The 55,771-nt window shown below is 69.1% G+C and carries 51 protein-coding genes and 6 pseudogenes (1 of these 57 cut by a window edge); 32 read left to right on the forward strand and 25 right to left on the reverse strand.

Features of this window, described 5'->3' with window-relative positions; translation table 11 throughout:
- Positions 1–94 precede the first annotated feature (94 nt).
- Positions 95–376: pseudogene (locus ABD357_RS13525) on the reverse strand (transposase); the annotation flags it as partial.
- Positions 377–1,884: 1,508 nt separating this feature from the next.
- On the opposite strand from ABD357_RS13525, the gene ABD357_RS13530 reads away from it, so the two are divergent.
- Complete coding sequence (locus ABD357_RS13530) at positions 1,885–2,820, forward strand: hypothetical protein (RefSeq protein ID WP_344390068.1); 936 nt, start codon at positions 1,885–1,887, stop codon at positions 2,818–2,820.
- Between the two features lie 831 nt (positions 2,821–3,651).
- On the opposite strand, the gene ABD357_RS13535 is transcribed toward ABD357_RS13530, so the two are convergent.
- Positions 3,652–4,794 (reverse strand): hypothetical protein, encoded by a 1,143-nt coding sequence (locus tag ABD357_RS13535; RefSeq protein ID WP_344390069.1) that lies wholly within the window; start codon positions 4,792–4,794, stop codon positions 3,652–3,654.
- A 476-nt stretch (positions 4,795–5,270) separates the two neighbouring features.
- Between ABD357_RS13535 and ABD357_RS13540 the strand changes: the two genes are divergently transcribed.
- Positions 5,271–5,630 carry a hypothetical protein gene (locus ABD357_RS13540; RefSeq protein ID WP_344390070.1) on the forward strand — a complete coding sequence of 120 codons (360 nt, stop codon included), beginning with the start codon at positions 5,271–5,273 and terminating at the stop codon, positions 5,628–5,630.
- 36 nt (positions 5,631–5,666) lie between these two features.
- On the opposite strand, the pseudogene ABD357_RS13545 reads toward ABD357_RS13540, so the two are convergent.
- Positions 5,667–6,507: pseudogene (locus ABD357_RS13545) on the reverse strand (helix-turn-helix domain-containing protein).
- A 107-nt stretch (positions 6,508–6,614) separates the two neighbouring features.
- On the opposite strand from ABD357_RS13545, the pseudogene ABD357_RS13550 reads away from it, so the two are divergent.
- Positions 6,615–6,812: pseudogene (locus ABD357_RS13550) on the forward strand (tRNA-specific adenosine deaminase); the annotation flags it as partial.
- 52 nt (positions 6,813–6,864) lie between these two features.
- On the opposite strand, the gene ABD357_RS13555 reads toward ABD357_RS13550, so the two are convergent.
- From ABD357_RS13555 to ABD357_RS13565, 3 genes are all read right to left on the reverse strand, one after another.
- A complete protein-coding gene (locus tag ABD357_RS13555) occupies positions 6,865–7,272 on the reverse strand; it encodes an SseB family protein (protein WP_344390071.1) in 408 nt (135 codons plus the stop codon).
- A 684-nt stretch (positions 7,273–7,956) separates the two neighbouring features.
- Positions 7,957–8,994: a DUF6000 family protein gene (locus ABD357_RS13560; RefSeq protein ID WP_344390073.1), complete on the reverse strand. Its 1,038-nt coding sequence runs from the start codon at positions 8,992–8,994 to the stop codon at positions 7,957–7,959.
- A gap of 7 nt (positions 8,995–9,001) precedes the next feature.
- On the reverse strand, positions 9,002–9,172 hold the full coding sequence (locus tag ABD357_RS13565; protein ID WP_344390074.1) for a DUF6000 family protein: 171 nt from the start codon (positions 9,170–9,172) through the stop codon (positions 9,002–9,004).
- A 354-nt stretch (positions 9,173–9,526) separates the two neighbouring features.
- Between ABD357_RS13565 and ABD357_RS13570 the strand changes: the two genes are divergently transcribed.
- The 4 genes from ABD357_RS13570 to ABD357_RS13585 all read left to right on the forward strand — a co-directional run bounded on the left by ABD357_RS13570 (position 9,527) and on the right by ABD357_RS13585 (position 13,611).
- A complete protein-coding gene (locus tag ABD357_RS13570) occupies positions 9,527–10,021 on the forward strand; it encodes a nitroreductase/quinone reductase family protein (protein ID WP_344390075.1) in 495 nt (164 codons plus the stop codon).
- Between the two features lie 52 nt (positions 10,022–10,073).
- Positions 10,074–10,382 carry a hypothetical protein gene (locus ABD357_RS13575; protein ID WP_344390076.1) on the forward strand — a complete coding sequence of 103 codons (309 nt, stop codon included), beginning with the start codon at positions 10,074–10,076 and terminating at the stop codon, positions 10,380–10,382.
- Positions 10,383–10,771: 389 nt separating this feature from the next.
- A complete protein-coding gene (locus ABD357_RS13580) occupies positions 10,772–13,198 on the forward strand; it encodes a SpoIIE family protein phosphatase (protein WP_344390077.1) in 2,427 nt (808 codons plus the stop codon).
- Positions 13,199–13,380: 182 nt separating this feature from the next.
- On the forward strand, positions 13,381–13,611 hold the full coding sequence (locus tag ABD357_RS13585) for a hypothetical protein (RefSeq protein WP_344390078.1): 231 nt from the start codon (positions 13,381–13,383) through the stop codon (positions 13,609–13,611).
- A 166-nt stretch (positions 13,612–13,777) separates the two neighbouring features.
- Here the strand turns inward: ABD357_RS13585 and ABD357_RS13590 are convergent, their stop codons facing one another.
- Both ABD357_RS13590 and ABD357_RS13595 read right to left on the reverse strand, forming a co-directional pair.
- The gene (locus ABD357_RS13590; protein WP_344390080.1) at positions 13,778–14,560 is read right to left on the reverse strand and encodes a hypothetical protein; all 783 of its coding nucleotides are present in this window, start codon (positions 14,558–14,560) and stop codon (positions 13,778–13,780) included.
- Entirely contained in the window at positions 14,557–16,233 is a 1,677-nt protein-coding gene (locus ABD357_RS13595) for a serine/threonine-protein kinase (protein WP_344390081.1), read from the reverse strand. The genes ABD357_RS13590 and ABD357_RS13595 overlap by 4 nt, the downstream gene beginning before the upstream one ends.
- 560 nt (positions 16,234–16,793) lie before the next feature.
- Between ABD357_RS13595 and ABD357_RS13605 the strand changes: the two are divergent.
- Positions 16,794–16,898 (forward strand): annotated as a pseudogene (locus ABD357_RS13605) (PIN domain nuclease); the annotation flags it as partial.
- Between the two features lie 611 nt (positions 16,899–17,509).
- On the opposite strand, the gene ABD357_RS13610 reads toward ABD357_RS13605, so the two are convergent.
- Positions 17,510–19,075, reverse strand: a complete 1,566-nt coding sequence (locus ABD357_RS13610; RefSeq protein ID WP_344390082.1) for a serine/threonine-protein kinase — start codon at positions 19,073–19,075, stop codon at positions 17,510–17,512.
- A 1,344-nt stretch (positions 19,076–20,419) separates the two neighbouring features.
- Here ABD357_RS13610 and ABD357_RS13615 point away from each other — a divergent pair.
- A complete protein-coding gene (locus ABD357_RS13615; RefSeq protein ID WP_344390083.1) occupies positions 20,420–20,773 on the forward strand; it encodes a CAP domain-containing protein in 354 nt (117 codons plus the stop codon).
- Here the strand turns inward: ABD357_RS13615 and ABD357_RS13620 are convergent.
- From ABD357_RS13620 to ABD357_RS13630, 3 genes are all read right to left on the reverse strand, one after another.
- On the reverse strand, positions 20,746–20,907 hold the full coding sequence (locus ABD357_RS13620; RefSeq protein WP_344390084.1) for a hypothetical protein: 162 nt from the start codon (positions 20,905–20,907) through the stop codon (positions 20,746–20,748). The two genes, ABD357_RS13615 and ABD357_RS13620, sit on opposite strands and share 28 nt — an antisense overlap.
- Before the next feature lie 108 nt (positions 20,908–21,015).
- Entirely contained in the window at positions 21,016–22,299 is a 1,284-nt protein-coding gene (locus tag ABD357_RS13625; RefSeq protein WP_344390086.1) for an RsbRD N-terminal domain-containing protein, read from the reverse strand.
- A 115-nt stretch (positions 22,300–22,414) separates the two neighbouring features.
- The gene (locus ABD357_RS13630) at positions 22,415–22,609 is read right to left on the reverse strand and encodes a hypothetical protein (protein WP_344390271.1); all 195 of its coding nucleotides are present in this window, start codon (positions 22,607–22,609) and stop codon (positions 22,415–22,417) included.
- On the opposite strand from ABD357_RS13630, the gene ABD357_RS13635 reads away from it, so the two are divergent.
- From ABD357_RS13635 to ABD357_RS13650, 4 genes and pseudogenes are all read left to right on the forward strand, one after another.
- Positions 22,529–23,914: a class I adenylate-forming enzyme family protein gene (locus ABD357_RS13635; RefSeq protein ID WP_344390254.1), complete on the forward strand. Its 1,386-nt coding sequence runs from the start codon at positions 22,529–22,531 to the stop codon at positions 23,912–23,914. The genes ABD357_RS13630 and ABD357_RS13635 overlap by 81 nt on opposite strands.
- Positions 23,915–24,040: 126 nt before the next feature.
- Positions 24,041–25,807 (forward strand): DUF3556 domain-containing protein, encoded by a 1,767-nt coding sequence (locus ABD357_RS13640; RefSeq protein ID WP_344390087.1) that lies wholly within the window; start codon positions 24,041–24,043, stop codon positions 25,805–25,807.
- Positions 25,804–27,234, forward strand: coding sequence for a phytoene desaturase family protein (locus ABD357_RS13645; RefSeq protein WP_344390088.1), 1,431 nt, complete (start codon positions 25,804–25,806; stop codon positions 27,232–27,234). Before ABD357_RS13640 ends, ABD357_RS13645 begins: the two co-directional genes overlap by 4 nt.
- Positions 27,235–27,343: 109 nt before the next feature.
- Positions 27,344–27,580 (forward strand): annotated as a pseudogene (locus tag ABD357_RS13650) (hypothetical protein); the annotation flags it as partial.
- A 244-nt stretch (positions 27,581–27,824) separates the two neighbouring features.
- Here ABD357_RS13650 and ABD357_RS13655 read toward each other — a convergent pair.
- Positions 27,825–29,027, reverse strand: coding sequence for a CU044_5270 family protein (locus tag ABD357_RS13655; protein WP_344390089.1), 1,203 nt, complete (start codon positions 29,025–29,027; stop codon positions 27,825–27,827).
- On the reverse strand, positions 29,024–29,584 hold the full coding sequence (locus ABD357_RS13660) for an RNA polymerase sigma factor (RefSeq protein WP_344390090.1): 561 nt from the start codon (positions 29,582–29,584) through the stop codon (positions 29,024–29,026). Before ABD357_RS13660 ends, ABD357_RS13655 begins: the two co-directional genes overlap by 4 nt.
- Positions 29,585–29,985: 401 nt before the next feature.
- Between ABD357_RS13660 and ABD357_RS13665 the strand changes: the two genes are divergently transcribed.
- The 7 genes from ABD357_RS13665 to ABD357_RS13695 all read left to right on the forward strand — a co-directional run bounded on the left by ABD357_RS13665 (position 29,986) and on the right by ABD357_RS13695 (position 36,409).
- Positions 29,986–30,546: an RNA polymerase sigma factor gene (locus tag ABD357_RS13665; protein ID WP_344390091.1), complete on the forward strand. Its 561-nt coding sequence runs from the start codon at positions 29,986–29,988 to the stop codon at positions 30,544–30,546.
- Positions 30,543–31,361, forward strand: a complete 819-nt coding sequence (locus ABD357_RS13670) for a zf-HC2 domain-containing protein (protein ID WP_344390093.1) — start codon at positions 30,543–30,545, stop codon at positions 31,359–31,361. The genes ABD357_RS13665 and ABD357_RS13670 overlap by 4 nt, the downstream gene beginning before the upstream one ends.
- Positions 31,358–32,191, forward strand: a complete 834-nt coding sequence (locus tag ABD357_RS13675) for an ABC transporter ATP-binding protein (RefSeq protein ID WP_344390094.1) — start codon at positions 31,358–31,360, stop codon at positions 32,189–32,191. The genes ABD357_RS13670 and ABD357_RS13675 overlap by 4 nt, the downstream gene beginning before the upstream one ends.
- A complete protein-coding gene (locus tag ABD357_RS13680) occupies positions 32,188–33,582 on the forward strand; it encodes a hypothetical protein (RefSeq protein WP_344390095.1) in 1,395 nt (464 codons plus the stop codon). Before ABD357_RS13675 ends, ABD357_RS13680 begins: the two co-directional genes overlap by 4 nt.
- On the forward strand, positions 33,579–34,154 hold the full coding sequence (locus ABD357_RS13685) for a hypothetical protein (protein WP_344390097.1): 576 nt from the start codon (positions 33,579–33,581) through the stop codon (positions 34,152–34,154). Before ABD357_RS13680 ends, ABD357_RS13685 begins: the two co-directional genes overlap by 4 nt.
- 37 nt (positions 34,155–34,191) lie before the next feature.
- Positions 34,192–34,476: a serine hydrolase gene (locus ABD357_RS13690; RefSeq protein ID WP_344390099.1), complete on the forward strand. Its 285-nt coding sequence runs from the start codon at positions 34,192–34,194 to the stop codon at positions 34,474–34,476.
- Between the two features lie 412 nt (positions 34,477–34,888).
- Positions 34,889–36,409 (forward strand): NCS1 family nucleobase:cation symporter-1, encoded by a 1,521-nt coding sequence (locus ABD357_RS13695; protein WP_344390101.1) that lies wholly within the window; start codon positions 34,889–34,891, stop codon positions 36,407–36,409.
- A gap of 174 nt (positions 36,410–36,583) precedes the next feature.
- Here ABD357_RS13695 and ABD357_RS13700 read toward each other — a convergent pair whose 3' ends face one another.
- Complete coding sequence (locus ABD357_RS13700) at positions 36,584–37,198, reverse strand: FMN-binding protein (protein WP_344390103.1); 615 nt, start codon at positions 37,196–37,198, stop codon at positions 36,584–36,586.
- Positions 37,199–37,459: 261 nt separating this feature from the next.
- Positions 37,460–37,954: a DUF1877 family protein gene (locus ABD357_RS13705; RefSeq protein ID WP_344390104.1), complete on the reverse strand. Its 495-nt coding sequence runs from the start codon at positions 37,952–37,954 to the stop codon at positions 37,460–37,462.
- Between the two features lie 97 nt (positions 37,955–38,051).
- On the opposite strand from ABD357_RS13705, the gene ABD357_RS13710 reads away from it, so the two are divergent.
- The 5 genes from ABD357_RS13710 to tgmB all read left to right on the forward strand — a co-directional run bounded on the left by ABD357_RS13710 (position 38,052) and on the right by tgmB (position 42,057).
- Entirely contained in the window at positions 38,052–38,465 is a 414-nt protein-coding gene (locus tag ABD357_RS13710) for a hypothetical protein (RefSeq protein ID WP_344390105.1), read from the forward strand.
- Positions 38,466–39,029: 564 nt separating this feature from the next.
- Complete coding sequence (locus ABD357_RS13715; protein ID WP_344390106.1) at positions 39,030–39,662, forward strand: RNA polymerase sigma factor; 633 nt, start codon at positions 39,030–39,032, stop codon at positions 39,660–39,662.
- Between the two features lie 89 nt (positions 39,663–39,751).
- Positions 39,752–40,546, forward strand: a complete 795-nt coding sequence (locus ABD357_RS13720; RefSeq protein ID WP_344390107.1) for a hypothetical protein — start codon at positions 39,752–39,754, stop codon at positions 40,544–40,546.
- Between the two features lie 345 nt (positions 40,547–40,891).
- Positions 40,892–41,083, forward strand: coding sequence for a putative ATP-grasp-modified RiPP (tgmA, locus tag ABD357_RS13725; protein WP_033328160.1), 192 nt, complete (start codon positions 40,892–40,894; stop codon positions 41,081–41,083).
- A gap of 14 nt (positions 41,084–41,097) precedes the next feature.
- Positions 41,098–42,057, forward strand: a complete 960-nt coding sequence (gene tgmB / locus ABD357_RS13730; RefSeq protein ID WP_344390108.1) for an ATP-grasp ribosomal peptide maturase — start codon at positions 41,098–41,100, stop codon at positions 42,055–42,057.
- Between the two features lie 113 nt (positions 42,058–42,170).
- On the opposite strand, the gene ABD357_RS13735 is transcribed toward tgmB, so the two are convergent.
- Both ABD357_RS13735 and ABD357_RS13740 read right to left on the reverse strand, forming a co-directional pair.
- The gene (locus ABD357_RS13735) at positions 42,171–42,935 is read right to left on the reverse strand and encodes a hypothetical protein (protein ID WP_344390111.1); all 765 of its coding nucleotides are present in this window, start codon (positions 42,933–42,935) and stop codon (positions 42,171–42,173) included.
- A gap of 369 nt (positions 42,936–43,304) precedes the next feature.
- A complete protein-coding gene (locus ABD357_RS13740; protein WP_344390113.1) occupies positions 43,305–44,081 on the reverse strand; it encodes an Fpg/Nei family DNA glycosylase in 777 nt (258 codons plus the stop codon).
- 415 nt (positions 44,082–44,496) lie between these two features.
- On the opposite strand from ABD357_RS13740, the gene ABD357_RS13745 reads away from it, so the two are divergent.
- Together ABD357_RS13745 and ABD357_RS13750 are read left to right on the forward strand one after the other, a co-directional pair.
- On the forward strand, positions 44,497–45,306 hold the full coding sequence (locus tag ABD357_RS13745; RefSeq protein WP_344390114.1) for a hypothetical protein: 810 nt from the start codon (positions 44,497–44,499) through the stop codon (positions 45,304–45,306).
- A gap of 213 nt (positions 45,307–45,519) precedes the next feature.
- Positions 45,520–45,987 carry a DUF5990 family protein gene (locus ABD357_RS13750; protein ID WP_344390115.1) on the forward strand — a complete coding sequence of 156 codons (468 nt, stop codon included), beginning with the start codon at positions 45,520–45,522 and terminating at the stop codon, positions 45,985–45,987.
- Positions 45,988–46,134: 147 nt separating this feature from the next.
- On the opposite strand, the gene ABD357_RS13755 is transcribed toward ABD357_RS13750, so the two are convergent.
- The 5 genes and pseudogenes from ABD357_RS13755 to ABD357_RS13775 all read right to left on the reverse strand — a co-directional run bounded on the left by ABD357_RS13755 (position 46,135) and on the right by ABD357_RS13775 (position 50,047).
- Positions 46,135–46,812 carry a hypothetical protein gene (locus ABD357_RS13755; protein WP_344390117.1) on the reverse strand — a complete coding sequence of 226 codons (678 nt, stop codon included), beginning with the start codon at positions 46,810–46,812 and terminating at the stop codon, positions 46,135–46,137.
- Positions 46,813–47,460: 648 nt separating this feature from the next.
- Positions 47,461–47,770 (reverse strand): annotated as a pseudogene (locus ABD357_RS13760) (IS701 family transposase); the annotation flags it as partial.
- Between the two features lie 112 nt (positions 47,771–47,882).
- Entirely contained in the window at positions 47,883–48,293 is a 411-nt protein-coding gene (locus tag ABD357_RS13765; RefSeq protein ID WP_344390118.1) for a PIN domain-containing protein, read from the reverse strand.
- Positions 48,290–48,511 carry a type II toxin-antitoxin system VapB family antitoxin gene (locus ABD357_RS13770; RefSeq protein WP_344390119.1) on the reverse strand — a complete coding sequence of 74 codons (222 nt, stop codon included), beginning with the start codon at positions 48,509–48,511 and terminating at the stop codon, positions 48,290–48,292. Before ABD357_RS13770 ends, ABD357_RS13765 begins: the two co-directional genes overlap by 4 nt.
- A 165-nt stretch (positions 48,512–48,676) precedes the next feature.
- Positions 48,677–50,047 (reverse strand): pyridoxal phosphate-dependent decarboxylase family protein, encoded by a 1,371-nt coding sequence (locus tag ABD357_RS13775; RefSeq protein ID WP_344390120.1) that lies wholly within the window; start codon positions 50,045–50,047, stop codon positions 48,677–48,679.
- Positions 50,048–50,172: 125 nt separating this feature from the next.
- On the opposite strand from ABD357_RS13775, the gene ABD357_RS13780 reads away from it, so the two are divergent.
- The gene (locus tag ABD357_RS13780; RefSeq protein WP_344390121.1) at positions 50,173–50,691 is read left to right on the forward strand and encodes a MarR family winged helix-turn-helix transcriptional regulator; all 519 of its coding nucleotides are present in this window, start codon (positions 50,173–50,175) and stop codon (positions 50,689–50,691) included.
- A 193-nt stretch (positions 50,692–50,884) separates the two neighbouring features.
- Here ABD357_RS13780 and ABD357_RS13785 read toward each other — a convergent pair whose 3' ends face one another.
- Together ABD357_RS13785 and ABD357_RS13790 are read right to left on the reverse strand one after the other, a co-directional pair.
- On the reverse strand, positions 50,885–51,772 hold the full coding sequence (locus ABD357_RS13785; protein ID WP_344390122.1) for a helix-turn-helix domain-containing protein: 888 nt from the start codon (positions 51,770–51,772) through the stop codon (positions 50,885–50,887).
- Positions 51,773–51,878: 106 nt separating this feature from the next.
- A complete protein-coding gene (locus tag ABD357_RS13790) occupies positions 51,879–52,571 on the reverse strand; it encodes a class I SAM-dependent methyltransferase (RefSeq protein ID WP_344390123.1) in 693 nt (230 codons plus the stop codon).
- 525 nt (positions 52,572–53,096) lie between these two features.
- Here ABD357_RS13790 and ABD357_RS13795 point away from each other — a divergent pair.
- From ABD357_RS13795 to ABD357_RS13810, 4 genes are all read left to right on the forward strand, one after another.
- Entirely contained in the window at positions 53,097–53,300 is a 204-nt protein-coding gene (locus ABD357_RS13795) for a cold-shock protein (protein WP_030872951.1), read from the forward strand.
- 340 nt (positions 53,301–53,640) lie between these two features.
- Positions 53,641–55,185, forward strand: coding sequence for a DEAD/DEAH box helicase (locus tag ABD357_RS13800; protein WP_344390124.1), 1,545 nt, complete (start codon positions 53,641–53,643; stop codon positions 55,183–55,185).
- A 61-nt stretch (positions 55,186–55,246) separates the two neighbouring features.
- Positions 55,247–55,555: a CBS domain-containing protein gene (locus ABD357_RS13805; RefSeq protein WP_425584857.1), complete on the forward strand. Its 309-nt coding sequence runs from the start codon at positions 55,247–55,249 to the stop codon at positions 55,553–55,555.
- 50 nt (positions 55,556–55,605) lie between these two features.
- On the forward strand, positions 55,606–55,771 hold the 5' portion of the coding sequence (locus ABD357_RS13810; protein WP_344390125.1) for an SCO5918 family protein. The gene runs 143 nt beyond the window's last position; only the first 166 of its 309 coding nucleotides appear in the window; the start codon lies at positions 55,606–55,608; its stop codon lies beyond the right edge, outside the window.

The following is a 55,771-nucleotide window of genomic DNA, read 5'->3' on the forward strand; positions in this document are numbered from 1 at the left end:
ATCGGTAAGTTGCCTGCGCGTCACGACCATCTTCCTATCGGATCCGCCCTCCGAGCGGACCCGAATCGGCAAGATGATCACGACATCACACAGGCCCTAGCTCGTCCAGCACCAGGCGGCGCAGCTTGGCCCAGACCCGGGCCCGGCTCCACTCGCTGAACCGACGGTGCGCGGTCGGCCCTGACGGGCCGAACGATGGAGGCAGTTGCTTCCACGTACACCCTGACGTGGCCACGAACACAATCGCGGCCAACACCTCACGGTTCCCGTACCGCCGCCGGCCGCCACCCTGGGGCCGCGTCGGAGCGGGCGGCACCACCCGCTCGAACAGCTCCCACAACTCATCCGGCACCAGACGCTCCACGATGTCCACGATGTCCACGATGTCCACGACCGCAGGCTATCGAACACACCAAATGAGATCTTCTCTTAGCGGAGGGGTTCACCCACACAGACCTACCGGACCCACCCCTCAACTGTCAGGCAATCACCCGACATCGCCCAATCAAGTTCAGTAGCGAACCTGCCTGCGGCAAGAGGGTGTCTGCGCCGACTCACGCCACTCCCGTGCAGCCTTGGGGTTGCAACTCATGCCACGCGCCACGGCACCCTCAGCCCGCTGAGCGGCGAAGGATCGGCGCTCCCTCAGTTGCTCGACGGAGAGGCGGTCAGATCGGCATACCAGTTGTCGTAAAACTTCCAATGACTCATGGCCCCAGGGTGTCGACAACCGCCATCCAGGCGCTCACGTTCTTTACCCGCTACCTCGATGGGCCGGCACCCGGCCGCACCACAAGCGCACCAGATCAGGCGGGGAACAGCGGGGAACCACGGGGGAGGCCACACACCCCGGAGGAGGCCGCCATCTTGCCGTTCGCCCAGGTCAGCGCCCGAGCCGACCCCAAATGATCGCGCTTCCCAAGCTGAGGTACCAGTACGCTGCCACCGGCAGGCACCAGCACAGGCGAGGAGCGTCGTGGAGCTATCGCCACCGATGTTGAACCGTCTTGCGAACAGCAGCCTCGGAGCCGTCCCGGCGGCCGCTGCTGTTGCCTACGTAGCGCAAGCCAGTTCCGGCTTCTCGCGGCTCACGGCCTGTTTCGCTGTGATTGGGTTCGCGATCCTCGCCGTAAGGGGATACCGGCTCGGCGTGACGTGTGAGCGCGGGAGACTCTCAATCCGCGGCTACCTGCGCACACGCGTGATTACGCGAGAGCGCATCACAGAGATCACGGACTTCCCCGCCGTCAGGTGGACGGCTCGCAAGGGGGGCAAGCGATGGACCCCTATCACGGCGTTCATGACGAGCCCGAGCGAAGCCTCGGCAACCCGACTCCACAAGGCCCGTGTCACCAGCAAGTTGCGACGCTGGGCAGGACGCTGGTGACAGGCCAACGCGGGACCATCTCTCGATGAGCGCGCGGCCGGCGTAGCTGACTTTCGTGTCCGCACCGGGCCGTCTCTTTGCCGTCCAAGGCCGCTCAACAGTGGCCAACGACGACCACCAGGCGCACGAGCCCACAGCCCCTGAGCGGCGAAAACGCAGGTCATCAAGATTCCCGGCAAGACCCAGGGCAAGAAGACAGGTCGTTGCCCTCCGGTTCAGACCCTGCGGAGCCGGGATACGGGCGCAACGGGCGTCCGGAAGGAAAGACAAGGGATCTACCTACGGCCAGCAAAGATCCTGGAGTCAAGACGTTAAAGATCTTCTTCTCTAGAGCCTGCCCTATCTGCGGAGACGGGTGTCGCGCGCACCTCTCCTGTATCTAGTAGTTGTCACTAGTCATCATGGATATCTAATGCCCGCTCAGAGGCGCAACCGGGTCCAGAGCAGGTTTCGGTGACGGCGCCTCAGGCCGATGGCCTAGCGTGCATGCTGGGGCCATGCCACGGATCATTTTTCCACCGGCCGACGATCCCCTCCCGGATGGCGGCCTCTCCCAGGAGCGCAGCATCGCGGCGCTCCTGGACTCCTCAAAGCGGCGTAAGAGAGAGGTGCCCATCCGCCGGTCCCTCGTGCAACGTGTCGTCGAGGGAGACAGTGGAGACGCCAAGGCTCCGAGTCCGCTGAGCACACTGGTGCGCGCCCGCCGCGAGCGGGCGTTGGACCTGTACCTGCTCATGGCAGCTGTCACCACCGCAGCCCCGTATGACGTGACCGAGCGGTCCGAGCTTTGGGCCCGCTGCCTGGGCCACCACGCGCCGGGCGCCTCAGCCAGTGTCATGGTCTCACGCCTCTGGTTGCAGCTCGAGCAACTCGGTTTGATCAAAAGGTCCCAGAACGGCAAGTTCACCAAGATTACAAAGCTTATGGAGGACGGCACGAGCACCGCCTACCGTCCTCCCATCGGCCTGGCCGACGGCCCCCTAGAGGACATCTACTTCCGGCTACCGTTCCAGTACTGGGTCGATGGACTGCACGAGAAGCTGACCCTGTCAGGTAAGGCGCTGCTGCTCATATGCATGAGCCGACGCGATCCGCAGTTCTACATCCCCGAGGTGTTTGCGGACTGGTACGGGCTATCTCCGAAGACGATCCGCAAAGGGCGTCAGGAGCTGCTGACGGCGGGGGTTCTTACCACGGTTGGGTACGGCATCTACATCGACACTTCTCTGCCCACCCTTACGACGACCGCCGACAAATATTCCTTCCAGGCCCCCTACAACCTGAACGTCAGCAAGCGGGCCACAGCGGCTGACTGCTCCGCAGCTGACGACACCAAGGCCGAAGAAGACGGGCCGGCAGCACCCACTTCGGCCACAGACGAGCCACTGCTTCCGACCGTGGAGTTCCTAGTCCGCAAGGGCGAAGCAGGCTGAACCCCACCACCCAGGTGAGGACAAACGGCACTGGTCGCCGCCCAAAAGGCGGCGGCCCCCTGTTCCCGCAGGGAGCCGCCAGATGAAGCAACCAATCGCTCGACCCTCAGGAGGAGCCATCAGCAACACACTCAAGGCTACGGGCCAGCCCCGGAAGCCGTCGACTCTGCCCACCCGCGTGGGGCCTTGGCTGCGGAACGCTCGTGCCCGGTGGACATCGTCAACCCGGGGCCGCAACGTGCGCGCGCTGGGACGCACTGTCTGCCACGCACTCGTTCGCGGCATCGCTGCCGGACTCGGCACCACCGTGGTCTCTGGCATCGCGTGGTGGTTTCAGCACCGTTGATCCACGCACGAGCGGCACGAAGCCTCGGCCATCCCGCAAGGGAGGCCGAGGCCTGCGGAAAGGCCAGGCCAACACCGCTGTGTGTCTAACTGCGTGACAACCACAGCAGACAGCGCTGGACGACGTCGGACGAATACCGACTGCCTAAGCAGGTCCGCGGCACACTGCCCCTGTCCAGTCCCCTGCCCACGTTGCTTCGGGACAAAGAAGTCGTGGGCTCAGATCCCGCCACCCCAACAGTTGAAACACCAGGACAGGGGTCTGACCCGCATCGCGGGTCAGACCCCTGTCGGCCTCGCGCCAGCCTACAAGCGGCCTATAGCCAACCGCTGTCAGTCAGGACCCGCCCCGTAGAGCGTCAGCATCAGTGCCACAACGGCAACGCCGACCAAGAGCGCAGCGCCTAGCCGTTCGTCGCGCCGAGATTCACGCACAACGAAGCAGCCGACCAGGGCGATCAGGGCGAGAGTCAATGCGTCAGGCATTCACGCCTCCCGCCCGGCCGCTGCGCGGTCATCGACTCGACCGACAACAGGCGACTGAGCCGCTCGGAAACGGGACGTCTCCTCGCCATCCCGACTGTGACGCGCACGGCGACCGAGCCGCTTGAGTTTGCGGCGTACTCGCTCACCCAGAGCCTCGGCGTCACCCTGCACGTATGCCTGCGAAGTGAGGGCCAATACCGTGGCGGCCGCCTCGGTCCAACTCGACGTCCCCGAACGGCTCCAGGCGAGCGCGACTGCCCTCTCGATCGGGAACATCTGCTCCAGCACGACGAGCACACGCGGATCATCAGGCAGCGTCCCGGTAAGGATGTCGGCCGGGTCGGGCCCTCCAGCGACGAGGTCGGCGAGAGTCAGCCCATTCTCCAGAACGGGGACATCCAGGCTGAGCAGCCGCTCTCCGGCGCAGCGCCGACGCCACAGTGGCGTGAGCTGTCGGTGGATCTCCCTCACCTCATGCATCAGCCGGGAGAGAGCCCCCCGGCGGATGGTGCCGTGCGTGTACAGGGTGCTCGCCCAGTCGCCAAGGAGAGCCGTGGTCACCGGTTCCTGCCAGCGGGCTCCACGCCACAGGCCGAGGTCAGCGGCCATGAACTTCTCGATGAGCTCAGTGTTGCCGAGCGCCGCCTCGTTCCGTGCTTCCACGGCGCGTGCCGCGAGTCTGGCCTCACGGGCCTCCGCACTAGCCTCCGGAGAAGTGGGCTTGGCGGTGGTGGCCGTTCCAGCCCATGGGCTGTCGATCTCCCCCTCGGTCCAGGTCTGCACGATCTGCCAGGGTTCGAGTTTGGAGTTGTCCCGGAACAGGCGCCCTGCCAGCAGTCGTCCACCGTCCCTTTCGTTACCGAAGTAGAAGTAGGAGCTGTCGCGGACTCCCCCATCGCCCCCGTACGCAATGAGGTCGCCCTCACCCAGTACGGGGAGGCGGCGAGTGGACTGTGGATCAATGGGTACGGACTTCGGCTCGGGAAGAACCCGCCACCGCCTGACCAGGCCGTAGCGTGCGTATAAGGCGTCGAGATCCTCGGCTTCCTCCGTCTCCGACACGTTCGCCTCGCGGGGCGGGACGGTCTTAGGCGATGCCGCCACTTCCTGTGCCTGCGGTTCTTCGGGAGCTTCGGGCGTCATGGGTGGTCCTCCGGCAGTTGATGGGCGAGCCTGTCCCCTTTCGGGCCCCGGAACGCCCCGAACCGGCAATCCTCACCCCGGAATTTAGAGTGATCCGCATCACAGCACCGGAGGTCGTGCTGAGGTCTCCGGCCCGCCGCTCCATAGGCCTGGTCTTGGAGCGGTGCAGCGACGAATGACTCGTGCCAGACGCGTGCCAGATCGTGCGGGGAACCACAGGGAACAGCGGGGGAACCAATCGACCGTCTACCGCGCGTCTACGTCGCGCCGCCGCAGGTCAGGCCTGTAGGACGCTCTAGACGCCATGAGCTTCCCAAGCTGAGAGCGCGAGTTCGATTCTCGTCACCCGCTCCATGTGAAACCCCCAGGTCGGTGACCCGGGGGTTCTTTGTTGCCTATGTGCTCTGACCGTATAGGTTCGCCGGGAAGCTCGCGGTGTTCGGCATGGACGGGCCTCGCCAACCCTTCGTAGGCTGGTGATCGCCTACGAAGGGGGCGGGGTGAACGGCAATCCGCTGTATCACTGGATAGCGCTGGCAGTGTCCACGGTGCTCATGCTGCCGGTGCCGGTGGCGATTCTGGCGGGGTGGACACCGCCGTGGATGCGCAAGCGACAGGCCGGGATGCGGCTTCGCGCCTACGGCATTCTGTGCATCTACGCCCTCATGCTCGTCAACGGCATCCCCCGGATCGCCGACGCCTCATTCGAGACGGTCATGCTCTGGACGAACGTCGGCTTCGGCTTCACCGCCACCGCTGCGGTCCTGCTCCTGCTCTCGGCACGCAAGGATTCAGGCGCCCGGACAGCTGACCCAGTCGAACCTCGGGAAGGCTGAGAGACAGGTTTCCTCGCCTGCCGCGTCACGGGTTGGTCAGGCTGCTGGTGCGAGGGGGCCTCCGCCCCAGCGGATGCCTTTCTCGCTGCGGATGCGGGCGCGTTCCCTGTGCTGGGCAGCGAGTACGTCGGGGTGGCGGGCGTGGGCGTTGCGCCAGCGGAGGTAACGGTGCAGGGCCTGGGTCTGCACCGTGTGGTTCGGGTGGTGGGAGTTGGCCAGAGTGAACTGCCGCAGCGGGCCGAAGTGGGCTTCGATCGGGTTGGCCCATGAGGCGTAGGTCGGGGTGAAGCACAGCTTGACCCGGTTCTTCCTCGCCCAGCGCCGGATCTTGTCGCCCTTATGGGCGGACAGGTTGTCCAGGATCACGTAGATCGGTGCGCCGTCGGGGCGAGCGGGGTCGGGCGACTCCTTCCAGGTCTTGGTGCGTTGGAAGGTGATGCCGCGGCGCAGGAGCAGGCACCGTAAGGCTTCACGGCCGATGCGGATGAGGCGTCCGTGGACGCGGCGCAGGTAGGCGACCAGTTTGCGGATCGACCAGCGGGTGAAGGGCTGGCCGAGCTTGGCCGGGCGGGTGGTGGCCGTCGCCACGACGAAGTCCTCGTCATCAGGGCTGAGTAGGCGGGGACGGCCTCCCGCCCACCGAGGGTCCAGACAGGCCAGACCGATCTCGTTGAACCGATGGATCACATCCCGGACGGTGTCCTCGTCGGCCTGGACCAGCTGTGCGATCACCGGGACCCGGTTTCCGCCCGCAGAGGCCAGCAGCATCATCGCCCGCCGGTAGCGCACCGAGCTGGTACTGCCCCGGCGCACGATCTGCTGCAGCTTCTGCCCCCTCCTGATCGGTCAGTCTGCGCACCCGCACAGGCTCGGCCACCACACCTCCAACGGTCGGAACGAGTGACCACCCATCCAACCGCTCCGAAGGCCGACCCGGCGAACCTATGCGGACATGCAGAGTGTCCAGGGGGAGCAAGAACCGTCTGCCCGATGTGCGCGGCTGCGCACGCCTGGGTTGGTCTCGGCCACATCGTGTATGTGGCCTCTTCCGAGCAGCTCGCCACATGGCTTGGCGAGTTGGGGGTTCCCGCACCTCCAGTGCGCCCCCTGCCAGTCAACGAGGTCGCTCCCGGGGTGGTCGTTGAGGGGCCGGTCCCGGAACTGGTGTGTCGCCCGCTCCATACGCATCAGGGCCGGGCCGGAGGGTCATTCCTCCGGCCCGGCCCTGATCGTTTCAGGCGAGGCAGCGGGCGAGCAGCCACCGCGCTTCGTGTGCGGACAGGGTCAGCGAGTCCTCGCTCCCGGCATCGATGACCAGCACCACGTCGTCGGTCGGCCAATGAGCGGCCAGCTGCCGCAAGGTGACAGGCCGGTAGCAGGGCACCTGGGGGAAGGCCCTGAGCAGCCGCTCCTCCGAGGTGAAGACCATGACCGCGGGGGCGAAATTCACGCTTTCGATCACCGGCAGCACAAACCGCACGAACTCGCTGCGGTCACGCGTGTATCGGATTCCGCTGACCGCCGGGATCAACACATCACAACCTGCCAGCGCCTCCAACGCCCGGCTGTCGGGCGCTCTGGTCAGATCCCGCAGAGCGTCCCGTGCCACTGCCTCGAAGAGCTCGGCGGGGATCTCAGCCATGACGCCATACCCTTTGCTGGACGAGCCCGCCACTCGATAGACCGCCGCCTACCCGCGATCGGCCCGATCATGCGGGCAGACCGGTCTCGGCGGTGCCGTACGGGCCGTCTTCACAGGTGCCGTACGTCCGGAACACTCGAACCTGAGGCTGCGGGGCTAAGTGACCAGCCGTACCCAAAGGGGCATGCCGACGACCTCCCGCGCCTTCCGCCACTTCCGCCCGAAGGTGCTGCGCCGGAAGGGAGCGTCGCGGCTTCCCCGTGTCAGAAGCCCTCAGCTTGCTGTTCCTTCGGTAGGGCTGAACGGGGTTGCGTGCGCCGCCGAGGCGCCCGGAGTGCGACGTTCACGGCATCCGCGGGGTCGAGGCCATCGCGTGGTGGCGGAAACGGACGGACTGGGCGGCGCTCGCGCCTCGCGACGTGATGCATTTCCGCCAGCAGGAGCGGGGACACGACCAGGGACACGGCAGCCGTGATCGCCTCATTCGCGGCCCGTGCTCCGGGTGCGTCGAGTCGGGGCGGCCAGGAAGCCGGACGTACGCGCAATCACGATGGTCACGTGGCGGGTCCGGAGCCCGTCTCACGGCGGCCCGCGTCGCGGACCTCAACCAAGATGTGGCACGAACGAAGGTGACGGTGCGTCCGTGGGTGTTGGCCGCAGCACCGGGGTGGCCCACTCCGACGGTCAGGACACCGTCCGCTGCTGGAGCAGTTCGAGGGAGATGTGCGGGGACAGTGCGCGGAGGAAGTCGGGCGCGTCGAAGATTGCGCCGGCGGAGGCGACACCGACCGTGCGGGTCTCGCCGGTGAGGATGCGGTGGACCGCCTCCACCGCGAGCGGTGCGCTGACGGCGTAGATGTCCCGGCCACTTGCCACAGCGCGCCGTTCGATGCCGCCGGAGCGTACGACGGCGTCGACGAGGAAGGTCTGGTCGGACCGACCGTTCTCGTCGGCCGCGGTCGGCGCCGGTGTGTCCGGGGCCGAGAGGTCTCTGGCCGCTTCGGTCGCCATGTGGGTGCGCACCTCGGGGATGGAGAGGTGGCTGGGGATGGTGACCACGTCGGCCATCGTGAACTCCCCGACGACCTCCCTGGTGCCCATCGGGTCGGGGAAGGACCACGTCAGGAGCGTCGGCTCGTCGTCGTGGTACTCCAGCCGCCCGTCCGTGTAGCGGACACGCCGACCGCCTCGCCGCTCCCCGGAGACCGTGCCCGCGGTGTGGGTCCCGGGGGTGGGATGCCAACTGCTCAGCCCATAGGCGATGTTCGCTTCGTCGGCCGCCGTCCAGTCGCCCATCGCGGCGGTGGCCAGCAGGTCACCGAGGCCGCCGTAGAAGGCCATCGCGGGAACGATCACCGCTCCCGCCGCGCGGGCGCGGTCCGCGAAGTGCGTGAACGTGTCGCGGTTGGCCTCGATCTCGGCCGCCACATCGACGTACGGGATCCCGGCGCGCAGTGCCGCCTCGATCACGGGAGCGGCAGTCGTCGCGAAGGGCCCGGCGCAGTTGATCACGGCGTCGGCACCGTCCAGGGCGCGGTCGAGCGAGGCGGCGTCGGCAGAGGTGCCGAAGGTGGCCAGGGCGACACAGTACGCCTGCCCCGCGTAGGGCCCTTTGCTGGCGAGCAGGAGATCGCCGAGACGTTCCCGGAACTCGGTCCTGCCGGCAACAGCGATGAGCCAGGCTGCCGTTGAGCTCTCGCGCCATCCTCGGTCGAGCAGCATGCCCAGTTCACGAGGAGCAAATCTCATTGGCGGCCTTGCCCAACTTCCGCAAGAACCTGGTCCGGCCGCGCCCACTCATACCGAGAAGGGCACCGCCGAGTTTGAGATACCGGCGGTCGGTTCTGACGTAGCGGCGGATCAACTTGAGCAGTTCGTGCTCATCATCGGTGCGGCGCATGGGCAGCATCCTCGTATGGCCGAAGCCGTCAGACCAGCAATCCGGCCGGTCGGACGCCTCAGCACTGCGTGTCCATCCGTCTCATTTTCCGTCTCATTCAGCACCGTTCACGGCCGTTCAGACGGGACCCGAAGCCTTCGCAGCGCCGACGCTCAGCCGCCAACGAACCCAGGTGAACGCCCCCGCACGCAGCCCACCACCGCACCACCACAGTTGGAAAGCGTGCGCCTTCCCTCGCGTCATGGGCGGGGTCGTCAGGCTGTGGTGTCGGGCCGTTTGGCCCTACCGGCCGCTGGCGGCTGCGGTTAGCGTCTTGTGCGTGACCGGAGCCAGTCGAGCACGCGGGAGGTCGCCGTGTCTGTCGGGCAACGGGCGAAAACACCGTGGCTCCCGCCGCGTTGGTTCATCCGTCTGGCCTGGTCGGCGCACCGGGGCGTATACCGGGTCTTCAGAGGGCGAGTCGGGCTGTGGCGGCCACGTGCCAACAGCTGGGGCACCCTGCGGCTGACCACCACCGGGCGCCGCACGGGCCGGCCGCGCAGCGTCATCATCGGGTATTTCGAGGACGGCCCGAACCTGGTCTCGCTCGCGATGAACGGGTGGGGTGAGGGCGAGCCGGCCTGGTGGCACAACCTGCAGGCGCACCCGGACGCGACCGTCGATTTGGTCGACGGGCCGCGGCTGGTGCACGGTCACGCCGCCACGGGCGACGAACGGTTGCGGCTGTGGACGCGGTGGCGCGAGATCGACAAGAACCTGGACGCCTACGCTGCGCGCCGACCGTCCGACACGGCGGTGGTGGTCCTGGAACCCACAGTCGGCACACCCGACCCGTCGCAGGGCAGCTGATCAACTGACGCCCCACCCTCTGGCTGGTGCCTCAAGGGTGACGGCGCCCACGATGCCGTGCTCGATATCGCCCGTCTGCGAGCATTCGCTGCTCCGCCCGCACCACAAGCGCACCAGACGGAGCGGAGAACAGCGGGGAATCACTGAGCTGCTGACCGGAGCCGTCGCCCACCGCGAACTGGAGACCGCCGGCTCAGTCAGCGACGTCCTCGTCCGGCGCCTGCGCCGCATCGCCGACCTGCCCACCGGCGCGGTCGAACCACCTTCCACTCGGCCCGCGCGCCACAACGCCGCGGCCTCGTCTCCGGGCGCCGCTCGGCTCACCGGTCAAGGAGGCGCACCGCAGGGACACCGCAGGTAACCCCGCTGCGGAGGTGCCTTTCGGTCATTGTTCGACCTGGGAGCCTCCGTGCGCGTCTTGTGCAGGTTTGTTGCGGCATGGCGCGCAGCGGCTGACCGTCTCCGCCGGGCAGCCGCGGCCGGAAGGCGATCGCGGCCAAGCTCGATTTTGATTGCCGATAACACCGAGGTGCTAGTTGCTGATCTTCCCCGTGCGCATCGGATCGCACCCCTGTCGCGGTCGGCGGTCCGCGGTGGGGGCCACGTCCACCGGCCATCAGCTGCGCCTTTCCTTCCATGGCGCGCGAGCCCGAACGAAGAACGGTAGAAGTGGTGTAAGGGGCCGACAGAACTGGTTCGGGGGGGCCACACGGAGAGGTGTCCCCAGGGGCAGAACGGGCGATGATCGACATGCGCGATGCCACCCCGCTCAACGACGACTCCGGCACTGTCCCGAATCGGGCTGACTCCGCCACGGCCGTCATCGACGCCCAGGGGATCGTGACGGGCTGGAGTGCGGGTGCCGAGCGCCTGCTCGGCTACCCGCGTCAGGCGGCCATCGGGCGCTCCGTGATCCGTCTGCTCGGTGTGGACGCGGACATGGTGAGGAGTCTTCGCGTGGCTCTCGGTGGGCGGAGCACGACGACCCTGCTCCGGCACCGGGACGGTCAGCATGTGGAGGTGCAGCTGCGGGCGTATCCCTGGTTCGACGGCGAGGGCCATGCTCAGCAGCTCGTCGTGGCGACGCCACCGGAGCGGCCGCAACCCGACCTGGCGACGGCGGAGGAGGCGTTCGCACAGTGCCATCTGCCTGTGATGGTGTACGACTCCGAGCTGCGGGCCGTACGGGCGAGCGTCGGCGCCGAACGGGAGCTCGGCCTGAGCGAGGAGCAGATGCGCGGTCGGCGTGTCACCGACATCCTGCCGCCCCACATCTGCCATGCGGTCGAGGACGGCATGCGCCGGGTGTTCATGACAGGGGAGGCCGAGCAGTTCCATGTGCGTGGCAGAGCCCGGCCCGAAGCTCGCGAGGGGGTCTGGTCCATCACCGTGTCCCCGCTCAGGAGTCCGGCAGGGCAGGTGCGGCTCCTGGAGCTGTCCGCCCTCGACGTCACCGACCAGCACCTGGCCCGGGAGCGGCTCGCACTGCTGAACGACGTCAGCGCGCAGGTGGGCAGCACCCTGGATGTGATGCGTACGGCTCAGGAGATGGCCGACGTGGCGGTGGGCCGGCTAGCCGACTTCGTCACCATCGACCTGCTGGACTCCCTGTTCCGCGGAGTCGAGCCGACGCCTTCCGCGACAGGCACGGTGGCCCTGCGCCGAGCGGCGCAACAGTCCGTCCTGCCCGGCGTGCCCGAGGCATTGGCCCGGCCGGGAGACGTGGACGAATACCCCGACTACACACCCCCCGTCCGCTGCCTGGCGACCGGCAGACCCTCGGTGCACCGTACCGTGGACGAAAACTACGAGGACTGGCAGCAGGCCGATCCCCAACGGGCGGAAGTGGTCCGGGCGTTCGGAATCCACTCGGTCATGGTCATTCCGTTGCGCGCCCGCGGCATCACCCTCGGCGTCGCGGTCCTCGCCCGGCACCGGCGCGAGGAGACCTTCGCCCAGGACGACGTGCTCCTGGCGGAGGACATCGGTGCGCGGGCCGCCGTGGCCGTGGACAACGCCCGCCGTTACACCCTCGAACGCGAGACCGCGCTGGCCCTGCAGCGCAGCCTCCTTCCCCGCCGGCTCGCCGCCCAGGAAGCGGTGGAGGTGGCTTATCGCTATCTTCCGGCCCGTACGCGGGCGGGACTGGGCGGCGACTGGTTCGATGTGATCCCCCTGTCGGGCGCCAGGGTCGCACTGGTCGTGGGCGACGTGGTGGGCCATGGGCTGAGGGCATCGGCCACCATGGGACGCCTCCGGACCGCGGTGCGCACCCTGGCCGATGTCGACGTTCCCGCCGACGAACTCCTCACCCAGCTCGACGACCTGGTCACCCAGGTGGCGGCCGAGGAGGAGACCACTGCGGGCCACCACGATCCCGACCTCGGCCTCCCCACCGGTCTCGTCGCCACGTGCCTGTACGTGGTCTACGATCCGGTCTCGCGCCGTTGTACTGCCGCCACCGCGGGCCACCCGCCGCCCGCCGTCGTCACGTCGGCCGGCAAGGTGGACTTCGCCGACGTTCCTCCCGGCCCTCCGCTGGGCGTGGGTGGTCTGCCCTTCGAGACCGTCGAGTGGGAACTGCCTCCGGGCAGCCTCCTCGCGCTGTACACGGACGGCCTCGTCCAGGGCGAGGAGCATGATCTGGGCAGCGGCCTCTCGCGGCTGCGCCGGTGCCTCGAGCAGCCCTCCGGATCGCTGGAGGCCACCTGCGGCGACCTGATCCGGACTCTGCTGCCCGCACAGCCCCAGGACGACGTCGCCCTGCTCGTCGCCCGCACCCGGGCCCTCGACACGAGCCGCGTCGCCACTTGGGACCTGCCGTCCGACCCCGCCGCGGTGGCCGGCGCCCGTGCGGAGGTGCTGGCCCGGCTGGCCGCGTGGCACCTGGACGACGTGGCGTTCACCGCCGAACTGGTGGTGAGCGAACTCATCACGAACGCGATCCGCTACGGGCAACCGCCCATCCAGTTGCGTCTGATCCGCGAGGCCGCGCTCATCTGCGAAGTGTCGGACAGCAGCAGCACCGCCCCGCACCTGCGACGGGCCCGCACCTTCGACGAGGGCGGCCGCGGCCTGCTGCTCGTCGCCCAGTTCGCCCAGCGCTGGGGTACGCGCCATCGTGCCGAGGGGAAGACCATCTGGGCGGAGATCGAACTGCCCGGCCCACGGGCATGACGGCGCCGACCGGCCTGGCGTGGCACTTTGCTGCGGGTCTGGCCCCCACCGACTGGTCGGCAGAGTAGTGGGCACTCGCTCGCCCCCGCCCCACTCGAATGCGGGCACTGGGCACCAGCGACTCAGGAGTGGTACCGCGCGCCGATGATGTGGGACCACCCGACTGGAAAGGGAGCCAGCCCATGGCTGCCGAAGAACGCCGCGAGGTCATTCTGCGGATCGGGCCTGGTGAAACCGTCGAAGAGTTCACCCGCCGCGTCGTCGGCACCTCACCGTCGCCCAGCCCGGAGGTCATGGTTCGGCTGCGGATTCTGCTCGTGCAGGCACGGGGACAGACGAGTGCGATACCCCTCGCACACACGCTGTTCGGTGGGGGGACGCGCACTACACCCGCACCAAGGGTGCGGGCGTAGTGGCCGATGGCCGGGTCGTCGCCGGACGTCAGGCGTTGCGGCAGGTGTCGGGCACAGACGTGGCGGTGGTGCCCTCCGGGAGGTAGAAGTCGATCACGGCGACCGGGGCGCCGGAGCTGACGTTGCCGACCCAGGCCGGGCCGTGGTTGACGAAACGGAGGTCTCTTCAGGGGCAGTCGTACGTGAAGTGGGTGGTGACCGTGCGGTGGGCGGGGGACTGGATCCGTAGTTCGGCCCCTGCCGTGTAGTGGCCCTTGCCCTGGAAGGTCCACAGCAGGTGCAGACGTGCCTGTCGCTGGCCCCGGGCCACCACTTCGCGCAGGACGCCCGAGGCGGTGCCGTCACTTCGGATCCAGCGGTAGGAGAGCGTGCCCGGCCGGCCGTTCGTGGCGACGAGGGCGACTATGTCCGCTGTGCCGTCGCATCCCAGATCCGTCGGCCGGGCCGTGACCGCCGCCGTACGCACCGCGACGGAGGGCCCGAGGCGCTGCCAGGCGAGGAAGGCGATGACGGCGATCAGCACGAGCGCGGGCAGAGCGTGTCTTCGCAGACGTCGGCGCGGGGGCACGCGAGGCGGCGGCACGGCGGGCAGCGTCCTGTGGGTACGGTGCGCGACGGCGGCTGTCACGCCCGGGCCGAAACGCAGCACGGTGCCTTCGGCGCGGTCGGGCAGCGTCGGCGGCGGCAGGATCCCCGTGGAGGGCGGCCCGGGGAAAGTGGTGTCCGGCTCGGGCCTCTGGATCCAGTGGCTGGCCAGCACCGTGGCGCTGTACTCGGCGTCGGCGGAGCCGAGTTCGTCGCTCGGGGCGTGTTCGTCGGTGGGGCCGAGGTGGAGGGTGGTGTGGTCGTCGGCCGGGTCGAGCACCCGGATTTCGTCGGCGGAGCCGAGCACCTGGGTGGGCTCCCAGTCCTCGGCAGACGCGGGAGTGCGGTCGTTGTGAGCGCTCATCCGATGACACACCCCCTGGTCAGAAGCTGCTGCGAGGCGCCGCCGTCGGCGGAGGCCGGAGTGGTCGTGGCCTGCACCGTCCAGTAACAGCCCTTGCCCTGGAAGGTGTGATCGACGGTGAGCGTGTACTGGGTGGCGCCGCTGCGCTCGAACGTCTGGGACGCACCGTCCGGGGTGCCGAGCTGTCCCCCGGCGTCGCCCGTGGACCACGAGACGGTGATGGAGAGCGGTCCGGTGCCGTCCGTGGTGATGTCGATCGTTGCCGAGGCGGTCGTCGGACCCGTCTGCTGGAAGCCCGACACAGCGACGTCCTTGACGGCGGGAGCAGCCGGTGCGGTGGGAGCAGCCGGCGCGGTGGGGGCAGCGGTCGTCGGCGTCGCCTCGGGGGTCGCCGCGCTGGGTGTCGTCGTCTCCGGGTCCGGGTCCGTGGTGGCGGCGGATGCCGAGGGCTCGCCGGTGCCGGCCGTCGCCGAGTCCGAGGGCGACAGACTGGGGGACACGGTGGACGTCGGGGGCGGCGGGGACGGCGGGGACGAGTTCGCCGACGCGGTCGGCGGAGCGATGAGCTCTCCCGACTCCACACCGGGCTGGGCTCTGGTGGTGGCCAGGGCCTGCGCCGCCTGCTGCGGATCCGCTCCCAGCGGAGTGTGCTGGATGCCGTAGGTCAGGACGACGGCCAGCAGCACGGCCGCACCGGCCACCAGCATCCCTGGCAGGCCGGGACGCCACGACTGCGCCCGGCCGAGGCCCGGTTCGCGACTCAGGAGCGTGCGTGCGGTGTCCGTCGTGGTACGTGGGGCACTGCGTGCCGAGGGCAGCAGCAGCGGCAGCAGGGCCACCAGCGCGGCTAGCCGACCGCGGCCGCGTTCCTCCCAGTCGGGCCCGTAGGCGGCGCCGGCCACCGCCTCCAGTTCAGTGACGAACTCCTCGGCGTGTGTGGGCCGTTCCCGCGGGTCCTTGGCCAGACCACGCCGGACCAGCTCCCGCACCGCCTCGGGGGCCTCCTCGGCGGGGACGGGCGTGTCGACGTGCTGCAGCGCGAGTTCGGCGAGATTCTCACCCGAGTACGGCTTATGGCCCGTCAGGCACTCGAAGAAGGTGGCCGTGGCCGCGTACACGTCGGCGGCGGGAGAGGCGGGCGCGCCGGTCCACTGCTCCGGGGCCATGTAGGCGGGGGTTCCCGCAACGCCGACGCTGGTGCCGGCGTCCACCGCGATCCCGAAGTCGACCAGCTTGGACGATCCGTCCGGTACGACCAGGACGTTCGCCGGTTTGTAGTCGCGGTGGACGACGCCGATGCGGTGCGCGTCGGCCAGGCCGAGCAACGACCCTTTGAGGACCACGAGCGCGGCCTCGGGATCGAGCGGGCTCTCCCTGGTCAGCAGGGCCCGCAACGAGACACCGTCCACCAGCTCCATCACGATGGCGGCGCCGTCCGGGCTCTCGACGTACTCGTACAACCCGGTGACGTACGGGCTCTCCAGGCCGCCGAGCAGCCGCGCCTCCGCCCTGAAGTCGCGTACGAAGCCCGGCCGGGTGCGCAGTGACTCGCTGAGGTACTTCACCGCGACCGGCACGCCCGTCTCCTCGTGCACGGCCAGGACGACCCGCCCGCTCGCCCCTGATCCGAGCTCCAGTGACTCGGTGTATCCGGGCACTCCCCATGTGTTCATCCCAGCCCCCCCAAGGCCGCACGTGCTACCGGAAACTCACGCGCCCCGGAGCTTCGGCCACGCGTCCAAAGACACGTTTTCAGCCACCGCGGTTGCGGTGCGACATCCGGTATCCCCGTTCCGGACACCGGCAGCCGGGATATCGGAGGGAGCACCACTGGATAGTGCCTCAGAACCTGCACAGATCGACCCGGAACGCCGGTAACAGTCCGGCGCACGGCCCGCGTCACACGCGGGTGCGCGACCGGTCCGACCCGTTTCCTGCCGCTTTTGCCGCGGCTGCGGAGTGAATCACGGGTGGCTGAAAAGATCACACGTGGGCCCGGTACCCGCTTTCCGGCGGCAGGCCGGACGGCGCCTGGCATGCACGTGGCTCCCAAGCCACGTCACCGCAGCTGCATACCCCAGGATGCGCAGCATGAGAAATAAATCCGTGATCGACCTCGACGATCAGCTGGTCTCGGGCGGCGCCGGGCGCCGGCCCTCACCCGCCTGCGCGCCGCGGCAGAAGAGGGCGCCTTCGACCTGAACCTCTTCCGGGACAAGGGGAACCACCGCCGGTGAATGCCGCGCAATACCTGATCGACACCAGCGCGCTCGCCCGCATGCTGCGCGGCGACGCCGAGCAGTACGGATGGGACCAGGCGGCAGCCGCCGGACTCATCGACCTCGTGACACCGCGCTGACCGAAGGCATCTCGGATTCCACAACTCATTCGCTGTGGCGGCCGCCACAAGGCCCTGGACCGACAGCCAGGCCCCAAGACGCGCGACAAACGGTGGCTACAGCCCGTCGAGTGGCCGATGCGACCGACGTCGCTCTGTCGGGCCGGTGACGAGCCGACGGCCGTTACAGTTGCCGTCGAAAGGCGGGGGCGGCTGTGGACTTCGGGGTATTGGGCCCGCTGACGGTGTGGCGGGCCGGCGGACCGCTGGAACTGGGCACGCCGAAAGGGCGGGTGCTCCTTGTGGTCCGGGATCCCGGCCAGTGCTGCGAACCTCGACACCGACACGTGATGTGTCGACCTACGTGGCCACCCAGGGCACATCAGGGCACATGCGTCTGGGAAACGGGAAGGCCGGCCTGCCTCTTCCAACCATCGGGTGGCGCACCCGGACGATAATGAAACCCCAGGTCAGCGGCCTGGGGTTTACTTGTGGACGGCGTCAATCCTCGGGCCGCGCCCAGTACGACACCTACATGGACATGTTCCCCGGTCGGGGCTCCAGGCCCCCGCCCGGTCACAGATGGATCCAGCGGCAGCCCCAGCGTTGCGTCAGTCGGTCGAGGCCGACGCGAAGGGGCCGTGCACCGAGTATGTTTCGCCGTCCGCCGTGGCGGTGGCCACATACGAGTCGCCGCCGGCGTCCCGGTTGCCGGTCTCGTGGTTGTACTGCCCCGCGAACATGTGCTCACCGGCCGGCACCGTCCGCCCGTCCTTGAGTGTCCAGCGGTAGACAAGGAAGCCGTCCGTCTCCTCCACGTTGAGGGTGAAGTCCTCCTCGGGCCGGGTCCGCCAGGAGCCGGTCGAGGAGACACCGCCGGTCTGTGCGACACGCAGCTCGACGGTGAGCGACGTCAGGGTCTCCGTCGTCCTGACGGTGATATCGCTCTGCGCCCAGTACTCATTGCTGCCCGGGTCGATAGATCCGTCCGACCACAGTGGCCCGTACCCGGTCTCGGCCGCCGGCGGCGGATGCGGGGTGCGCGCCGTGGGACGGGGCGTGGAGGAAGCTGCGGTCTCGGACGATGAAGGCGACGGGGAGGAGGCCCCCGGCATGATTTCCGCCCTTGCGTGATGGGTGGGCCGATCCGTCTCGCCGCCCATCCAGTCGACCATGATCACCGCGCATGCCACGATGGCGACGACGGCCGCTGCCGCGGCGAGCCACCGCGCTTTTCTGTTCCGGGGCCGGAGGCCCTTGGCGACTCCGGCCGATCTGTGCCGGCTCCCGGCGAGCGGCTTCCCGGCGGGCGGCACGGATGTCCCAGGTCCGGCCGCGCGCCGGGCCGGGACTGCCGCGCCTGCGGCTGCCGACCGCGGTGCCCGGAGCATCCGCTCCACATCCTCGACGGTCAGCCGCCCGTCGGGGTCCTTGACCAGCAGCCCTTCGATCAGCGGAGCCAAGGGCCCGGCGGCGGGCGCGGACGGCACCGGCGCCCACACGATGGCGTACGCCGTCTCGATCCCGGTCTCCCGGCGGAACGGTGGCGCGCCCTCCACCGCCTCGTAGAGCAGCACGCCGAGCGCCCACAGGTCGGACTCCGGGCCCGGCGTGTCGCCGTCGAGCCGTTCCGGCGAGCAGTAGTCGATGGAACCCATGAGCTGGCCGGCCACGGTGAGCGGTGAGGTATCGGGGGCCACGGCGATGCCGAAATCCGTCAGCACCACGCGGTCGTCACGGCCGAGCAGGACATTGCCGGGCTTGATGTCGCGGTGCACCACCCCGGCGTCATGAGCGGCGCGTAGCGCGGCGATCAACCCGCTTGCGATGCGGGCGGCCTCCTCCGGCGGGACCGGCCCGAGCTTCCTGATCACCTCGGCGAGGGTGACGGACGGCACGTATTCCATGACGATCGCGGGCGACCCCCCATCGTCCACGACGTCATGCACCACGACGACGTTGGGGTGGCCGAGCCGGGCGGCGATGCGCGCCTCGCGGCCTGTGCGCTCGAAGAGCCTGTCGACGTCGTCGTCCAGCGAGGAGTAGTGGAGCCTCTTCACCGCCACCTCGCGGTTGAGCAACTCGTCCCGGGCACGCCACACGGTACCCATGCCGCCCCGGCCGATGCGCTCCACCAGCCGGTACCTGCCGGCCACAAGCCGTCCTTGCTCAGACATGAACGCCACGCTTCCCACCGCCGTGAGGCTGACGGCGTCGCCCACGCAGTATCCGACCGGCGTGAGCCGAGTGGGCTCTTCGGCGAGCTCCGCGGGCGGGCAGCAGAGCGGGACCGGAGTCCGCCTGCCGGCAGGGCAACCGGACGCAGTCGTCGACAGGTGCGTGAGGCATGTTGGTTCCGTGGTTCGTGACCTACGGCGACGGGTGTCCATCGCACGTTGTACAGCCCCACCGCGACCAACTGGTCAATCCGGTCGCAGAGCCCGAGGTCGTGCAGTACCACCTCGGTGCCCACTCCGATCGAGTGAGCGGGTGTCCCCCATCGGTATCGGCGTTGCGGGCAATTACGCGATCGGACCGACGAACCGGCCGCTCGCCCTGAGCAACTCTACGCCGACGCTCAGGCCATGCCTGAGCCCTCAACGCCCTCCGGGCTTCTGGCGCGAAACGCAGGCCGACCTGATGCCGAGCGGAGTCGGGCTGGTGCTGCGCCCCGCCGACAGGGCTCGTTCCGGCTCAGTAATTCCCACACTTCGAATCAGAGTGATATGTCTCACGCCAGAATTCTGCCCAATAAGACGGATTGACCGATTACTTCCGGTAACAGCTGCACTCTTTTGAATCCGAATCGGACATTTTCTACGGCAGGTGGTAATTCAACCGATTCTCCAGATCAGTGAATTTGGCGCCCGCGGCTGCGGGAGCGCCTCTTCGGCCTGGTCACTGGTGTGTGCGGGTGCCGGAGATTGTGTGCCGACGGCTGGATCCGTACGTCCTCATGGCCCGGACGAACTCGTTGGCACCGTCCAGCAGCCGTACAGGTGTTCGTTGCCCGGTGCGCTCGCCGATCCCCATAATGACCGGGCTCGCCAACCCTGCGCTGCTTTGCTGCCCAATTGTCGGACCACTGAGGTAGGTCACGTATGAACAAGCATCGCCAGAAAAGGAAGCGCTGGAAGATATCCCGTACCGCAGTCATTGTGGTGGCTGTGGGCGCCGTGGGTATTCCTTCGGTCGTGCTGGCGAGCGGCAGCGGACTGGGAGGCTGGCGCCGTGTGGCGTTCTCCTGGTGGGGAGGGGGCACATCGGATCCGGTAGCCGACCCGACGCCCTCGCGGACGCCCGCCGCGGCCCCGAGCACCTCCGCCGCAGGCACCTCTGACACTGCAACTCCGTCCAGAACCCCGAGCACGTCTCCCTCGGCGTCCAGACGTCCGACCGCCACGCGTACCTTCAGCACGCCCGAGAGGTCTGCTTCGCCTTCGAGCACTCCGAAGGCCACGCGTTCCAGCAGTACTCCCAGCGCCTCCGCGAGCAGTGCGGATTCCGGTCCCACGGATCGTGTGCTGGTTCTGGTCAACGCCGAACGCGACAAGGCGGGTTGCGCGCCGCTGGTCGAGAACGCCAAGCTCACCAAGGCCGCTCAGGGCCACAGCCAGGACATGGCCGATCACAAGAACATGTCTCACACCGGTTCCGACGGTTCGTCCATGAGCGACCGGCTCGCCCGTGTCGGGTACAGCTTCAGGTCGGCGGGCGAGAACGTCGCCGCCGGATACGGCACTCCCGAAAGCGTCATGGCCGGCTGGATGTCCAGCTCCGGCCACAAGGCCAACATCCTCAACTGTGGCTTCAAGGAGCTCGGTGTGGGCCTGGCGCAGCCGGGCAACTACTGGACCCAGGACTTCGGGTCGTAGCCGGACAGCGCACTCTGCATGGGCCGACCTGTCCTTTGCCATCGGCGGACATGGTCGGCGGGACCCAGTTCGGTGAGGACGCGGTCGAGGGCGTTGGCGCCCTCGATCGGGGCGTGGTGTGCAGCACCGGACATGGCCTTCCGGCGACCACGACTGCGGCTGCGGCTGCGGCTGCGGTTCAACCATCGCTCCACGACTAAGGCCCAGGTCGGCGACCCGGGCCTTTTTGCTGTCCGCGGTGATCAGTTGTCGCGTGCCGGATGTGTGCCTGCTCCTCCGAGTCCGAGCTGCGCCCAGGTCAGCAGGGCCACCTCGATGTCCAGACGGTTCTCGGTGAGGGGGTGGCCGAGGATCTCCTCGGCCTTGCGTACGCGGTAGTGGACGGTGTTCTTGTGGACGTGCATGCGTGCGGCGGCGTCGGTGAAACTGCCCTGGGCGTCCAGGAACACCTGCACGGTCTCGCGCAGGCGGAGCGTGGCGTCGTCGTCGCGCGTGAGGCCGCCGAGGACGCGTCCCGCCCATGTTCTGACGTCGGCGAGGTGATCGACGAGGAGGCCGGCGAGCGCGACCTGGGAGTGGAGGACGAGCGCGCGGTGCGGGTCGGCCGCGGTGACGGCGACCGTGCGGGCGCGCTGCGCGTCCCGGAAGGTCTGTCGGAAGCCGTCGAGCCCGGGGGACGGGTCGTCGCCGACGGCGATCCGGAGTGCCGGGTGCTTGCCCAGTTCGTGTTCGAGCAGGGGGAGCCTGAGGGTCGGTTTGGCGGTGGATGAGATCCAGGCCCAGTGCGTTCGCTCGTCCGCCGAGATCGTCAGTGGAGCCTTGCCGGTGGCCGCGGACAACATGGCTGCGCCGGCGCGCAGTTGGGCCGCGTCCGGGTCGGGTGAACCGGGCTGCGTCCAGATGATCGCAGCGAGGTGCCAGCCTCGCAGGGACGTCGACAGCATCTTCTCGGCCGACGCGAGGTCGAGCCCCTCGGTGTCGAGTACGGCGCGGACCTGGGCGGCGCGGGCCGCGTCGGAACGGGCGTCCCACCGGCTGCGTTCGTCCTCGTAGATGGCGATGACGCCCTCGATCACCTGGTCGATGTACCGGTTCGTCAGGAGCGCGATCCGGCTTGTCGTGGCCAGGGCCTCTTCGGTGGCCAGGGCCTCTTCGGTGGGCGGGTCGAGACGGCCGAGGGTGGTCATGGCCCGCTGGACGAACATGTGCTCGCCGAGGCGGTAGGCGCGCAGCAGTGCCTCCAGGGAAAGGCCGTGCTGGGCGAAGCGGCGGGCGTACTGCGCGGCCGCCGGTGGGACGGTGATGTCGTCGAGGGAGATGTTCAGCGCCAGCATGTCGACGATCGCCGCCAGGTTCGACGCGGTGCTGGCGACCATCAGCCGTCGTACGGCGTCGTCGTGGCGGAACTCGGGGATGACGTCGACGAACATCGAGGTCATCTCGGCGGTGAGGTTCTCGAGATCGGCCTGGGTGCGCCTGGCGACGTCCCGCACGATCACGTCGACGTTGACATGGGCGGCGCTCATGGCCGGACCGTACCCGAGACGTCCGCCTCCCGCTTTGTGACGGCGGCACAAAAAGGTGGGTCCGGGCTGGGACGCGAGCCCATGGCCGGACGCGTATCCCCTGCCTACCTTTCAGTTATTGCGTTGGTCTATTACCTTCGTCATAGCGCGACTCAATGGTGAGGAAATCGTGCAGCACATCGCCGAATTGCCGGACGTCCGGGCCGGCCGGAATCCCACCGGACCCTGTATCGCGGATGATCGCGAGCAGCTTGACAATGACGCTTTTCTGAAACGGGTCCGGTCCGCGGCGAGTGTTCTCCGCACTCACGGAATCGGTATCGGCGATGTGATCGCGGTGGCTCTTCCGAACCGTCTGGAACTCGTCGTCATCATGTTCGCGGCATGGCGGCTGGGCGCCGCGGTCACGCCGGTGAATCCCGCGCTGACCGATGCCGAGGCCCGCCATCAGATCGAGGATTCCGGCGCCAAGGTGGTGATCACCGACGCCGGCGGCATGGGAACCCTGGAGGTGGCCGTGTTCGCCGGCGCCGCTGACCGGTCCCCGGACGCCGTCTCCCCCGCCTCCGACGCCCTCGCCCTGATCATCTACACGAGCGGGACCACCGGCCGCCCGAAGGGCGTCATGCTCGACCACGCCAACATCGCCGCGATGTGCCGGATGATCGTCGACGGCATCGGTCTGGACGAGACCGATCACAGCCTGCTGGTTCTGCCGTTGTTCCACGTCAACGGGATCGTGGTGAGCGTGCTGTCGCCCCTGCTGGCCGGTGGGCGGGCGACGATCGCGGGGCGCTTCCGGGCGTCGGCCTTCTTCGACTCGGTCGAGGCCGCGCGGCCGACGTACTTCTCGGCGGTACCGGCGATCTACGCCATGCTCGTCTCGTCGCCGGACGACGTACGCCCGGACACCTCGTCGCTGCGCCGGGCCATCTGCGGGGCCGCGCCTATGCCCGCCGAGCTGATCGCCCGGTTCGAGAACCGGTTCGGGGTGCCGGTCGTCGAGGGCTACGGGCTGTCCGAGGGCACCTGCGCGTCGACGCTGAACCCGCCCGCCGGGCCGCGCAAGCCGGGGACGGTCGGGCTCCCGCTGCCGGGGCAGACGGTCGCCGTGATGGACGCCGAGGGTCACCTCCTAGACGCCGGGTCGGTGGGCGAGGTGGTGGTCCGCGGCCCGAACGTCATGCGCGGCTATCTCGGGCTGCCGGACGAGACGGCCAGGACCGTCGTCGACGGCTGGCTGCACACCGGCGACGTCGGGCGCTTCGACGCGGACGGCCATCTCGTTCTGGTCGACCGGATCAAGGACATGATCATCCGAGGCGGGGAGAACATCTACCCCAAGGAGATCGAGAACGTCCTGCACACCCACCCGGCGGTGCTGGAAGCGGCGGTGGTCGGCGCGCCCGAACCGGTGCTCGGTGAGGTGCCGGTCGCGTACGTCACGCTGCTGCCGGGTGCCGCCGCCACGGCCGAGGAACTCGTCGAGCACTGCCGCGGCTCGCTGGCCCGCGTCAAGGTACCGGTGTCGGTCGTGGTCACCGAGTCGCTGCCGAAGAATCCGGTGGGGAAGATCGACAAACCCCGCCTGCGCTCGTTCACCGTGAGCCCGTAAAGCACAATCACCCCGCATAAACGCACCTCACACCTACATCACCACCCCGCATCACCCGGACATTTCCCTGCGCATTTCCGGTGTGGATCAGCACGCCCGAAAATCGGTACGAGAAAGGCGAGACCAATGGGGTTCAAAAAAGGCGACTTCCCGCCGGTCGATCCGGAAACATTCCTGGACAAGCCTCTTCAGGAACGCATGAAAACATTGGCCCTGCACTGGGTGGAGTACGGTTTCGGCTCGCCGAAAATGATTCCCACCACGTATGTGGTCAAGGTCCTCATCCTGTACGTCCTCGCCGGTACGGCCCTGGTGACCTGGACCTCGGACGCCGGACCGTTCTGGGACGTCGCCCACTGGTGGGACCAGCCGGACGTCTACCAGAAGCTCCTGCTCTGGACGGTCTTCCTGGAGGCGCTGGGCGTGGCCGGCTCCTGGGGCCCGATCGCGGGCAAGTTCAAGCCGATGACCGGCGGCATCCTGTTCTGGGCCCGGCCCGGCACCATCCGGCTGCGTCCCTGGAAGCGGGTGCCGTTCACCGACGGCGACCGCCGTACGGTGGCCGATGTCGTCCTCTACCTGGCCTTCCTGGCGTCCCTGCTGACAGCGGTCGCGGTGCCCACCGACGGACTGGTGCCCGCGGCCCTGCTGATCGCGCCGATCACGCTGTACGTCGCGTGCGGCCTGCGGGACAAGACGCTCTTCCTGGCCGCCCGGGGCGAGCAGTACCTGCCCGCGCTGGTGTTCTTCGCCGTCCTGCCCCTCACCGACATGATCGTCGCGGCGAAGCTGCTGATCTGCGTGGTGTGGATCGGCGCCGGGGTGTCGAAGTTCGGCCTTCACTTCACCAACGTGGTGTCGCCGATGGTCTCCAACAGCCCCTGTGTCCCGTCGAGGCGGATCAAGCGGCTCCACTACCGCGACTTCCCCCGTGACATCCGCCCGTCGAAGGCCGCGACCCTCATCGCGCACGTCGGTGGCACCACCGTCGAGATCATCACCCCGCTGGTGCTGCTCTTCTCCACGAACCACTGGCTGACCGTCGCCGCCGTGGCGTTGATGGTCGTCTTCCACCTCTTCATCGTCTCGACGTTCCCGCTGGCGGTGCCGCTGGAGTGGAACATCCTGTTCGCGTACCTGTCGGTCTTCCTGTTCCTCGGCTTCCCGGCCCAGGACGGCTACGGCGTCGGCGACATGTCCTCGCCGTGGCTGACCGCCGGGATCGCCGCCGCGCTTCTGGTCCTTCCCGTGCTGGGCAATCTGCGCCCGGACCTGGTGTCGTTCCTGCCCTCGATGCGCCAGTACGCGGGCAACTGGGCCTCCGCACTGTGGGTCTTCGCGCCGGACGCGGAGCAGAAGCTGAACTCGTTGCCGCACCGCCCGACCACCAACCAGGTCGACCAGCTCCAGGCGATGGGCTACCCGGCGGCGGTCGCCGAGATCACCATGCAGCAGACGATCGCCTGGCGGTCGATGCACAGCCAGGGCCGCGGCCTGTTCTCCGTCCTCATGAAGAACCTTCCCGACCTCGACCGACGGACCGTGCGCGAAGGCGAGTTCGCGTGCAACTCGCTGATCGGGTTCAACTTCGGCGACGGCCACCTGCACAACATCGACCTCGTCAACGCCGTGCAGTCCCGGGTCGGGTTCGCCCCGGGCGAGTGGATCGTCGTATGGGTGGAGTCGCAGGCCATTCACCGCAAGGTGCAGCACTACCAGGTGATCGACGCCGCGCTCGGGGTCATCGAGCGGGGTACGTGGAAGGTCGCCGACGCGGTCAAGGAGCAGCCGTGGCTGCCGAACGGCCCGATCCCGCTCGACGTGACCTGGACCCGCGAGCAGTCGTCGCCGGTGGTGGGGCAGCAGGGCACGGTGGAAAGCTTGACGACATGAGTACGGCAACCGTGGTCGGCGCCGGTCCCAACGGGCTGACCGCCGCCATCGCCCTGGCCCGGGAAGGCGTAGACGTCAGCGTCCTCGAGGCGGCCGACGAGATCGGGGGCGGCACCCGCTCCGGTGAGGCGATCCTTCCCGGGCTGCTGCACGACCACTGCTCGGCCGTCCACCCGATGACTGTCGGCTCACCGTTCCTGCGCGGGCTCGGCCTGGACCGCTACGGGCTGCGGTGGGCGCTGCCGGAGATCGACTGCGTACATCCACTGGACAGCGGCGCGGCAGGGGTGCTGCACCGCTCGGTCACCGAGACCGCGGCCGGTCTCGGCGGCGACGGCCGACGCTGGCGGTGGCTGTTCGAGGGCCCGTCGGCGGCGTACGACACCTTCGGCGCCGACATCCTCGGCCCGCTGCTCCGCGTCCCGCGGCACCCCGTCCGACTCGCCCGCTTCGGCGTCCCCGCGCTGGCCCCCGCGTCGCTGCTGGCGAAGGCGTTCGCGACCGAGGAGGCGCGGGCGCTGTGGGGCGGGGTGGCGGCACACGCCTTCCACCCCCTCAACCGGCCACTGAGCGCCGCCATCGGACTCGGCATCCTCACCGCGGGGCACCGCCACGGCTGGGCCGTGGCCGTCGGCGGATCACGCCGTATCACCGATGCCATGGCCGCGCTGCTGACCGACCTCGGCGGGAAGATCGAGACGGGCGTGCGGGTGCGGTCGGCCGCCGAACTGCCGCCCACGGACGTGACCCTCTGGGATGTGGCGCCCACCGCACTGGCCGACATCATGGGTGACCGGCTGCCGCCCCGGGTCGCCCGTGCCTACCGGCGGTTCCGGTACGGCCCGGGGGCGTTCAAGGTCGACTTCGCGGTCGAGGGCGGCGTGCCCTGGACCGCCGAAGCGGCGCGGCGGGCCGGCACGGTGCACGTCGGCGGAACGTACGCCGAGGTCGCGGCCACGGAGCGGGACATCCACGCCGGACGGATGCCCGAGCGGCCGTTCGTCCTGGTCGGCCAGCAGTATCTGGCCGATCCTTCGCGATCGGCCGGAGACGTGCACCCGGTGTGGACCTACGCCCACGTGCCGGCCGACTGGCCCGGCGACGCCACAGAAGCGATCACCGCCCAGATCGAACGGTTCGCCCCGGGATTCCGGGACCGGATCGTCGGCACCGCGGTGCGCACCACGCCCGGATTCGCCGCGTACAACCCGAACTACGTCGGCGGCAACATCATGACCGGCGCCACGGACATCCCCCAGCTGCTGTTCGGCCCGCGGCCCACCCCGCACCCGTACGACACGGGTCTGCCCGGCCACTACCTGTGCTCCGCGGCCACCCCGCCCGGCCCCGGCGCGCACGGAATGTGCGGAGCCCACGCCGCCGCACGAGCTCTGCGCCACCTCGAAGGGCAGACCCGGGACCCGTGACGCCGAGGCGGGGAGCGGCACCGGGGGTGAAGAAGCCGCAGCATGTACGCGTCTGCGGTACGGGACCTGACCGGCCCCCGGGAACCGGCGCCGTGGTCGTCGCCGACCGGGAAAGGCCGCGCCGGGCGCCTCCTACCAGGCCCTGTACCTGATCGGTACCGTCAAGGACGTCACCGGCGTCCTCCGCTCCACCGACCAGGGCGCCACCTGGCTCCGCGTCAACGACGACGCCCACCAGTGGGGCAGCATCAGCGGCACCGGCGTCGTCACCGGCGACCCCGACACCTACGGGCGCGTCTATGTCGGCACCAACGGACGCGGCCTCCAGTACGGCGACCCGTCCTGACCCCAACGCCCGACCGCCTGTGGCCCGCAGCGGACGCTGCGGGCCACAGGCGCTCGTTGCGTGAGGGGCGCGGCCCGGTTCGAGTACACCTTCCCGCGTGCTCGAAAAAACCGTCAGCCGATCCTGCGCGAAACCACCAGACCGCACGCGCCCGTCGTGCTCTCACAGGCGACGTTTCCCGCGGCCAGTACGGCGCGAGTGCCGGGAACTCCGTGCCCGCGGTTCCGGGCCCGTGCGGGGGCGTTCAGTGCCGGGCGTTCTTCGGCACGGTGATCTGCCGCTGCGCCCACTCCATCCGGGTGGTCGCCGAGTAGTTCACCGTCGTGCCCGCGTCCAGCCCCGCCTGCCGCGCGGTGGCCGACGGTTCGGCCAGGACGACGAGCTCGGCGAGCAGAGCGCCGGTGGACGGGTCCACGACCAGCCGCTCCTCCACAGTCCCCAGCGGGGTCTCCGGGTTGTCGGGAAGCGTGATGCCGATGCCCTCGCGGCCCAGCGGGTCGGTGACGGAGCCCTGGACGCGGATGCCCGGCAGGTCCGCGAGCAGGCGGTACGCGGCGGCCCGGGTGCCTGGCTTCACCGGCATGGTGATGACGTCGGCCGCCTGGCGCAGCATCCAGGTCGTACGGTCGCCGCTGTTCTCGCCGCCGCCGTCCCGTTCGTACAGCCGCTCGAACTGTCGGCGCAACCGTGTGCTGTCGGTGGGCAGTTGCCGAAGAGCCTGGTAGGAGACGTTGTCCGGGCCGAGGGCGTAGATCTTGTTGTCGTGGTCGGTGCGCATGACCATGGGCCGCCTGGTTCCGATCGTGAGCCCGACCCTCATCCCACCGTCGGCCCCTGCCGGGCTCTCCACTTGCCGCGGTGAACCGGCGTCCCGCCAGCGCTCCTCGTCCGCCGCCGTGCGTGGCTCGGTCACGGCGTCCAGGCCGGTGACCATCAGGCTCCGGGTTCCCGGGCGCACCCCCACCGACCACTCCTGCGTCTCGCTGCTGCGCACGGTGAAGCGCCGTCCCGGCTCACCGACGACGTCCACGTTCTCCGCCCGCGTGGTCACCTGCCAGTACGTTCCCTCGGCAGTCGAAGCCTCCGCCGCCTTCGCCGCGCCGAGCAGTTCCATCCGGCCGTCCAGCCCCGTCGCGGTGGCCGACGGCGGGCGGGTGCCCGGCTGCGCGCCCGTGGTTCCGCTCGGGTCCTGCTGGACGAGGGTGCCCACCACGATCGCGGACACCGCGACGGTCGCGACGGCCCCGAGCGGCAGGAACCGGGGACGCAGCCATGCCAGGGGGCCTCCGGTGGGCCCCTCCTGTGTGGCGGCCGTGATCCGGGCCAGGTCCTCGCGCTGCCGACGGGAGCCCGCCAACAGGGACGGGTCCAGCTCGGCGGGCCGGGCGTCCGCGAGCACCTTCATGACGTCTCGCCGCCGCGCGGACCCTTCGTACGTCTTCCTCATGCGATTGCTCCTTCACGGTCGGTGCGGCCGTCAGTGCGGCGCACTGCCGGTGCGGGGGGTACGGACACGGCCTCCACGGCACGTTCCAGCCGACGACGGGCCCGGTGCAGCCGGACGGTCAGGGTCGCGGTGGTGCAGCCCAGGACGCGTGCGGCCTGCTTGGGGCTCAACCCGTGCCAGGCGATCAGAGTCAGCAGTTCCCGGTCGGCGCCGGACAGGCTCGCCAGGGCCTGGAGCGCCGCTTCTCGATCGGTCACGCGTGTGGCCACGTCCTGCGCCTCGGTCCCGGCGCCGGTACTGATGCGCTGTGCTTCCTGTGCGGCGAGGGCGTACTGGTGGCTGTCCCGGCGACGCAGCTCCCGCACCAGGTTGCGGGCCACGCCCAGGAGCCAGGGCAGCGCGGGTTGCGGAACGTCCCGCATCCGCCGCCACGCGACCGTGAAGGTCTCGCTGGTGATGTCCTCCCCGACCTGCCGTCCCACCTGGCTCGTGGCATAGGCGAGTACACGCGGATAGCACTCTTCGTAGACGTCCCGGAAGCGTTGGACTTGAGTCACGCGCCGTCTCCTCGTATCGGGCTCTGTCACTGAGGAATGCGCGTGACAGCCGGGTTATTACAGGCCGAGCGGAATCCGCACGGCCGAGACGACATAGCGCCGCCCTCGGTTGCGTCGTCACGGAGGTAAGACGTCCCTTGCGACGCCGAGCTCACCACACAGCAGGCAGCGGACACGGAGCCGCACGCCTGGCGGCCGGTGAACGGCTTCCGCGTGTCGAGGAAGGCGAGCGCCCCCGGGTAGCGGAGGGCGAGGCCCGGGGCCTTCGTCGAGCGGGGCCTCGATGTCGTCGTGCAGGGCGGCGAGCTCGCTCACCGTCTGGTTCCTGGCGCACGGCCGAGCATGTGACGGGGATCACGGAAGGGGGAAAACCTGCCGTCCCGGCCGGGCGTCTAGTGGGTGTGAGAGCAGTCAGGAAGGCACCGGGCGAGCTGGACGAGGAGCGTCTCGTTCAGCTGGTGGCCAGGGGTGACCGCGCGGCGTTCGAGGAGCTGTACCGGCGCACCGCGCCGTGGATGGCGGTGCGGCTGCGGCGTCGGTGTGCCGACGAGCAGATCGTCGCCGAGGTCATGCAGGAGACGTATCTGGCGGTGTGGCGCGCGGCGGGCGCGTTCGCGGGGGCCTCGGTGGGCGGGACCGCTGCGGGATGGCTGTGGACGATCGCGGCGCGCCGCCTCGTCGACGCCTTCCGGCGCAGGGCCCACCATGCCGAGCCGCCGCCGGCCGCCGCTCTCCCCGACGCGGCGCCCGCCGCAGAGGAGGAGGCACTCGCGGCGACCGTCGACGGGGACGTCGGTGACGCGCTGCGGCGCCTTGCACCGGAACTCAGGCAGGTACTGCAGGCCATGGTGCTCGACGGGTTGTCCGTCCGGGAGACCGCGGTCCTGCTCGGGCTGCCCGAGGGCACGGTCAAGACACGTGCCCGCCGGGCTCGGATCGCGATGCGGAGGGCGCTGGCATGAGTGTTGAACACGCCTCGATGCGAGTCATCGAGGGTTACGCGCGCGGCGGCACGGACCTCGCCACCGACGAGGTGTGGGCCGTGGAGGCCCATCTGGAGACGTGCCGGGTGTGCCGTGACCGGCTGTCCGCCGCTGTCGCTGCCGCGGTGCCCGCCGTGGCGTCGCTGGTCGACACCGTGTGGTCCGGCCTCGAACCCCAGCTGGCGGTCACCGCCACGATGCCGCGCGGACGGCGCTGGTCGGCGCGGCTGTCGAGGTGGATGACGCCCACGATGGTGCCGTGGCTGGCCATGGTCGTAGGCGTGACGCTGCTGGCGCTGCTGCTCGACCTGGCCGGCACCGGTACCGGCGAGGTGTCGCTGGTGCTGCTGTTCGCGCCGGTCCTGCCCGTGCTCGGCGTCGCGGCGTCGTGGTCGCGTGGTCTGGACCCGGCGTATGAGTTGACGGCCTCGGTGCCCCGGTCCGGGCTCTATCTGGTGCTGCGGCGGACGGCGTCCGTGCTCGGCGTGGTAGTCCCCGCGCTGCTGGTCGGTGGATGGGTGACGGGGGTGATGGTGGCCCAGTGGCTGCTGCCCTGTCTGGCCTTCACCGCGACGACCCTGGCGCTCGGCGGTGTCGTCGGTGTGACCCGCGCCGCCGTCGTGCTGGCCGCCGTGTGGGCTGCCGTGGTCGTGGCGCCGACTCTGGCCACCAGCCGTACGACCTTCGCCCTGCAGACGGGCGGTCTGCCCGTGTGGGGGCTGATCCTCGCGCTCGGCATCGGTGTCGTGATCGCCCGCAGGGGCGCGTACTCCGTGCTGGGAGCCCATCGATGACCATCCGAAAGGAACAGCACATGACGTCCGCCATGAGCGCGGCCGACATCGCACCGACGGCCTACGCCTGGGAGATCCAGGCCACCGGGCTGAGGGTCAGGGTCGGCAGGAAACGGATGGCCGTCGACGGCCTTGACCTGTCGCTGGGCACCGGCGTACACGGCCTCCTCGGCCCCAACGGGGCGGGCAAGACCACCCTCATCCGGACGCTGGCCACCGTACTGCGCCCCACCGAGGGCTCCCTGGAGCTGCTCGGCGAGTCCGCGGGCGGCATGGGCGAGCACCGTGCGCTGCGCCGCCGGATCGGCTACCTCCCGCAGGAGTTCGGCTACTACAAGCGCTTCACGGTGCGCGAGTTCGTCGAGTACATGGCGTGGCTGAAGGAGGTGCCGAAGGCGGAGATCCCCGCGGCGGTGCAGCGCGCCGTGGAGCGGGTGGGTCTGGCGGACCGCGCCGACGAGAAGATGAAGGCCCTGTCGGGCGGCATGGTGCGCAGGGTCGGTATCGCCCAGGCCATCGTCAACGACCCGACGATCCTGCTGCTGGACGAGCCGACGGTCGGCCTGGACCCGGCACAGCGGCTGCGCTTCCGCGAGCTGCTGCAGGAACTGGGCACGGACACCTGTGTGCTCGTCTCGACCCATCTGGTGGAGGACGTCGCCGCCGCCTGCACCGACGTGGTGCTCTTCGCCGAGGGCCGGCTGGTCTTCCAGGGCCCTCCGGACGAGCTGGCCTCGGTGGGCGGCCCGGAGCACGAGGGAGACAGCCCGCTGGAGCGCGGCTACTCGGCGCTGCTGCTCAACCCCAAGCAAGAAAGGGGCACTTGGTGAACGTCAGTGTCCTGCGTACCGAGCTGAAGCGCTCCGTCGCCCCGTGGGCCGGCGCCGTGGTCCTGACGACGGCGCTGGCGTTCCTGTACCTGCTGAACTCCGAGTGGTGGAGGGGCACCACGGCGTGGACGGCCCAGTGGACGTCCATGGCCCTGTGGACCCGCTCCCTGCTGTTCTACCTGTGGCCACTCGCCGTGGGGCTCGGGGCGCTGCAGGGCCTGCGCGACCACCGCTCGAAGATGTCCGAGCTGCTGACCAGCACGCCGCGGCCCGCCTGGCACCGGGCGGCAGCGGTGGCGGGCACGACGGCGATCACCCTGGCCTCGGCCTTTGCGCTGCTCGTCCTCGTGGGCGGGGTCCAGGTGCTCGCCAACACCGACTACACGCACCTCGGGTGGCTGCCGATCTCGCTGGTGGGGGCACTTTTCCTCGTCGCCGGAGCCGTGCTGGGTATGGGGGCCGGACGGGCCGTGCCGTCAGCGCTCACCCCACCCACGCTCGCCATGAGCGCCTTCGTGTTCACGGCCCTCATGCACATGTCGTTGGGCCGGACGGAGACGACCACGTCGGCGGGGGTCACGAACACGGAGCCGAACCGGGTCTCCCTGCTGTCACCGGCGGTGCAGGAGGTGCGCGACGTGCTCGTCACGCTCTCCGCCCCCGTGCACGTCGGTCAGACGATCTGGCTGCTCGGCCTGGCCGCGACCGGCTTCGCGCTGCTGGTCGCCGCGACCCCGCGCACCCGGCTGATCGCCCTGACGCCCGTCCTGGCGGGCGCGGCTCTCGCCCTGCTCGTCCTCCCCTCCGACCCGCGCCGGATGTACGTCCTCGACGAGGCCGCCGCGGAGCTGGTGTGCGACGGCCCGGTATGCGTGTCCAAGACGCACCGGGCGCGGCTCGCCGACCTGGCGGGTCCAGGCAAGGAGGCGCTGCGACTGCTGCACGGCGCCCTGGGCGGCCAGGCGCCGGTCTCGATCCGGGAGAACACCGCCGTACTGCCGCACGGCGCCACGCCGCAGTGGTCCCGCAAGGCCGTACTCGTCGACTTCGACGACGACCTCATCACCGCCGCGAAGGGCAAGGAGCTGACCTGGGCCCTGATCGCCAAAGGCATGGTGCCAGGGTGCACCCCCGTCGGCTGGACCGGCTCGGGAGACGGCGTCGCTCAGACCGTCGCGGTGGGCTGGGTCCTCGGGGACCTGAGGTCGCTGCCCGGCACAGAGTCAGTGAGCTGGGGCCGCGAGGTCGACGACGAGGCCCGCCCGATATGGAAGGAACTCAAGGCTCTGCCGCGTGCCGAACAGCGCTCACGGATCAACGCGATGCGCGCCGCCGCGCTCTCCTGCAAGGGCGACGTGTACGACGCGCTGAAAGGCGGTGCGTCCCGGTGAGATGGCTGACGCTGTACGCGCGCTCGCGGCAAGTACCCGCCTCGCTCGTCGCGGTGGTAGTCAGTGCGGTGGCGGTGGGGGCACTCACCCAGGACGGCAGCGGAGGGCCTGGTGATCCGCGGGTGCCTGCGCTCGTCCTCGCCGCGGGGGCGATGGCAGCCTCGATCGGGCTCAGCGGGCAGGACCTCGCGCTGGACCGGACGGCCGCGATCCGCTGGGTGCCCCGCAGAGCGGCGCACGTGCTGCTCGCCGGCGCGGTCGTCGGCGCGGTGCTGCTGGCGGTGCAGACGATGGGCGAGGACATGGCCACCACCGCGTTCGTCGCCCGCAACAGCGCGGGCCTGATGGGACTGGTTGCCCTCGGCGCGGCGCTCTCGGGCGGCCAGTACGCATGGACGCTGCCGTTCGCCTGGCTCTCGTTCTCGTTCTTCGCCCCGCCCCCGACGAGTGCACCGATGCAGGTGGCGACCTGGATGCTGCTGCCACCCGGCACGGCAACGGGCACCTGGACGGCCCTGGTCCTCACGATTGCCGGCGCCGCGGCCTACGCCGTCGCGGGACCGAGACGGTAACCGGACCCGGCCACCGGATCGGGACACGGCCGTGATCGTGCGCGGATCCGCCCTCCGTGCCCCAACCGCACACCTCAAGAAGGCCGTCGCCGCGATGCGCGAGGCGCACCTCGCCACCGCGCCGGACACCCGGCACCGCTGCCACAACCCCAACTACTTCGTCGCGGCCCGCCTGGTCGAGGTGGTCAGCGGACAGCCCTTCGCCGACTACCTGTCAGCCCAGCTCTTCAAGCCGCTGCGCATGACGCACACCGCGTCCGTCAACACGACCACAGAGATGCCCGACCAGGCCCGCGGCTATCAGGCCCTCCGCCCCGCTTGACGCCGGATCCCCATCACGACGCATATGCCGACGGAGGTCGCGCGGGCTCTGTGTTCACTAGACCTTGTCGTCGACCTTGAAGTTGTAATTGACCTGGTTGCCATTGACCGCGGTGGCAGTGACGGTGACTCGTCACCAGCAGTGAGCGGCACGGGCACGCGTCGCGCCCCGGGCCCTTGTCACCGGCCGACAGTTCCGTGGGAGTCCGTCTCGCCTGCGATCACGCCCCTCGTCCAACCCGCTCCACAGGCACGGATCGACCGGCGACTCGATCCGGATATGGAAGAGATTTTCCGTTGACGGGTGTGCTACGCGCCCGACATGCCGGTGCAACACCCGGGCCGTTAGCTGCCGCATCAACCGTCCGGCACGACGCCGGTAGGGGATGGGGCACAGCAAGAAGGAGCAGGACATGACGGCCACGGACAGCGCGGACGCGGACAGAACCGCCACCCCGCCCGGGTACTCCCCCCGTCTCTACAACGCGGACCTCGCCCCCGCCACCGAGCGCAAGTGGGGCGCCTTCAGCATCTTCAACGTCTGGACCTCGGACGTGCACAGTCTGTACGGCTACTTCCTGGCCGCCAGCCTGTTCCTCGTTGCGGGCAACACCTTCAAGTTCCTCATCGGCATCGGTGTGGGCTCGCTGATCATCTACTGGCTGATGACTCTCATCGGCAAGGCGGGCGTCAGGACCGGTGTCCCCTACCCGGTCCTCGCCCGTGCCTCGTTCGGCGCCTTCGGCGCCAACGTCCCGGCTCTCGTACGGGCCGTGGTCGCCACCTTCTGGTACGGCGCCCAGACGAGCGCCGCCGCCGGCGCCGTCGTCGCCTTCCTCGTCCGCTACGACGGCCCCAAGGACCTGCACGAGACCACTCGGCTCTTCGACCACAGCGGCCTCGAAGTGCTGTGCTACCTCGGCGTCTGGGCCGCCCAACTGCTCATCATCAGCAAGGGGATGGAAACGGTCCGCCGTTTCCAGGACTTCGCCGGACCGGCGGTCTGGCTGATGATGCTGATCCTGGCGATCGCGCTGTCCGTGGAGGCCGGGGCACTGTCCTTCTCCGTCGACATGCCGAGCGGCGACCTGGCCACACTCGCCAAGAGCGCCACCGGACTCGACGTCGGCCCCGGCTCACTCGCCGCGATCGCCGCGATCGCCGCCACCTGGGTCACCTACTTCGCGGCCCTGTTCCTCAACTTCGGCGACTTCGCACGCTTCACCCCTGATGAGAAGGCCCTCAAGAAGGGCAACATCTGGGGCCTCCCCGTCAACCTGATCCTCTTCTCCCTCGTCGCGGCGACCACCACGGCCGCCGCAAGCAAGGTGTACGGGGAGGTCATCCTCGAACCGGCCGAGATCTCCGCCAAGTTCGACAGCGCGTTCCTCGTCCTGCTCGCCGCCCTGACCTTCGCCGTGGCGACCCTGGGCATCAACGTCGTCGCCAACTTCGTCAGCCCCGCCTTCGACTTCGCCAACGTGGCCCCGAAGTACGTGACCTTCCGGCGGGGCGGCCTCATCGCCGCCGTCATCGCGCTGATGCTCTACCCGCTTCACCCCTGGGACAACGCTCCCAGCTTCGTCAACGCCATCGGCTCGACGATGGGCCCTCTCTTCGGCGTGATCATCGTCGACTACTACCTCATCAGGAAGGCACAGCTGAACGTGCCCGCGCTGTACCAGGAGCACGGGGAGTTCCGCTTCCAGGGCGGCTGGAACATCCGGGCGTTCGCGGCCGCCGCGGTGGGCTCCGTCTTCTCCAGCATCCTTCCCGTCTACGGACCTTCCGGATACGGGACGAATCTGGGTCCGTACTCCTGGTTCATCGGCGTCGCCGTGGCCGGGGTGCTCTACTTCGCTTTGAGCGGGGGCAGGAGCCCGCTCCCCGCCAGGACGGCGGCAACGGAAGTGCCAGAGGCGACAGAAGCATAGGAACCTGGTTCTTCCAACAACCGATCAGGGCGCCTGACCCGGGCTGATGCCTGCCAGGCGCCCTGTTCGTCGCGCGGCGGACGGTCGAGGAACCGGGGCATCAGTCCCCCCGAACCAGGAAAGGCGACCGGCATCCATGTGCAGTCGCGACGGCTTCCCTCAGTCGACTGGGATTCAGACACCGGCCCGGTCCAGCGCGCTCTGCAAGGACTGTTCGTAGCCCGCGCTGGTGTACGTGGCGCCGGACACCGTGTCGATGTCCGCGCTCTGCGCCTCCAGCGTCTCCTGATTGAGCTTGGGGACGGCTGTGGAGGAGATCTCCTTGCTCCGCGGCGTCTCGTCGGGAGAACGGACGGCGGTCGCCCCGGTGATCCTGCTGCCGGTGAGGGTGATCCGTACCTGGACCGGACCGTACTTCGTCTGGGCCGTGGTCCCGGTGACAGTACGGGTGGTGGGCGCGGCCGAGGTGGTCTTCGGGGCGGAGGGGGCGCTGCTGGTCTTCGCGGGGGCGGACGACGCCGGGTCCGGCGGTGCCGCGCTCCTGGAGGAAGGGGACGGAGTACGCCCCTTCTCGGACGTCTTCGGCGGTGAGGGCGACGCGGACGGGGACTGCGAGGACACCGACGAGGAAGGGAACGCGGTGACGTCCGCCGTGAGCGCGGGCGTGGGGGCGTCGGCGTTCCCCAGCGCCGGGTCCGTGGTCGGTTTCAGCGCCAGCAGCAGCACTATGCCGGAGACGGTGCCGACGGTGGCCAGCAGCACACGGCGGAACGGGTGCTTCTTCCTCATGGGAGTCCCAGCGCATCCGGCGTGCGAAGTGTCACGGTCCAAGGGCAGCGCGGTGAAGTGAGACGCGGGGAAGGCGAAGAAGCTCTTCACCGAGCTGAGGAACGACCGGCCGGTGAGCATCGAGGAGAAGGGCTGACCGGCCGGTCGGAGACCGTCCCGCGTGCTTCACCCCGACGCTGGACAGGCGTGGCTCCTCAGGCCAGTTGATGCGCAGAGGCTTCCACCGGAGGGCGGCGCGCCACGGCTGCCGAGCCGTGTGCCTCAGGCCGGCAGCCACTTCACCACCGCGTCTCCGCACTCGGCCGTCTGCGTGTAGAACTCCGTCAGGTCCCGGTGCGCCGCCGCGAAAAAGTCCCGTGTGTCGGGCTCCGCCGTCACGCCGCCGTAGCGCGGGAGCAGTTCGTCGCGGGCGAAACCCCACAGCGCGTCGAAGTCCGCCATCGTCAGGAACCCGGCCACACGGCGCGCCCGGCCCGCCGTCAGCAGCAGGAACGGCGGCTTGTCGGAGTCGGGGTGGAACACCGGCCGGCCGCCGAGCACCACCTGGGCCTGGGGCCAATCCCCCGCGCGATGCGCAGGATCGGCTGCGTAGAGCAGCTCCTGATCCAGATAACGCTTGTCCATCACCTCCTCGCGACGTCGGTCGACGCGGCGCCGGACGGTATCCCAGTCGTCCCCGAACAGTCGTTCCAGCCAGGTCACGCTGTTGCGCAGTGCCGCGGGCGGCACAGCTCGCAGATGGAAGTAGGTGCTCATCACAGAAGGAGCGCACAGGGGCTCCGGAGCGTCACTCCGGCCCGGCGGACGCCCGTAACCGGGTGACGGATCGGCTGCCGGCCTCGCTTCTCCATATGTGACGACCAAGCAGGAATCGAGAGCCCATGCCGCGGCCAAGCCAGTGCGGTGGGCGGCGGACACGGTTGCGACGATCCGGGAGGGGGCGCGGTTGCGCCTCGACTACTCGGCGACGAGCCTCTGGCGCGTCGACCGGATGATCGACGAGCTGCGGCGGGAGGCAACGCCCTACGCCGCGGTGGAGAGCGTGCTGCGCGGCTTCGGGGCCTACGCGGGGGAGGTGATCATCCGCCAGGCGGGCGGCGAGTGGTGGGAGGCGGACGGCGACCACTGCATCCGCACCGGTGACGGACGACTGTGGAACCCCATCGACGAGGCCGTCCGCTGCTTCGCCGGGCACGGCTCGCTGCGGCTGCTGTGCCGCGACGCGACGACCGGCGCACTCGAAGCCCTCGATCGGCGGCCCCGGTGAGGTCCGTGATCCGCGCCTGACCGCCCGCTGTTCGGTCCGACGAATGTGGGGCGGCCGGGCCTCCGTGCAGTGGGCGGAGGCCCGGCCGCCCCCTTCCCTCTCCGTGCCGCTCCCCCGGGGGGAGCCTGGGGCAGCACGGACAGGGTTTCGGGGAGTGGTCTGCGTCGTCGACGTCCGGTCGGGCGGCCGCCGTCGGCCTGTCCGGCGCGGACTCGGCACTCACACAGCGCACGGTCGGCGCGAAACGTCACCCGGACAGAACGGTGCCGGTCGCGCACCGGTGTTCGACCGCCGGACCCGCCGATGTTGACGAAGCGTCACGCCGTCGGGCTCCCGACGTACGCGTCGGCTCAACGCCCGTATGCGGCCGGTCTGTTGGAGTGGTCGATGGTCTCGTGCCTTCGCCGGCTGTGCGACAGCGGCCCCGGAGACGACGTGAAGGGCGCTCGATGCGTTGTGACACTTCTGTGTGCACGCACGCTTGTCACCATGGGGCCGTCGAAGCGCACGGGGCGCTTCGGACGGCACGGACTCGCAATGACCCCGGTGCGAACGAGGACGGTCTTGGGCCAGGAACGGCAACCCCGCTACGCACAGGCCCACGACGGGGAATTGGGCACGGCCGTCGCGCGGGCACAGGACGGGGACGAAGCCGCGTTCGCGGTCGCCTACCGGATCGTGCAGCCGGCCCTGCTCGGCTATCTGCGCGGATTCGTCGGTGAAGACGCGGAGGACGTGGCGTCCGACGCCTGGCTGGAGATCGCCCGTGACCTCGGACGGTTCAAGGGAGACGGGGCAGGTTTCCGCGGCTGGACGGCGACCATCGCCCGACACCGGGCACTGGACCATCTGCGCCGTCAGCGCGTGCGGCCCCGTCCGGGGTCGATCGAACAGGACGTACTGGACCTGCCGGGCCCGCGCAGCACCCATGAAGAGGCCCTGGAGTCCCTCTCCACCGAGCGGGCCCTGGAACTGGTCCGCGGGCTGCCGCAGGACCAGGCCGAGGCCGTTCTCCTGCGCGTTGTCGTCGGCCTGGACGGCCCGGCCGCCGCGCGTGTCCTCGGCAAGCGCCCCGGCGCGGTGCGCACCGCCACGTACCGGGGCCTGAAACGCCTCGCCCACCAGTTGGGTGTCGGGAGGGAGACGGGAAAGGGTGTGACGGATGAAGCTTCCCGGACGCTGGGGGAGTCGACATGAGTCACGACGGCGTCAGTGAACGGGCAGACAGGCATCAGGACCCGACACGCCGGATGCGTCCAACAGGACGGGCGAGAACGGAAACGGACATGGGTGATCGGCTGAGCGGCGACGGAGTAACGGGCCGTCGACGTGTGCACCCCGGCGACGCCGTTCCCGGCTCGTGGGACCTGCGTGACGACGCCGCGCTGCAGACGGTGCTCGCCGCCGCCGTGCTCACAAGCGATCTCGACCCCGAAGCGGAGCAGCGGGCCGTGGCCGCCTTCCGGGCCGCCCGCGGCGCGGGGGCGCACCGAGCGCGTACCCGGCGCAGGGACGACTGGCGGCTGCCCGCGGACCGACGTGCCGGGCGCCGTGTGAAGACGACGTTCGCCGCTGTGTTCACCAGCCTCGCCCTGGGCGGTGTCGCCGTCGCGGCCATCGGTTCTGCCGGCTCGTCCGCGGACGGTACCGGCCAGAAGACCCCGAGCCCCTCGGTGGTCGCCCCGGCCCGGCCGGGCGGTGAGACCTCGCCGGCATCCTCCGGCGGCCCCGGAACGAGCGACGGCCCGTCCTCCGCCCAGGACATCGAGGCCCACTGCCGCGCCTACGAACAGGTCAAGGACCGCGGCAAGACGCTCGACGCGACGGCATGGCAGCGGCTCGTCGCGGCGGCAGGCGGCGAAAGCAAGGTCGCCGCGTACTGCGCCGAGCAGCTGGCGCGGGCGACAGCCACGCCGAGCAGGTCCGTCGACAGGGGCAAATCCAGCGCGGGTGCCGCAGACGCCGGCACGGGAACGGCGGGGAAGACCGGCACGTCCGGCAACGGCAATCCCGGCAACGATCCCGGCAGCGCCGACGACGCGGCCGGCAACGGCCGGGCAAGCGGCGGGAACCACGGGTAACCTCTGCGCCCGCCGGCCGCGCCGCTCGACGTTCGCGTACGTGGAGAGTGCGGCCTCCCGCAGGACGGACGGCATCACTCGCGCACAGCGAGGCACCCCGATCCGAGGCTCGCACCTCACGTGAGCCAGTAGCCGTAGGCATGCCCCTGTGACGTTTGCGGCGCCTCTTTCGATGTGTAAGTGGTGGGGAAAACAAGTGCTCTTGGTGTCAGTGTTGCGAAAAGAGGCTGGTGAGGCGACGGATATGTGATGATCTTTCACCAAATGTGGCAGAAGTGAAGAATTCTTGCGCAAGGAACGCGCGAGGGACTGCACGCAGGCAGCGTGCGAACTTGGAGGTTTCGAGTGCGACCGTTCACCCTCAACTACGCCTTCCCCAGGCCGCTTGCGACCGTGGTGACGCCATACCGCTTCGACGAGTCGCTTCAACTGAACGTGCTTCCCGACGGCCGCCCGGCCGTCACCGACCCGGACCTCCTTCTGGCGGCCGGTACGACGACGTCCACCGCCGGTTCCCAGACCCACTTCGACGACTGACGATCCGTAACCGAATGACCGTACTGATCCTCACGTCCGAGGAGGACGTCACCGCCGACATGGTGGTGGCCAAGCTGCACGAGGCGGGGGTTCCCGTGATGCGGCTGGACCCTGCCGATCTGCCGGGCAAGGCCGTGTTGTCCGCGCATTACGCCCATGGCGACTTCGAGGGTCACCTGTCGGTGAACGGACATGTGCTCACCATGGGAGGCCTGCGGTCCGTATGGGTGCGCAGGCCCGGCGAACCGGCCGCGCACGCGGCACAACCCTCGGCGTGGTTGACCGCCGAGACCCGCCAGGCGCTGTTCGGCATGCTCTACTCCGTCCCTACCCGATGGATGAACCATCCGCGCAACGCCGACCAAGCCCGCCTCAAGCCATGGCAGTTGAGGGCCGCTCATCTCAGCGGCTTCGCCGTACCACCGACCGTCATCACCACCTCCCCACGCCTGGCACAGCAGTTCGCCGAGGAGCACCGGGACGTGGTGGTGAAGTCCGCCTCGGGGCCGCCGCCCGGTGACCCCACGCTGGCCCTGCCCACCACCCTGATCGGACCCGACTCGGACTTCTCCGGCGTCGCGGCCGGTCCCGCGCTGCTGCAGCGGTACATATCCAAACGTGCCGACATTCGTCTGACCTGTGTCAGCACCCGGCTGTTCGCCGCGCGGAAGACGGCCGAGCCGGACCAGGTCGACGGGCGCTACGGCGACACCGAGCACACCTGGGAGGCGGTTTCGGTGCCCGAACGCGTCGGCAAGTCGGTGCGCGAGTACGTCGCCATGGCTGGACTGGCTTACGCCGCCTTCGACTTCGCTGAAGATGAGGAGGGTTTCTGGTGGTTCCTCGAGTGCAACCAGAGCGGCCAGTTCGGCTTCGTCGAACTGGAGACCGGGCAGCCGATCTCGGAGGCGGTCGCTCTGTGGCTGGCACAGCGCAAGGCGGGTCGCCGCGTTCACCCGAGCCACCACTGGTGAGACAGCCACCCGGCAAGCGGCGATCCGATGCTGAAGGCCCCGTCGGAGCGGGGCCTTCGCGCTGCGCGGTCAGGCGCGGCGACCGAGACGCAGGTCGAGGACGCCCTGGAGACTTAGTTGACGTCTATGTAGTCAGCAGAGGAGTTGCTGGCGCCGGTCGTGGAGTTGCCGCTGTAGCGCCAGCGCCATGAGCCGTCCTGGGAGGCGGTCACCGTGGTCTTCAGGTAGCCGGTACTACTGGCGGTTACCGACTTGACCGTGGTGTAGGTGCTGGAACCGGCGGGCTTGAACTGCAGCTTCACCAGTCGGCCGCCGTAGTTGTCGTAGCGGTGCAGACTCCAGTTGGCGCGCTGCACGGTGCCGATGACGGTGATCGGCCTGCCCTTGGTGACGGGCTCCGGGGAGGCGTTCATGTTCTGGATGCGCGAGGCACGCTGGAGGCGGACCGTCGCGGAGAGCAGGTCGGTGTCGTAACCGCCGCCCTTCTTGATGGCCGTGCCTACGGTCTTCAAGTCGGTGGCGTCACTGTTGATGAGCTTGTTGCCATTACCGCCCGGCATGTTGTCGGGGTCGATGGTCATCGTCTCGTCGCAGTCGTGGAAGGTGTAGCCGCCTGCGGAGGATTGGCCGCAGCTCCACCGGGTCGTGAAGACCGCGAGCTTGTACTCGTTGGTCCCGTAGGTGCCCCGGTATGCGCTGACCCACCAGCTGTCGAGCGTCACGTTGCTCTGCACCGTGTACGTCAACTGCGCCTCGACCTCGGCGCTGATGCCGACGACGACGGGCTTGCCGTTGTTGACCACGACGTTCGAGAACGAGATGTCGCTGTCGGCCGCGTGCGCGGCCGGCGCCGTGAGCCCCACGCCCACCAGCGCCATGCCCCCGCCCACCGCCGCGGCGGCCGCGCGCCGCGCAGCCGAGGGTCTGTGCCGCTGCGGAGCAGCAGCCGATATTGAAGTGATCAATCCCCACCCCTGAGTCGAGTGTCTGCCCGGCGGGTCAACTGCCCGCCGCGGGAACTCCAGATCATCCGGGGCAGCACCTGGCAGCCATCGAGGAAGGGCCGCCCCGGTGCCGTACGGACTCGTGGACAAAGCCAGAACGGCCCTGCGCACGGCCCCTGCGCCCCACCAACAGACTTGGAAGGCCGAGGGGCCCTGTCGCTGTCCCGCCCCTGAGACCGTCGGGTCAGTCCGGGCAGGCAGTGGCAGCGATGTGGGCACCGCCCGGAGGCTCAAGGGTCCGTATTACTGGCACTGCGGACACCACACCGTGCCGCGGCCTGCCAGGCGGGACCGGCGTAGGGAGTTGCCGCAGCGCGGGCAGGCGGGGGCGGGGTCGTCGCGGTGACCGGTGAGCCAGGAGTCCCGCGGCGGGACGCAGCCGGCGGCGACCGCGGAGCGCAGGGTGCGGCGCATGTGCGTGTACAGGCGACCGCAGTCGTCCTCGGTGAGATCGCCCGCCTTTCTCGTGGGACGCAGTCCTGCCCGCCACAGGATCTCGTCGGCCAGCAGATTGCCGAGTCCGGCCAGGACGGACTGATCGGTGAGAGCCGTTTTGACGCTGCCGCGGCGTGCGGTGAGCGCGGCCTCGAACTCCTTACGATTCACCGCCATCGCGTCGGGTCCCTGGCGTTCCAGGAGCCGTGCGACCTCCGACTCGTCGTCGGCCAGCCAGAGGCCCTGGAGCTTGCGCTGGTCGCGGTAGCGGAGCTGGCGGTCACGGGCCACGGTGAACAGGACGCGGTCGTGCGCCTCTGCCGCGTCGTCGGGATGACTGCAGACCAATTGGCCGGTCATACCGAAGTGCAGCACAAGGGTGGGGCCGCCGGTGCGCGCGAGCAGCCACTTCCCGTGCCGCTCCGGCTCGGTGAAACGCCGGCCTTCCAGCGCGTCACGCAGCTGCCCCGTGCTCATCCCGTGCAGTACGCCCGTGTCGCGCACGTCGACGCGTTGGATGATCTTGCCCTTCGCGCAGGACTCGAGCACCTTCCGGAAACCCTCGACGTCTGGCAGCTCAGGCATGGGGTGCCTCCTCTCTCACGCGAAGATCCACGCTCTCGGTCCGGCTGCGGCCTCCCGCAGAACATGGTGTCTCCTGGGCAGGTCACGTGCAGCACCGCACGCACCGCGCAACGGCCAACAGCGGCTCCTTCGGCCCGGGCAAGGCCCCGCTCTTCTTGATGCCCCAGGTCAGCGGCCTGGGGCAGCTGCCCTTGCCGCTGCCCCTCCAGCGCTCTTCGCACCGCTGCACACCCGGAGACGGCGACGCCGCCCAAGCCGATGTGTTGCTGTGTCACGGCTGTGCCACGGCGGTGTCGTGAAGCAAGACGGGCGTGACCTGAGGGCTCTGGGACTCCTCATAGTCAGCACAGGGCGGGAACCGGCGGAAACGCCGCCGGGCGCCTGCTGCTCCCCACTTCGGAAGGAACTTCCCGTGATGAACCGCCACCTGCGCAAGGTCGTCGTCGTCACCGCCGCGATCACCGCCGGGGTGCTGATGACGGCGTGCCAGAACGGCACCGACGACAGCTCGTCCGGCGCGAGCGGGACCGGCACGGCGGCGGTCGCGGAGAAGGCGTCGGACGCCAAGAACTCCAAGGGCGTCAGCGGCTCGTTCAAGAACGGCAAGGTCGCCTATCTCGCCCCGGGCAAGTACATCGTGTCCGTACCGGGCAAGGACGACCAGCAGTTCCTGGTCGCCGACGACACCGAGGTCTACGGCGCCGGCACCATATGCGGCGAGGCGGGGTCCAAGGTGGACGCGCCGTGCACGCTGGACCAGCTGGAGACGGCCACAAAGAAGGGCGCCGTGAGCGCCGACGTGGAGATGAAGGACGGTATCGCGGCCCTGGTGACCGAGCGGCGTGCCGCCCAGCAGGACGCCGGCTCGGGCTCCGGCTCCTCCGGTTCGGACTCCGGCTCCGGCTCTGACTCCGACGAGACCGTCGTCGAGGGCATCAACGAGGGCAAGGGTGTCAACGGAACCTGGTTCGGCAACGTCTCCTACCTGGCGCCGGGCAAGTACACGGTCTCCGACATGAAGGGCGTCGAGCAGCAGTTCCTCGTCGCCGAGGACACCGAGATCTGGGGTTACGGCGACATCTGCGGTGACACGAACACGGGCGAAGGCGGCCAGGGCGGCATCGAGTGCACCGAGGCCGAACTGGAGACGGCCGCCAAGAAGGGCTTCTCCGCCGAGGTCGTGATCAGCAACGGCATCGCGACCACCATCCGCGACGACCACTGAGCCGCAGGCCGGACGCAACGCGCCGCGCCGGACGCCGGCGCGGCGCGGCGATGGGGCGCCGACCGACGTGGGTGGGCGGGGGTGGCGAGGAGGCCGCCGTAGAGGAGGGCCGGCACTGCGTGACGAGGTCACCGCTGCCGGGCCCACCCGGTTCGAGGCCGGCTGACCTCTCTGCGCGGACGATGGCGGGACAATGGCGGGATGATGGTCGCTATGCGCATCCGCATCGACGCCGTCGACCTGCCCGGCCTCACCCGCCCCGCCTCTGTCGACGGCAAAGTCCCCGCGTACGGCAACATCCACGTCGCCGTGCAACGCCGCGACCGTCCGGCCGAACTCCTCGAGCCACAACCCGGCGACGCACCGTCCGCGACATGGACCCTGGAGTGCACCACTAGCGCCTCGCCGACCGGCACCGATGTCAAAGGCCCCTACGTGCAGGACCGTCTGGGCCGACGGTTCATCTACCTGTCGTGGGGCACGGTCGACGAGTCGGGCCTCTTCACGATGTTCCGCCGCGCCAAGCTGATGCTCGACGTCATCCCCGCCGACGTACTCGCCGCCGCCGCACGGGACGGGCTGCTGGTCGGACGCCTAGGCCTGACCGACGCGCAGGGCGGGCCTCTGTGCGCACGCGTCGAGCCCCCGCACATCACCTGGACCGCCGCACGCGCCGGCTAGTACTGCCACGGGGGTGTGGGCGAGCGCCTAGCACTTCAACCCCCCGACGCCGGCTGGTCGCGCGGGCCTTCGGCCGGCTGATGCACCACCGCCGTCTCGCGCGCGATGAACCCGGAACCACACACTTCCGCCGGGACAAACGCTCTTTCAGTCGTCGTTTCCGGTGTTCTCGCTCGGCAGGAACATCTGGCGTGCCCAAAGACCCAGCAGCACGATTCCGCCGACCAACAGCGGTACCGGGTCGCGGGCAAGAGGAGCCAACACATATCCCAGCGCCGTCACCGTGCAGACGGTCAGGGGAACGAACGCCGCGGCACCCTCTATCCCCGCCCGCAGGGCGGGCCGACCAGTGCCCAGGACGTTCACCCCGCCGTCCGCCCAAGGGCTGGCAGCAATCACCAGCAGTCCCGCGGTGTCGCAGGCGTCGGCCAGCTGAGAAGGCATCACCTCGGCGGAATGCGGGCCGGCCGACCACAGTCGCACGGTGTCGCCGATCAGCGTGAGGGTCAGCCCGACGACCGCTACTCCCACAGTGGCCCGCTGATCGTTCCGCACGCGACGCCAGAGGGCGAACAGAAAACCGAGGAACACGACTTCCGCGCCCCAAAGGACGCCGACCATCCCCTTCTCCAGCCGCCAGCCGACACCAACCGCCCGCAGCAGTACCCATCCCGTCATGAACACGGAGCCGGCCGTGACGACCCCGTCAAGCACGCGCCGCAGCCACAGGTGCCGACCTGCACCGGAATCGGCCGCGACGACCAGACCGGCCATTCCCAGGCCCACCGCCACCGTCACTACGGTGACCACCACCGGACCGAGCAACGGCCGCGCATCCACTGCCCATGCCGGAGGGTGGGCCGACAACACGGTAACCGCGGCCCGGTACACACCCCCGGCCGCGGCAGAACCCGCGAACAGCAGCAGACGCTTCCGCACACGCCCTCTCGCCCCCCACGCACGGAGCATCAGGGACGCCGTCAACACCCAGCAGGCGACGGACGGCCCGAATGCCTTCATCCACGCCGCCAGACTCTCGGCTGCCCACCAACCGGCGGAGGTCAGCGCTGTTGCGACGAGACATGCCACGCCGACCGCGCACCAGACCCCCGCTCCGCTCGAACGGCCTGAACGGGCCTTGAACACGTCCGGTGACTTCCCCAACCCCAACATCAGGTGCGCCTTTCAACCGGCGCCCGCCCGCAGGACCTCCCCTACAACCGCCGGATCCATTTGCAGACCGTAAAGGACTCACCACCGGTACCGAACGAAAGCGTCGGCTGTTCACCCGTACTGCTGAGTGTGGACCTCGGGCACCAGTACTGACAGGCGCTGCGAGTCGGCGCCAAGGTGTCGTGACGGTCCGTCGGTTTCTCCGGCGGGCCGTTTCGGCTGTCGGCCCTTGGACGGGCGCGTCAGAGTCCCAGCGTCGGGTGAGCGCAGGGCCATGGTGCTGCTCACACGCGGGAAATTGCTGCTTCCGGTGTACTGCCGCTGCACGCCTGCCGAACCACTGCCCTTCTTCGCAAAGCCCGTCTGATCCACTGTCCGCGTCCGCGTCCGCGTCCCAGCGAGCACTGCGCAGGAGAGGCGGCATCGGTCCGGGACGAGCAAGGCCGGCCTGTTCGGCCAGCCGCCAGCAGTTCTTCCGCTCGACACCCGACAGCAGGCCGAGCAGATACGCGCGGGCGGTGGCGCGGGGTTCTACCCGCCGGAACCGGCCCGCGGCCCGGGGGGTCAAGAAAGTAGCGAAGCTGCTGGGCCACTGCGGATCGCCCCACATCCGGTAGGGAAGGACGATCACCGCGGCGCCGAGCGTCACGACCAGCGTCACCGCGACGGCGGGTGCCGACGTCGTACGGCAGACGCGTACCAGCAGGATCAGCAGGCTCCGCTCAGGCGACGTCGTGGACGTTGTGCTCGATGAAGTCGGATGCGTGCCGGGCGGTGGCGCGGTAGTCGGCATCGTCGTGGAGGACGGCCAGACCGTGATGGGCTGCGGTGGCGGCGATGACGAGGTCCACGGCCGAAGCGCTGCGATGCTCCCCGGCATGGGCCATACGGTGTTGCACCGCGCTGATCCAGCGCCCCGCGTTCTTCGGCACCGACACGTCGGGGTAGAGGTCGGTGAACATCTCCGTGATCTCGTCGTACTCGCGTCCGTTCCGGGCGCTGTGGAGGAACTCGGCGCGTTGTACATGGCAGGACGCGATGGCCCCGGCGTCGATCGCGTCGTACCAGGCCGATTGCAGTTTTGGATCACGGAGCAGCCGAACCAGGCCAGACGTGTCGAGCAGGTAGATCACCGGCTGTCCTTCTCTGCCCGGTGCAGGCGTTCGGCGTCCTCGACGGCACCCCACTCACGCGCACGCTCGAAGTGACGGCTGATGCGCGCCGCACGCTCCTGCTGCTCGGCGTAGAAGTTCAATGCGAGATTGACCGCCTCCTTCTTGGTTCTGACCTTGGACAGAGCCATGGCACGCTCCAGTGCGTCATCGTCTATGTCGATCTGGGTCACAGACATACGGCACCTCCCGCACAATGTTGGTGATGTACATAGAAGAGTACGTCACCAACATCAACAGGTCCACGCCTGCATGTCAGCTTCGTCATGTGCGGTAGCGACGGACACTCCAGATGAGCCCGCACACGAGCCGGCGGACACAGTCCTCGCCTGATGCGGGGGCGGTCATCGCCATGGGGATTGGGCGAGCCGTTCGACCTGGTGGTGGATGTGTTCCACGTGGTGCTCGGATTCCGGTTTCATCAACACACTGCGGAGGATGCGGGCGCTGTCGGCGTCCGAGGTGATTTTGGGGTGGCGTGCGGTGAACGCCTCGCGGTCGGCTCTCAGAGTGCTCAGGAACACCGGGTCGGGGCTCGTGATGCCGTCCGCCAGGATGCGGGCGGAGGCCGTGTCGATGCCGCTCAAGGTGGCGGGGTCGACACGGGGGAAGTAACTGACGATGTCCAGTTCCGGCTGTTGGTAGAGCTCCAAGTGTTCGGAGGCGGTGATCAGTTGGGCCCACTTCAATGCGGCCCGGCGGCCCGCCGCGAGCGCCCGGCCCAGGCCGTCGGCGGTGGGCGGGAGAAGCTGGAAGGTGAGCCACAGGGCGGCGGCCGAGGCGCCGGCGCGTGAGCATTCAAGGCTGATCTCGCCGAGATGGAGCTCGCTGGAGGTGAAGTAGGTGTACGGCGAGTCGTGGAGGTAGAAGCGCCCCACCTCGGGGTCGCGGAAGAGCACGGCACCGCAGCCGTAGGGCTGGAGCCCGTGTTTGTGCGGGTCGACGACGACCGAATCGCACCGGGCGATCGCCTGCCAGGGCTCGGGCGCGAGTCCCTCGGGCCCCTCGGCGCCGGCCAGCAGGGTGAAGAAGCCGCCGTATGCGGCGTCGATGTGGATACGAACGCCGTAACGCTCTTTGAGAAGCAGGGCCTCGTGGACCGGGTCGACGGCCCCCAGCCCGGTGGTTCCAGCCGTCAGCACGACCGTGCCCACCCGGCCGCTGCGCAGCAGGTCCTCCAGCGCGTCGAGGTCCATACGTCCCCTGTCGTCCGTGGGGACCGCGTGCCCCTCCATCCCCAGCACACGGCACATCCGGCCGTGTGTGTAGTGGGCGTCCGCGCCGTACGCGACACCTCGGCCGGGGTGTAGTTCGCGGGCGACGAAGAGGGCTTCGAGGTTGGCGATCGTGCCGCTGGTGGTGAGGTGGCCGAGGTGGGTGTCGTAGCCGAACATGGCGGCCAGCTGAGCAACGGCCTCGCGTTCCATCCGGGCCGTGGCGGGGCCGCCGTCCAGGGCGTGGTTGTTGGGGTTGATCAGCATGGCGGTGAGGTAGCCCGCCACTGCGGCGGGGTGCGGGGGCTTGAGCATCTGCCCCACGTAGCTCGGGTGGAAGAAGGGGTAGTTGTCCCTCAGTCTCCCGGTGAACTCCTCGAAGGCTGTGGCGAAGCGGTCGTCGTCGACCTGGAGCGACGGGTGCGGCTGGTAGGTGCCGAAGGTGTCGGCCCAGTCCTGTATCGCGTGGGTGGCTCGGCCGAGCCAGTGCTGCAGGTCCATGGATGTCCCTCTCTCCGATGTGGCCGACGGGGTGGCGTCCACCATAGAATTTTGTTGAGCAGTCAGCAATTGATTGCTCAGCAACTGAGACGTCAGTAGGTGATGTGGCAGTAAACTCGCGAGCCATGACCGTCAGGATGGGAGGATCTGCGCAGGTGAATGCCGCGACCAGGCGGGGCGAACAGGTCGTCCGTGCCGCCAACAGCCAGCTCGTTCACGACTTCGGGCTGCTGATCAAAGCCGCGACCCGCTTGGAGCAGCGGATCGACACTGCTCTGCGACGGGAGTGCGGGATCAGTCACACGATGCTGGAGGTCCTCATCAGGCTGTGCCGCAAGCCGGGCGAGGAGGTCTCCCAGCGCCAACTCGCCGACGACCTCACCCTCACCAGCAGTGGCACCACCCGGCTGATCGACCGCATGGAAGAAGCCGGCCTGGTCCGCCGCGTACCGTCACCGGACGACCGCAGAAGCGTCTTCGTGGAGCCGACTGATCACGGCCGTACCGTTTTCCTTCAGGCCGTGACCGTTCACTCTCATGTCGTCGAGCGGTACTTCGTCACGCCCGTGGTCCGCGACGACTACACCCGGCTGACCGACGCGCTGAGCGACATCAACGAGGCGCTGCGCGACGCCGCCGGCTGATACCGCGCGCGGCGGGGGGAGCGTCCGGGCGGGCCGGCCGGGCGATGACCGACCACGGTGACCGGCGTTCCGCCCGCGTACGTCGTGGTCAGGCGATGGATGGCCGTGCTGTGTTCCGTCGCGGCCGGATGTCATCACCAGCCGCGCTCCTGTCCGCATGACCGCTGCAACCTGCGGTGCGCGTACCCACGCCTCAGCGCAGCGGCTCCATCTCCCAACTGGCCAGTATCCGCAGGGCTTCCTCCGAGCGGGAGCCCGGCTCGGCGTGGAAGGTCATCAGCCGCATGGGGGCGCCGCCGGGCAGCGCCATGGGCTCGCGGACGAGGTCGAACTCTCCCACCACCGGGTGCCGCATCCGCACGGAGTCGCCGACGCTCCCGCAGCTCACCTCGTGCCGTGCCCACAACCGCCGGAACTCCTCGCTCTTCTGCGACAACTCCTGGATCAGGGAAGCGAGATGTGGATCCCCGGGGCTCTTGCCGGCGTTGATGCGCAGAACGCCGGCGACTTTCAGAGCCGCGTCGGCCGGGTCGGAGAACCGATCGCGCATCGCCGACGAGAGGAAGATCAGCCGGGCCACGTTGCGCTCCGCGGACGGCAGCCGGCCCCAGTCCCCGAAGACGGCGGCGGCGAGCCGGTTCCATCCCAGGATGTCCATCCGCCGGCTGACGACGTAGGCGGGTACGCCGAGCGCGTCGAGCAGGTGCTGGACGGTGGGCCGCAGTCGCTGCGGCGGGGGCGTGGCCTGCGGCGTGCTCTGCCGGTCGGGCTGCGCCAGCCGGATCAAATGGCCATGCTCCTCCTCGGTCAGACACAGGACACGGGCGACGACGTCCAGCACCTCGGCCGACATGGTTTCGCCGTATCCCTGCTCCAGGCGTGCGTAGTACGCGTACGACATCCCCGCCAGCTGCGCCATCTCCTCGCGCCGCAACCCGGGAACCCGCCGCCGCCCGTGCGAGGGCAGGCCCACGTCCTCGGGACTGAGCCGGGCCCTGCGAGAACGCAGGAACTCCCTCAGCTCGGTGCGCCGGTCGAGTCCGGGCGTCACTTGGTCACCGGGCGCCACATGTGAAGACATCTCTGTCCTCCAGTCGTCCAACGTGCCAGGCAGATGCGGAGCAACGTACAGCATCGACCCTGCGACGCATTTTGATACCGAGTATCAGACCGAGGTGGAGCCCCCACTACGGCACGTCCCCAGGGCGCCCGCAGAGCGCACGCCCTTCGACTGGCTCGAGCAGGGGCGTGTTCTGGATACCCCCGACGCGGTTGGCCCACCAAACAGTCAGTTCGCGTACGAAGAACACCGGCAGTCGCCGGTAGCGGCGGGGCTTCTGGAAGACCCCGACGGAATCACCCCAGTAGGCATGTTCGGCATCAATGGCCGCGTAATTGTGCCGGATTCCCGTCATCGGCGGGAAATCGGTGTAGGCCTCGCGCAATTCGAGTCCCGAGTACGCAGCCATCGCCCGGAACCCGTCTGGGTAGTAGCGCCAGCAGTCCTGTGCGTCGTGCGCATGGCCGCGCGACGGTGCCGTGATGAATGCCATTCCCCTGGGCTTCAGCACACGCGCGATCTCCATCATCGTTGCCCAGAAGAACGGGATGTGTTCGAATGCCTGGCCCGAGAGCACAAAGTCCGCACTGTTCGACTTCACTGGAATGCGGTACGGCTTGGCCATCACGGCATCCACATTCTGTCCATCGAGCACATCGACGCCCACATAGTCGATGTCGCGCTGACCCAGCATTTCTTTATGCGTGACACTCTGCTTGTCTGACACACGCGATCCCAGATCAACGACCCGGTGCCGCCGATTCGTCGGCATGTACTCCTTCACGCAGAGTTCCATCTGCTCGTATGCAGACCTGTGCATCAGTGTTGCCTCTCGATATGCCCCCACACTGCAATGGACATGTTCCACAACTCCCATCGGTAGAAGGAGTGACGCGTCTGACCGCGTGACAGCGAGGTCCGGCGAGTGCGTGTCCCGTCGGCGATGCTGTGAGATGGACGCGTGGCGTCGGGGCCCGCGGTGGTGATGACCTCTGCGAGCCGGCTACGCCGTTCGGGCGCCGTGCGACGCCCGAACGGCCAGAAACGCTGGGGTCCGGGCGAGCCAATATCTGTGGTCGCGAAATGAGAAATAGACGCCACGCTCGATGAAGGTTCCTTACTCGACAGGTGGAGCAGAACTATTCAACGCACACGGTCGATCGCAACGTGATACTGTCGGTCCCAGTTGCAGTTGTGGTTCCCGAACGCTTGGGAGTGCCCTCACCGGTTCCATACGCCGGTAGAGCTCCTTACATTTCCGGTTATTTTCCGGCGGGGTGATCATCTCGACGACGCGGAGTCCGCACAGTGTGGACTTCGAGCACCGCCCCAAAGGAGATTCAATATGGCTGCCGGCACCGTGAAGTGGTTCAACGCGGAAAAGGGCTTCGGCTTCATCGAGCAGGACGGCGGCGGCGCCGATGTCTTCGCTCACTACTCGAACATCGCCGCTCAGGGCTTCCGTGAGCTCTCGGAAGGCCAGAAGGTGACCTTCGACATCGCGCAGGGCCAGAAGGGCCCGACGGCCGAGAACATCGTTCCCGCCTGACGCCGACACGTACGTCGCAGCTGGGGCCCGCACCGTGGGGTGCGGGCCCCAGCTGATCGGTTTTCAGGGCGCGGGCTGCCTGCCCGACCGTACCTGACAACCACAATTTCAGCCGCAGGGTTGTCCAGGGGCCATGGTCATGACCCCATCGATCCTGCCGCCGGGATCTCACCATTCTCGTGAGAGAAAAATCCCACGCACGTCACCTGTGCATTCCCTGCACGTTCCCTTCGGGATCCCATTCGATTCCGCATTGTCTTCGGCTCGTTCTCGCGATTCTCTGCGCTGCTCATTTGCTGCGGGAATTCCTTGATTCGTGCCATATCAAGGAAGGTTCCGCATGAACCGCACGCGTACAAACGATCGCTTCGTCCGCACTCGCGCCGGAGGTTCCGGCGCCAAGAGGGGCGGCAGCCGCTACGGAACCGGGGCCGGAACCGCAGTCCCCGGCCGCTCCGGTGCTCCGCGCCGCCCCGAAGGTCATGGACGTCGACAGGCCGCTCCCCAGGGCGAGTTCGCGCTGCCGAAGACGATCACCCCCGCGCTCGGTGCCGTCGAGACGTTCGCCGATCTCGCCATGCCTGCGCCGTTGCTGGCCGCGCTCGGCCACGAGGGCGTGACCGCACCGTTCCCGATCCAGGCGGCGACTCTGCCGAACTCGCTCGCAGGCCGCGACGTACTCGGCCGTGGCCGCACCGGTTCGGGCAAGACGCTCGCCTTCGGCCTCGCGGTCCTCGCCCGTACGGCCGGTCAGCGCGCCGAGCCCCGGCAGCCGCTGGCCCTCGTCCTCGTACCCACCCGCGAGCTCGCCCAACAGGTCACCGACGCGCTCGCCCCGTACGCCCGAGCTGTGCGGCTGCGGCTGACCACAGTGGTCGGCGGGATGTCGATCGGCAGGCAGGCCGGGGCACTGCGTGGCGGTGCGGAGATCGTCGTCGCCACGCCGGGCCGGCTCAAGGATCTCATCGACCGCGGCGCCTGCCGACTGGACCGCGTCGCCATCACCGTCCTCGACGAGGCCGACCAAATGACCGACATGGGCTTCATGCCCCAGGTCACCGCGCTGCTCGACCAAGTGCGTCCCGAAGGGCAGCGGATGCTCTTCTCGGCCACCTTGGACCGCAACGTCGACCTGCTGGTCCGCCGCTACCTGCACGACCCGGTGGTCCACTCCGTCGACCCGTCCGCGGGTGCGGTCACCACCATGGAGCACCACGTACTCCACGTACGCGGCGCGGACAAGCATCGGACCACCACCGAGATCGCCGCACGCGAGGGCCGGGTGCTCATGTTCCTGGACACCAAGCACGCGGTGGACCGGCTGACCGAGCATCTGCTGAACAGCGGCGTCCGCGCCGGCGCCCTGCACGGTGGCAAGTCCCAGCCGCAGCGCACACGGACCCTGAACCGCTTCAAGGCCGGGCATGTGACGGTACTGGTGGCGACCAATGTCGCGGCGCGCGGAATCCACGTGGACAACCTCGATCTGGTGGTGAACGTCGATCCGCCCAGCGACCACAAGGACTATCTACACCGTGGCGGCCGCACGGCCCGCGCCGGTGAGTCCGGCAGCGTGGTCACCCTGGTGACCCCCAACCAGCGCCGCGACATGAGCCGGCTGATGGCCGCCGCCGGCATCACCCCGCAGACAACCCAGGTGAACTCGGGTGAAGCGGAGTTGACCCGCATCACAGGCGCTCAGGCGCCCTCGGGTGTCCCCGTCGTCATCACAGTGCCGGTCGTGGAACGCCCCCGGCGCGGCGCCTCTTCCTCTTCCTCGTCCCCGTCCCGCGGCCGCCGCGGCCGCGCCGGCCAGGGCCGGTCCACCGGCGAGGCGGCACGCCGCGCGGCACAGCGGCCGACCGCCTCCAACCCGGCGGCCTAGAGCCCTCGTGGGCAGAAACCTCACCCGACTTCGCAGACCCGTCCTTGCAGGAGGCTCCACCTTGAAGCCGGTTCGGCTGCTGCAGCGCCCTACGGAGCCTGCCTCCGCGCTTCCGGCCCCGGCCGAGGTCGTCGGCGTATCCGGACTGCGGGTCCCTGACGACATGACCGTCGAGGTGGCCCTGTCCGTCATGGCCGGTGCACATGTCGAGCATCTGCTGCTGTGTGACAAGGACGAACAGTTCACCAGCTCGATCAACCGGGCCCAGCTCGCCGTCGTCCGCGACAGCTCCGCCTTCACGGACCGGGTCCGTCTACGGGATCTCCTCGGCGCCGGTCGACCACCGGGCGTGCTCGCCCTCTCCCCCTGACCCGCCTCAGCAGGTCAGCCCCGACTCGTACTCCATCCCTGTGAGGCATCATGCGCTGTGTCATCGCCCGGTTCCCGTTCGAACTCACCAAGCACGAGGTACTGGCCTCCATGAAGGGCATCAAGCCCGAGGCCGTCACGGGTGAGTCCGTGCTCATCGGCCGCCGCCACTATCCCGTCAAGCAAGTGGGCGAAGTCATCACCCGGCAGGACCGCC

Origin of the sequence: Streptomyces vastus, assembly GCF_039532825.1 — a bacterium.
In the GTDB taxonomy this organism is placed as follows: domain Bacteria; phylum Actinomycetota; class Actinomycetes; order Streptomycetales; family Streptomycetaceae; genus Streptomyces; species Streptomyces vastus.

What these genes read in the sequence shown, in the direction of transcription:
- ABD357_RS13535 (WP_344390069.1), bottom strand. Translation starts at nt 4,794, where the DNA reads ATGACGCCCGAAGCTCCCGAAGAACCGCAGGCACAGGAAGTGGCGGCA.
- ABD357_RS13720 (WP_344390107.1), top strand. Translation starts at nt 39,752, where the DNA reads ATGGGTGATCGGCTGAGCGGCGACGGAGTAACGGGCCGTCGACGTGTG.
- ABD357_RS13655 (WP_344390089.1), bottom strand. Translation starts at nt 29,027, where the DNA reads ATGAGGAAGACGTACGAAGGGTCCGCGCGGCGGCGAGACGTCATGAAG.
- tgmB (WP_344390108.1), top strand. Translation starts at nt 41,098, where the DNA reads ATGACCGTACTGATCCTCACGTCCGAGGAGGACGTCACCGCCGACATG.
- ABD357_RS13790 (WP_344390123.1), bottom strand. Translation starts at nt 52,571, where the DNA reads ATGCACAGGTCTGCATACGAGCAGATGGAACTCTGCGTGAAGGAGTAC.
- ABD357_RS13695 (WP_344390101.1), top strand. Translation starts at nt 34,889, where the DNA reads ATGACGGCCACGGACAGCGCGGACGCGGACAGAACCGCCACCCCGCCC.
- ABD357_RS13555 (WP_344390071.1), bottom strand. Translation starts at nt 7,272, where the DNA reads ATGGCTGAGATCCCCGCCGAGCTCTTCGAGGCAGTGGCACGGGACGCT.
- ABD357_RS13530 (WP_344390068.1), top strand. Translation starts at nt 1,885, where the DNA reads ATGCCACGGATCATTTTTCCACCGGCCGACGATCCCCTCCCGGATGGC.
- ABD357_RS13580 (WP_344390077.1), top strand. Translation starts at nt 10,772, where the DNA reads ATGCGCGATGCCACCCCGCTCAACGACGACTCCGGCACTGTCCCGAAT.
- ABD357_RS13740 (WP_344390113.1), bottom strand. Translation starts at nt 44,081, where the DNA reads ATGCCTGAGCTGCCAGACGTCGAGGGTTTCCGGAAGGTGCTCGAGTCC.
- ABD357_RS13795 (WP_030872951.1), top strand. Translation starts at nt 53,097, where the DNA reads ATGGCTGCCGGCACCGTGAAGTGGTTCAACGCGGAAAAGGGCTTCGGC.
- ABD357_RS13700 (WP_344390103.1), bottom strand. Translation starts at nt 37,198, where the DNA reads ATGAGGAAGAAGCACCCGTTCCGCCGTGTGCTGCTGGCCACCGTCGGC.
- ABD357_RS13750 (WP_344390115.1), top strand. Translation starts at nt 45,520, where the DNA reads ATGCGCATCCGCATCGACGCCGTCGACCTGCCCGGCCTCACCCGCCCC.
- ABD357_RS13675 (WP_344390094.1), top strand. Translation starts at nt 31,358, where the DNA reads ATGACCATCCGAAAGGAACAGCACATGACGTCCGCCATGAGCGCGGCC.
- ABD357_RS13735 (WP_344390111.1), bottom strand. Translation starts at nt 42,935, where the DNA reads ATGGCGCTGGTGGGCGTGGGGCTCACGGCGCCGGCCGCGCACGCGGCC.
- ABD357_RS13595 (WP_344390081.1), bottom strand. Translation starts at nt 16,233, where the DNA reads ATGAACACATGGGGAGTGCCCGGATACACCGAGTCACTGGAGCTCGGA.
- ABD357_RS13745 (WP_344390114.1), top strand. Translation starts at nt 44,497, where the DNA reads ATGAACCGCCACCTGCGCAAGGTCGTCGTCGTCACCGCCGCGATCACC.
- ABD357_RS13800 (WP_344390124.1), top strand. Translation starts at nt 53,641, where the DNA reads ATGAACCGCACGCGTACAAACGATCGCTTCGTCCGCACTCGCGCCGGA.
- ABD357_RS13645 (WP_344390088.1), top strand. Translation starts at nt 25,804, where the DNA reads ATGAGTACGGCAACCGTGGTCGGCGCCGGTCCCAACGGGCTGACCGCC.
- ABD357_RS13575 (WP_344390076.1), top strand. Translation starts at nt 10,074, where the DNA reads ATGCCGTGCTCGATATCGCCCGTCTGCGAGCATTCGCTGCTCCGCCCG.
- ABD357_RS13565 (WP_344390074.1), bottom strand. Translation starts at nt 9,172, where the DNA reads ATGCGCCGCACCGATGATGAGCACGAACTGCTCAAGTTGATCCGCCGC.
- ABD357_RS13640 (WP_344390087.1), top strand. Translation starts at nt 24,041, where the DNA reads ATGGGGTTCAAAAAAGGCGACTTCCCGCCGGTCGATCCGGAAACATTC.
- ABD357_RS13775 (WP_344390120.1), bottom strand. Translation starts at nt 50,047, where the DNA reads ATGGACCTGCAGCACTGGCTCGGCCGAGCCACCCACGCGATACAGGAC.
- ABD357_RS13785 (WP_344390122.1), bottom strand. Translation starts at nt 51,772, where the DNA reads ATGTCTTCACATGTGGCGCCCGGTGACCAAGTGACGCCCGGACTCGAC.
- ABD357_RS13705 (WP_344390104.1), bottom strand. Translation starts at nt 37,954, where the DNA reads ATGAGCACCTACTTCCATCTGCGAGCTGTGCCGCCCGCGGCACTGCGC.
- ABD357_RS13620 (WP_344390084.1), bottom strand. Translation starts at nt 20,907, where the DNA reads ATGTCCGGTGCTGCACACCACGCCCCGATCGAGGGCGCCAACGCCCTC.
- ABD357_RS13670 (WP_344390093.1), top strand. Translation starts at nt 30,543, where the DNA reads ATGAGTGTTGAACACGCCTCGATGCGAGTCATCGAGGGTTACGCGCGC.
- ABD357_RS13560 (WP_344390073.1), bottom strand. Translation starts at nt 8,994, where the DNA reads ATGCTGCTCGACCGAGGATGGCGCGAGAGCTCAACGGCAGCCTGGCTC.
- ABD357_RS13585 (WP_344390078.1), top strand. Translation starts at nt 13,381, where the DNA reads ATGGCTGCCGAAGAACGCCGCGAGGTCATTCTGCGGATCGGGCCTGGT.
- ABD357_RS13610 (WP_344390082.1), bottom strand. Translation starts at nt 19,075, where the DNA reads ATGTCTGAGCAAGGACGGCTTGTGGCCGGCAGGTACCGGCTGGTGGAG.
- ABD357_RS13625 (WP_344390086.1), bottom strand. Translation starts at nt 22,299, where the DNA reads ATGAGCGCCGCCCATGTCAACGTCGACGTGATCGTGCGGGACGTCGCC.
- ABD357_RS13780 (WP_344390121.1), top strand. Translation starts at nt 50,173, where the DNA reads ATGACCGTCAGGATGGGAGGATCTGCGCAGGTGAATGCCGCGACCAGG.
- ABD357_RS13770 (WP_344390119.1), bottom strand. Translation starts at nt 48,511, where the DNA reads ATGTCTGTGACCCAGATCGACATAGACGATGACGCACTGGAGCGTGCC.
- ABD357_RS13590 (WP_344390080.1), bottom strand. Translation starts at nt 14,560, where the DNA reads ATGAGCGCTCACAACGACCGCACTCCCGCGTCTGCCGAGGACTGGGAG.